49 protein-coding genes and 1 pseudogene (1 of these 50 running past the window's edge) are annotated in these 57671 nt (G+C 41.0%); 14 read left to right on the top strand and 36 right to left on the bottom strand.

The window, feature by feature from the left end; genetic code table 11:
• The 3 genes from KEM09_RS10810 to KEM09_RS10800 form a co-directional block, all read left to right on the top strand.
• A protein-coding gene (locus KEM09_RS10810) for a RagB/SusD family nutrient uptake outer membrane protein (RefSeq protein ID WP_212228237.1) crosses the window boundary here: on the top strand, nucleotides 1-841 show its 3' portion. The gene continues 671 nt to the left of window position 1, outside the view; only the last 841 of its 1512 coding nucleotides appear in the window; the start codon falls outside the window, past its left edge; it ends in the stop codon at nucleotides 839-841.
• A 151-nt stretch (nucleotides 842-992) separates the two neighbouring features.
• On the top strand, nucleotides 993-1979 hold the full coding sequence (locus tag KEM09_RS10805; RefSeq protein WP_212228235.1) for a sensor histidine kinase: 987 nt from the start codon (nucleotides 993-995) through the stop codon (nucleotides 1977-1979).
• Between the two features lie 197 nt (nucleotides 1980-2176).
• Nucleotides 2177-2818 (top strand): response regulator, encoded by a 642-nt coding sequence (locus KEM09_RS10800; protein WP_212228233.1) that lies wholly within the window; start codon nucleotides 2177-2179, stop codon nucleotides 2816-2818.
• Nucleotides 2819-3238: 420 nt separating this feature from the next.
• Here KEM09_RS10800 and KEM09_RS10795 read toward each other — a convergent pair whose 3' ends face one another.
• The 10 genes from KEM09_RS10795 to KEM09_RS10750 all read right to left on the bottom strand — a co-directional run bounded on the left by KEM09_RS10795 (nucleotide 3239) and on the right by KEM09_RS10750 (nucleotide 17352).
• The gene (locus KEM09_RS10795) at nucleotides 3239-4219 is read right to left on the bottom strand and encodes a helix-turn-helix domain-containing protein (protein WP_212228231.1); all 981 of its coding nucleotides are present in this window, start codon (nucleotides 4217-4219) and stop codon (nucleotides 3239-3241) included.
• 376 nt (nucleotides 4220-4595) lie between these two features.
• Entirely contained in the window at nucleotides 4596-5510 is a 915-nt protein-coding gene (locus KEM09_RS10790) for a S1 family peptidase (RefSeq protein WP_212228230.1), read from the bottom strand.
• An 11-nt stretch (nucleotides 5511-5521) separates the two neighbouring features.
• On the bottom strand, nucleotides 5522-6667 hold the full coding sequence (locus KEM09_RS10785; RefSeq protein ID WP_212228229.1) for a thioredoxin family protein: 1146 nt from the start codon (nucleotides 6665-6667) through the stop codon (nucleotides 5522-5524).
• Nucleotides 6668-6775: 108 nt separating this feature from the next.
• A complete protein-coding gene (locus tag KEM09_RS10780; protein WP_212228228.1) occupies nucleotides 6776-8011 on the bottom strand; it encodes a hypothetical protein in 1236 nt (411 codons plus the stop codon).
• Nucleotides 8012-8031: 20 nt separating this feature from the next.
• The gene (locus KEM09_RS10775) at nucleotides 8032-9558 is read right to left on the bottom strand and encodes a RagB/SusD family nutrient uptake outer membrane protein (protein ID WP_212228227.1); all 1527 of its coding nucleotides are present in this window, start codon (nucleotides 9556-9558) and stop codon (nucleotides 8032-8034) included.
• A gap of 11 nt (nucleotides 9559-9569) precedes the next feature.
• Nucleotides 9570-13097, bottom strand: coding sequence for a SusC/RagA family TonB-linked outer membrane protein (locus KEM09_RS10770; protein WP_212228226.1), 3528 nt, complete (start codon nucleotides 13095-13097; stop codon nucleotides 9570-9572).
• A gap of 86 nt (nucleotides 13098-13183) precedes the next feature.
• On the bottom strand, nucleotides 13184-14362 hold the full coding sequence (locus KEM09_RS10765; RefSeq protein WP_212228224.1) for a FecR family protein: 1179 nt from the start codon (nucleotides 14360-14362) through the stop codon (nucleotides 13184-13186).
• Nucleotides 14363-14433: 71 nt separating this feature from the next.
• Complete coding sequence (locus KEM09_RS10760; protein WP_212228222.1) at nucleotides 14434-14982, bottom strand: RNA polymerase sigma-70 factor; 549 nt, start codon at nucleotides 14980-14982, stop codon at nucleotides 14434-14436.
• A 224-nt stretch (nucleotides 14983-15206) separates the two neighbouring features.
• Nucleotides 15207-15683, bottom strand: coding sequence for a NanQ anomerase/TabA/YiaL family protein (locus tag KEM09_RS10755; protein WP_212187861.1), 477 nt, complete (start codon nucleotides 15681-15683; stop codon nucleotides 15207-15209).
• 172 nt (nucleotides 15684-15855) lie between these two features.
• A complete protein-coding gene (locus KEM09_RS10750; protein ID WP_212228220.1) occupies nucleotides 15856-17352 on the bottom strand; it encodes a glutamine synthetase family protein in 1497 nt (498 codons plus the stop codon).
• Between the two features lie 295 nt (nucleotides 17353-17647).
• Here KEM09_RS10750 and KEM09_RS10745 point away from each other — a divergent pair, with 295 nt between their 5' ends.
• On the top strand, nucleotides 17648-18274 hold the full coding sequence (locus KEM09_RS10745; protein ID WP_212228218.1) for a hypothetical protein: 627 nt from the start codon (nucleotides 17648-17650) through the stop codon (nucleotides 18272-18274).
• 139 nt (nucleotides 18275-18413) lie between these two features.
• Entirely contained in the window at nucleotides 18414-19583 is a 1170-nt protein-coding gene (locus KEM09_RS10740; protein WP_212228216.1) for an adenylate kinase, read from the top strand.
• 48 nt (nucleotides 19584-19631) lie between these two features.
• On the opposite strand, the gene KEM09_RS22015 is transcribed toward KEM09_RS10740, so the two are convergent.
• Nucleotides 19632-21914, bottom strand: a complete 2283-nt coding sequence (locus KEM09_RS22015; protein ID WP_212228214.1) for an NADP-dependent malic enzyme — start codon at nucleotides 21912-21914, stop codon at nucleotides 19632-19634.
• A 329-nt stretch (nucleotides 21915-22243) separates the two neighbouring features.
• On the opposite strand from KEM09_RS22015, the gene panB reads away from it, so the two are divergent.
• Together panB and KEM09_RS10725 are read left to right on the top strand one after the other, a co-directional pair.
• The gene (panB, locus tag KEM09_RS10730) at nucleotides 22244-23062 is read left to right on the top strand and encodes a 3-methyl-2-oxobutanoate hydroxymethyltransferase (protein WP_212228211.1); all 819 of its coding nucleotides are present in this window, start codon (nucleotides 22244-22246) and stop codon (nucleotides 23060-23062) included.
• 75 nt (nucleotides 23063-23137) lie between these two features.
• The gene (locus KEM09_RS10725; RefSeq protein WP_212228210.1) at nucleotides 23138-23827 is read left to right on the top strand and encodes an RluA family pseudouridine synthase; all 690 of its coding nucleotides are present in this window, start codon (nucleotides 23138-23140) and stop codon (nucleotides 23825-23827) included.
• Between the two features lie 3 nt (nucleotides 23828-23830).
• Here KEM09_RS10725 and cdd read toward each other — a convergent pair whose 3' ends face one another.
• The 5 genes from cdd to thrS form a co-directional block, all read right to left on the bottom strand.
• Nucleotides 23831-24364 carry a cytidine deaminase gene (gene cdd, locus KEM09_RS10720; RefSeq protein ID WP_342344002.1) on the bottom strand — a complete coding sequence of 178 codons (534 nt, stop codon included), beginning with the start codon at nucleotides 24362-24364 and terminating at the stop codon, nucleotides 23831-23833.
• A gap of 90 nt (nucleotides 24365-24454) precedes the next feature.
• Nucleotides 24455-24805 (bottom strand): 50S ribosomal protein L20, encoded by a 351-nt coding sequence (gene rplT / locus KEM09_RS10715; protein WP_212228208.1) that lies wholly within the window; start codon nucleotides 24803-24805, stop codon nucleotides 24455-24457.
• A gap of 96 nt (nucleotides 24806-24901) precedes the next feature.
• Nucleotides 24902-25090: a 50S ribosomal protein L35 gene (gene rpmI, locus KEM09_RS10710; protein WP_425305778.1), complete on the bottom strand. Its 189-nt coding sequence runs from the start codon at nucleotides 25088-25090 to the stop codon at nucleotides 24902-24904.
• 40 nt (nucleotides 25091-25130) lie between these two features.
• On the bottom strand, nucleotides 25131-25661 hold the full coding sequence (gene infC / locus KEM09_RS10705) for a translation initiation factor IF-3 (RefSeq protein WP_342344004.1): 531 nt from the start codon (nucleotides 25659-25661) through the stop codon (nucleotides 25131-25133).
• Nucleotides 25662-25723: 62 nt separating this feature from the next.
• The gene (gene thrS / locus KEM09_RS10700; RefSeq protein ID WP_212228204.1) at nucleotides 25724-27670 is read right to left on the bottom strand and encodes a threonine--tRNA ligase; all 1947 of its coding nucleotides are present in this window, start codon (nucleotides 27668-27670) and stop codon (nucleotides 25724-25726) included.
• Between the two features lie 197 nt (nucleotides 27671-27867).
• On the opposite strand from thrS, the gene KEM09_RS10695 reads away from it, so the two are divergent.
• Nucleotides 27868-30060 (top strand): S9 family peptidase, encoded by a 2193-nt coding sequence (locus KEM09_RS10695; RefSeq protein ID WP_212228202.1) that lies wholly within the window; start codon nucleotides 27868-27870, stop codon nucleotides 30058-30060.
• A gap of 81 nt (nucleotides 30061-30141) precedes the next feature.
• Here the strand turns inward: KEM09_RS10695 and KEM09_RS10690 are convergent, their stop codons facing one another.
• Both KEM09_RS10690 and KEM09_RS10685 read right to left on the bottom strand, forming a co-directional pair.
• The gene (locus tag KEM09_RS10690; RefSeq protein ID WP_212228200.1) at nucleotides 30142-31056 is read right to left on the bottom strand and encodes a nuclear transport factor 2 family protein; all 915 of its coding nucleotides are present in this window, start codon (nucleotides 31054-31056) and stop codon (nucleotides 30142-30144) included.
• Between the two features lie 185 nt (nucleotides 31057-31241).
• The gene (locus KEM09_RS10685) at nucleotides 31242-32243 is read right to left on the bottom strand and encodes a YhdH/YhfP family quinone oxidoreductase (protein WP_212228197.1); all 1002 of its coding nucleotides are present in this window, start codon (nucleotides 32241-32243) and stop codon (nucleotides 31242-31244) included.
• A gap of 134 nt (nucleotides 32244-32377) precedes the next feature.
• Here KEM09_RS10685 and KEM09_RS22125 point away from each other — a divergent pair.
• A pseudogene (locus KEM09_RS22125) lies at nucleotides 32378-32703 on the top strand (winged helix-turn-helix transcriptional regulator).
• A gap of 69 nt (nucleotides 32704-32772) precedes the next feature.
• Here the strand turns inward: KEM09_RS22125 and KEM09_RS10675 are convergent.
• The 15 genes from KEM09_RS10675 to KEM09_RS10605 all read right to left on the bottom strand — a co-directional run bounded on the left by KEM09_RS10675 (nucleotide 32773) and on the right by KEM09_RS10605 (nucleotide 48883).
• Nucleotides 32773-33216 carry an energy transducer TonB gene (locus tag KEM09_RS10675; RefSeq protein ID WP_212228195.1) on the bottom strand — a complete coding sequence of 148 codons (444 nt, stop codon included), beginning with the start codon at nucleotides 33214-33216 and terminating at the stop codon, nucleotides 32773-32775.
• Nucleotides 33217-33242: 26 nt separating this feature from the next.
• Nucleotides 33243-33596 (bottom strand): PAS domain-containing protein, encoded by a 354-nt coding sequence (locus KEM09_RS10670; RefSeq protein WP_212228193.1) that lies wholly within the window; start codon nucleotides 33594-33596, stop codon nucleotides 33243-33245.
• Between the two features lie 177 nt (nucleotides 33597-33773).
• Nucleotides 33774-34385, bottom strand: a complete 612-nt coding sequence (locus KEM09_RS10665) for a hypothetical protein (RefSeq protein WP_212228192.1) — start codon at nucleotides 34383-34385, stop codon at nucleotides 33774-33776.
• A gap of 175 nt (nucleotides 34386-34560) precedes the next feature.
• The gene (locus tag KEM09_RS10660) at nucleotides 34561-35253 is read right to left on the bottom strand and encodes a hypothetical protein (protein ID WP_212228190.1); all 693 of its coding nucleotides are present in this window, start codon (nucleotides 35251-35253) and stop codon (nucleotides 34561-34563) included.
• A gap of 87 nt (nucleotides 35254-35340) precedes the next feature.
• Nucleotides 35341-35784, bottom strand: a complete 444-nt coding sequence (locus tag KEM09_RS10655) for a hypothetical protein (protein ID WP_212228188.1) — start codon at nucleotides 35782-35784, stop codon at nucleotides 35341-35343.
• A 7-nt stretch (nucleotides 35785-35791) separates the two neighbouring features.
• Nucleotides 35792-37402, bottom strand: coding sequence for an IS1182 family transposase (locus tag KEM09_RS10650; protein WP_212228185.1), 1611 nt, complete (start codon nucleotides 37400-37402; stop codon nucleotides 35792-35794).
• 259 nt (nucleotides 37403-37661) lie between these two features.
• Entirely contained in the window at nucleotides 37662-38540 is an 879-nt protein-coding gene (locus KEM09_RS10645; RefSeq protein ID WP_212228183.1) for a hypothetical protein, read from the bottom strand.
• A 244-nt stretch (nucleotides 38541-38784) separates the two neighbouring features.
• On the bottom strand, nucleotides 38785-39810 hold the full coding sequence (locus KEM09_RS10640) for an IS110 family RNA-guided transposase (RefSeq protein ID WP_212228181.1): 1026 nt from the start codon (nucleotides 39808-39810) through the stop codon (nucleotides 38785-38787).
• 229 nt (nucleotides 39811-40039) lie between these two features.
• Nucleotides 40040-40762, bottom strand: coding sequence for a hypothetical protein (locus KEM09_RS10635; RefSeq protein ID WP_212228179.1), 723 nt, complete (start codon nucleotides 40760-40762; stop codon nucleotides 40040-40042).
• Nucleotides 40763-40969: 207 nt separating this feature from the next.
• Nucleotides 40970-41344, bottom strand: coding sequence for a hypothetical protein (locus KEM09_RS10630; protein WP_212228177.1), 375 nt, complete (start codon nucleotides 41342-41344; stop codon nucleotides 40970-40972).
• A gap of 492 nt (nucleotides 41345-41836) precedes the next feature.
• Entirely contained in the window at nucleotides 41837-42058 is a 222-nt protein-coding gene (locus tag KEM09_RS10625) for a DUF4469 domain-containing protein (RefSeq protein WP_212228175.1), read from the bottom strand.
• Between the two features lie 111 nt (nucleotides 42059-42169).
• Nucleotides 42170-44269, bottom strand: a complete 2100-nt coding sequence (gene recG, locus KEM09_RS10620; RefSeq protein WP_212228173.1) for an ATP-dependent DNA helicase RecG — start codon at nucleotides 44267-44269, stop codon at nucleotides 42170-42172.
• Nucleotides 44270-44699: 430 nt separating this feature from the next.
• Entirely contained in the window at nucleotides 44700-45677 is a 978-nt protein-coding gene (locus tag KEM09_RS10615) for an HAD family hydrolase (protein WP_212228171.1), read from the bottom strand.
• A 77-nt stretch (nucleotides 45678-45754) separates the two neighbouring features.
• The gene (locus KEM09_RS10610) at nucleotides 45755-47269 is read right to left on the bottom strand and encodes an arylsulfatase (protein WP_212228169.1); all 1515 of its coding nucleotides are present in this window, start codon (nucleotides 47267-47269) and stop codon (nucleotides 45755-45757) included.
• 75 nt (nucleotides 47270-47344) lie between these two features.
• Nucleotides 47345-48883 (bottom strand): arylsulfatase, encoded by a 1539-nt coding sequence (locus KEM09_RS10605; RefSeq protein ID WP_212228167.1) that lies wholly within the window; start codon nucleotides 48881-48883, stop codon nucleotides 47345-47347.
• A gap of 280 nt (nucleotides 48884-49163) precedes the next feature.
• Here KEM09_RS10605 and KEM09_RS10600 point away from each other — a divergent pair, with 280 nt between their 5' ends.
• Nucleotides 49164-50282, top strand: a complete 1119-nt coding sequence (locus KEM09_RS10600) for a hypothetical protein (protein WP_212228165.1) — start codon at nucleotides 49164-49166, stop codon at nucleotides 50280-50282.
• Complete coding sequence (locus KEM09_RS10595) at nucleotides 50283-51488, top strand: tetratricopeptide repeat protein (protein ID WP_212228163.1); 1206 nt, start codon at nucleotides 50283-50285, stop codon at nucleotides 51486-51488.
• A 262-nt stretch (nucleotides 51489-51750) separates the two neighbouring features.
• Here KEM09_RS10595 and KEM09_RS10590 read toward each other — a convergent pair whose 3' ends face one another.
• Complete coding sequence (locus KEM09_RS10590; RefSeq protein WP_212228161.1) at nucleotides 51751-53001, bottom strand: hypothetical protein; 1251 nt, start codon at nucleotides 52999-53001, stop codon at nucleotides 51751-51753.
• A gap of 83 nt (nucleotides 53002-53084) precedes the next feature.
• Nucleotides 53085-53519 carry an FKBP-type peptidyl-prolyl cis-trans isomerase gene (locus KEM09_RS10585; protein ID WP_212228160.1) on the bottom strand — a complete coding sequence of 145 codons (435 nt, stop codon included), beginning with the start codon at nucleotides 53517-53519 and terminating at the stop codon, nucleotides 53085-53087.
• A gap of 67 nt (nucleotides 53520-53586) precedes the next feature.
• On the opposite strand from KEM09_RS10585, the gene KEM09_RS10580 reads away from it, so the two are divergent.
• The 3 genes from KEM09_RS10580 (at nucleotide 53587) to KEM09_RS10570 (ending at nucleotide 55684) form a co-directional block, all read left to right on the top strand.
• The gene (locus tag KEM09_RS10580; protein ID WP_342344001.1) at nucleotides 53587-54396 is read left to right on the top strand and encodes an O-methyltransferase; all 810 of its coding nucleotides are present in this window, start codon (nucleotides 53587-53589) and stop codon (nucleotides 54394-54396) included.
• Nucleotides 54397-54531: 135 nt separating this feature from the next.
• Nucleotides 54532-55236, top strand: coding sequence for an ABC transporter ATP-binding protein (locus KEM09_RS10575; RefSeq protein ID WP_212193320.1), 705 nt, complete (start codon nucleotides 54532-54534; stop codon nucleotides 55234-55236).
• A 226-nt stretch (nucleotides 55237-55462) separates the two neighbouring features.
• The gene (locus KEM09_RS10570; RefSeq protein ID WP_143304314.1) at nucleotides 55463-55684 is read left to right on the top strand and encodes a DUF2795 domain-containing protein; all 222 of its coding nucleotides are present in this window, start codon (nucleotides 55463-55465) and stop codon (nucleotides 55682-55684) included.
• A 38-nt stretch (nucleotides 55685-55722) separates the two neighbouring features.
• Here the strand turns inward: KEM09_RS10570 and KEM09_RS10565 are convergent, their stop codons facing one another.
• Complete coding sequence (locus KEM09_RS10565) at nucleotides 55723-57318, bottom strand: OstA-like protein (RefSeq protein WP_212228159.1); 1596 nt, start codon at nucleotides 57316-57318, stop codon at nucleotides 55723-55725.
• Nucleotides 57319-57671: the final 353 nt, after the last annotated feature.

Raw genomic sequence — 57671 nt, 5'->3', positions numbered from 1 at the left:
TGCAGCTGCTGCTATATATGCTAAGGTACTTAGCTTTGTAAACGATTATCCAAATCAATGGCAGGAGGTGGTGAAGTATGCCGACATTGCCATTGATGGTGTGCCTTTAATGACAGCTGATGAGCTGGCCGGTTTTGGTTTTAACACGGTTAGTGGTAATAAAAACGAAGTGTTGTGGGGTGCCTTAATTAGTACAGAAACTAATACTTTTTATGCCTCATTTATGAGTCATATTGATGCAGATGCCGGCGGTTATGGAGGTGCGTTGGGGCAATACAAAGAGCCTACATCCGAGTTGGTTGAAGCTTTAGCTGCTCAGGAAGGCGATGTGCGCCAAATGTGGTTTGAAGAGCGACTGATTAATGGCGAAGAAGATGATGAGAATGGCGATCCAATTAAAGTGTCACGCGATCCTAAATTATATGTGAATAAGAAATTTAGAGATGTAGGTGGATTCGAATCAGATTACATTTATCTGCGAGTAGCCGAAATGCATTATTTAAAAGCAGAAGCATTGTATTTAGATGGACATGAAGGAGATGCCAAAGCAGCCTTGGAAACTATTATGCAAGCACGTATGGCTGGTTATACTTGCACTAAATCGGGTGAAGAGCTGATGGCTGAGATTGACCTTCAGAAACGTATTGATATGTGGGGTGAAGGTACACGTCTGTTCGACCTCAAGCGTCGTAATGAAGCTATTGATCGTACCGGCTCTGAAAATCATAGACCCAATGTAATAATGAATGTATTGGCTAATGACAAGTTGTTGATATATCGAATTCCACAGGTTGAAATTGATGCCAATGATGAAATTGGTCAGGAAGATCAAAATCCATAAGCTATAATCTTTATTTCAGTTCAAAAGGCTATCTCATTTTTGAGATAGCCTTTACTGCTACTTTATATATGGCTATTAGTTGGCTGTCAGGCATACTTTTTGAAAGGAATATCCACCCCTCAGTAGCAAACGCTTTCAAATAAAAACAGACATGGATGAATTAGATACTGGTTTTACATTACTTCATGAGGTACTGTTGTTTACTTCGGTTTTGATACAGGTTGCAGCGGCATCAATAGCCACTGGCCTGATTCCCAAAACCCGATACAATATTGCCTGGATAGCTATTTCGCTGGGTTTTCTATTGATGGCAATCAGGCTATTGGTTAATATGGTCGACTATCTTTTTAATAGCTCTTATGACGTATTTGAAGTATCTAATGTTTGGCTGGCGCTCATTATATCCATCACTATGCTGGTAGCGTCTGTCTATATCCGGCGAATTCTGAATGATTTAGAGGAACTGAGTATTAAGCAAAAAAAGACTGAAGAAAAGGTTATGGCCGCAATGGTTATTACCGAGGAAAATGAAAAGAAGCGTATTGCCCAGGAGATTCATGATGGACTGGGGCCGGTGTTGTCCATCACCCGCATGCTGTTGTCTACTTTTAAAACTGAGAAGCTGGATGAGGAGCAGCAATCGAAATTGAAAAGTATTAACGATTCGGTGGCACAGGGTGTTCTATCGGTTTACGAAATATCAAATCAGCTAAGGCCACTGGCCCTAAAGCAAGGAAGTGTTTTAGAGGCTATGAGGAGTTTCGTCAGGCGGAGCGGGGTGAAGAACCTGCTTAATGTTAAGTTTCATACCAATATTAGCGATGAAAAGTATGACTTTAATATTGAGATTGTGTTGTATAGGGTTTTTTGCGAACTGCTGAATAATACCATTAAACATGCCGATGCTTCGATGGCCAGTGTTTCATTGTATAAAACACCTGAAATGCTGGTGTTTATCTATACCGATGATGGGAGGGGATTTGATGCTGAGCAGGCGTTTGGTAAAGGCATGGGGCTATTGAATATCGCCTCAAGAGCCAAGGCAATAGGCGCAGGTTTAGTGGTTGAAAATACCAGTAGCGGAGGCATGTTTGTTAATATTGATGTGCCTTTGATGAGTCGTTTAAAAAAGGTGTAAGGCAGGCAAGTTTACATTTGCACCTGGTCGTTATTTTATCACCAGTCGCACTAAAATTAAGCATCTGAATTTGGATTCTACTTATAAAAGCTTAGCAAGTGATAATATTGGTGCTTTTGTTAGCTGTTTTCGACTGCTTTTGTTGGGTTAGGTATAATCTTTGATAAGTATTTTTTAATCTCTTTATGTCATATAATATGAAAAACATTTCTGTAGCTGTTGTTGATGATCACAAGCTGTTTCGTGAAGGTTTATGCAGCCTGTTAAACGAACTGCCCTATGTTAACGAAGTGGTCCAGGCCTGCGATGGCAGAGAGTTTATTCAGCTTATTAAATCTAAAAGTCACATCGACCTCGTGTTTATGGATGTTTCAATGCCAATAATGGGGGGAGAAATGGCTACAAAAAAAGCGCTTGAAATCAATCACCGGCTTAAAATTATTGCACTAACCATGCATGTTAGTGAGAAGGTGTATGCCAATATGCTTAAGGCTGGCGCTTCGGGCTATGTATTAAAGAGTGCTAGTTTTATTGAAATAAAAAAGGCTTTACACACGGTACTTGAAGGTAAGCGCTATGCATACCAAGGCGGAAGAAATGTAATTCAGGCCGAGGAAGATATGACTGTTAACTCGGTGTTTAAAAGTTTCACCGAACGTGAATTGCAGATAACCCGTTACATTGGCAAGGGCTTTACCAGTGCTCAGATAGCTGAAGAGCTGCAGATTAGCAAGAAAACGGTTGATAAGCACCGTGAGAATATTTTTATAAAGTCCAACGTTTCAAATGCCATTGACCTGGTCATTGTGGCAATCAAAAACGGCATAATAGAGGTGTGATTTATCATTAGTTTAAATAGCCACATAATCACTCAGTCAGTGATGCCCATAAGTGCTCCATTGCGCCGTTGAAGTACTGATTCAATGCTATAAACTTCTGTTTTGCTTCCCGGAACTTCAACTTTTGAACTAATAACTTCCGATTCGGAACTTCAAACTTCTGCTTCAGAACTATTAACTTCAAATCTGGAACTTCGAGCTATTGTTTTATAACTTCGAAGATGTAATTTGAAGCATCGAAGGTGTAAATTAGAACTTCTATCTGTTATTTTAGAACTTCTAAGCTGCAATTCGGAACTTCGAATGATAGAAAGCAGAATTAATGGGAGTGCATCTGTTATTGACATGCTTATATCGAGATGTGCTCCTGAGCAGGTTTCGTCATCAGCCTTTAGTGTTTAAGGAATCTTCCGGGCGCTCTTATCTGTTCACCTCGCTTGGTGTAATGCCTTTTACCTTTTTAAACATGCTGGCAAACTTCGACAGGTTGGAGTAGCCCAGGTCGTAACCCACCTCCATAACCGAGTAATCACCTGTTTTTAGGCGGCGGTAGGCCTCATCCATTTTAGCATGGGCATAGAATTGATAGATGGAACAATCAAACAATGTTTTAAAGTCGCGCTTGAGCTTTGAGGTGCTGATGCCATAGGTGTCGGCAATTGTCTGGATATTAATCTTCTGGTTGAAACTTGACATTAGCTGGTTTTTAATCAGCATCAGCCGCTGGTAGTCGTCGGCGTGCAGGCCATTCAGGTTGTTCTGACTGCTCATCTTTTGTGCCGTCATAATTAAACTGGTAAGCGTTTCAAGGCCTTTGGCTATAATCATGGGCCGACCGCCAAACTCAATATCCTGGTAGTAGAGTATATCATCCGTAAGGCGCTCTAAATCGATGGGTAACTGCATATGATAGGTCATAGGCTGGTTATGGCCAAAAGCCTCTTCGTACATATCAGCAGCTTCGGGCATAAAATCCAGAAAAGCCTCTTTTGTAAATTTGATGGTTATCGAACTGTAAAACAAGTTGGCCGGTATCTCGCCTTGCAGGGCAAAACGACCATTGTGAATAAAAGCACCTGTAGAAGTGGTAGCCTCAACGTACTGTTTATTTCTCATATAGGCATGCTCTATTTGTCCCTTCTTAAATATGTTGATATGTATTAAATCCAGGTCTTTATCGGGAGTTCGGTGCATTGATATGGGGGTGGCTGTTCGCCCTTGTGTGATGGAAAGTTCCATGTTGGGTCGCAGGTCATAGGTAAATATGCTTACCTGCAAATCATCGGTATGTAATTGATAGGAGTGGGGCGTGGCTGTACCGCCGAAGCGCTCATGAATGGCCTCAATGTAGTTCCGCGCCAGTCCCTCTTTCACATTCAGCAGAATTTTATTAGTGCCCATCTTCTATTTGCTTTGGTTAAAACCGATTGAAAGTTCGTGATTCTTTTAATCATTGCAAATAGCGTGCTAATGTTACGTATTTAACGCTATAAAAAGAGAGAAGACATTATTTTGAAGCTGGCAGATAGTTTGTTATTTCCTTCAGATGGCGCAGACTTACGCAGAAAAAAGGAACCTGGTTAGTGAAAATTAAACTTTGTGGTAAACAGAGGGAGGCAGGATGCCGTGTTGTGAGATCATGATAAAACTTGATTATTGATGAGTGTAAACATTCTTACTACTAGATAGTTATAGTATATAAAAAGGCAAGCGCAGGCCTGATTTAAGATGTTGAAGAAGTTTTCAGAACCTGACGCTCACCCCAAAAGGATAATGGTCATTGTTCCGGCACACCTTTATAAATAGATGTTGTAACCATATCCTTTTGTATCATGTTTTTTAGCAGACTTACCGGTATCACATCCTTTACCACCATCTGTAGGTTTTGATTTGGTGTATAATAGATTGAGTTGGTAGTGGTAACAATGCCCACTACTTCACCCTGAGCGTTAAAAACAGGGCCACCACTTGAGCCTTTGGCAAAATCGGCCGAGATGGACTGACGCGGCGATTTGTATTTATTGCTGGTATGCTGACGCATCATTCTTCCATGGGAGTAGTAGTAGAAGCGTTTATCAGGATGGCTGATAAGGTGTAAGTCATCACCAACATTAAGGTCATCACCTAGTCGCAATGGCTTTAGCTCATTGGACGTATCAATCTTAAACAGGGCTAAATCACTGAGTTCATCTCCTGCCAGCACCCGCTTCACAGGGTAGACGTTGCCTTCGTAATCGACGGCATAAACGGATAAATGCATGGTGCTGTTATTGTCTGATTTTTTAAACACATGATGGTTGGTTACGCCAACGCCATCCTTGTTAATTACAAAGCCGGTAGCCGTTGAAATGTGGTAATTGGGGCATTTATCGCAGAGGTACAGCTTGGCCAGTATCAACACGCCCTCTTTGTGCTCATCAAAGCTAAATGTTGCCTTTTTCGCTAGCTTTTCTTCGTTGTAGATAACAGCTGTTTTTTTATAGCGATCCATTTCCTGACGAAGCTTGAAGAGACCTGTAAAGCTCCCATTATCGAAAAGCTCGCCGGCTTCTTGTGTTATGCGGCTGGTTACTTCCTTGTCGTTGATGTAATTGCCGTAGTCTTCCACCGTTTTTTCTTGTGCACTAAGTGTCAGTGCTGAGAAGCAAATGACCATCAGGCCTGCCAGGTATTGTTTTATCTTCTTTGTCATGGTAGAGTCGTTTACTTGTTTTGCTTTGGCTGCATTAATTGCTCAAGCGTGCGCTTATACGATTTTTTGGCCTGCTCAGAGCTGGTGCGGTCAATGGCCAGCTGACACCACCTGGCTGCTTCGGCACGTGTGGCAGCATCGTTGCATCGCTGGTCAATGCGCATAGCATAGTTCCATATGATTGATGGATGCAGCTTATCGCCCATACTCTCTATTTTTGCGTTTACCAGCTTGATGTGGGCATCCCATTGCTCCAGCATAAGCGTGTAACGCAAGTCGGTATCTTTTTTAATTTTTTCCCATTGAGGCAAACCCATCTCCTTTAGCTGCGCAATGTAGTTTTGGTAGCCTTCTTCGTCCAAAACCATTTTATCACCCTCTTTGCTGGCAAACAGTCCTGCACCGCGAGAATAAACTGTGTTTATCTTACGGTCGACAGCCAGCTCGCCGTGTATTGCCACAAAGTGGTTACGGTTATCATATACATATCGTATAATCTCTGAATCGGCATCGATAATATAGTCGTTAATCAGTTGCCAGTTTTTGTCTTGCAACCATAGTTGAGGTTTGATCTCTAATAATACTTCAGCAGCCACATCGTTCAGTTCGTCTTTTTTATTGGCTGACTTAAGCACCTGCAGGTATTCTTCGATAAACTGTTCCTCGCGGTCGCCTTCGTTGTAGCGTTTCTGATAGTAACCAAAGCCTTTGTTTGATTGCATTTTTTTCGCTTCATCAATCAGCTTTTCCGGTGTTCGATAGCCTACTAAGCGGTGCATCTCTTCTCCATTGGTATTGAGAAACAACATGGTTGGAAAGGCCGATACTTTAAGCTGATCTTTCAGAGTAATGCCTTCTCCTTTCTCCATATCCACCTTGATGGAAATAAAGTGCTCGTTAAAATAGGCGCCCAGCTCTTTATCAGGAAACACCTCTTTTGCCAGTTTCTTGCAGGGACCACACCACGAGGTGTAGCAGTCCATAAAGATGGCTTTATCTTCGGCTTTGGCTTTATCAAGTGTTTCCTGCCAGCTACCGCTAAAGAAAGTAATGCCGCCCTCTGTACTAGCCATTAGCTTGTGGCTGCTCATTACAAAGCCGATTAGCAGCAAGGTGATAAGTACCCATTGAGGGAGTTTGATATTCGGTATATGCATCTGTTGAGTTTTATTGTCGTTCTTGATTGATTTTTAAATAATGAAGTAAACAGAAGACCCTCAGCTAAAAAAATATAACAAGGGTCTCCATGTATATTATCATTATTTTTACTCCAATAAGCCATTCATTCTGCCGGGGCAGTTTTCGATGGCAAAGCGCACACGTGCTGCCTGATTTGCCGTAATGTGGTTGCGATACGAAGCATTTGACATTGCATCCATGGCATTTGATGCGTTAAACTTCTCACCGTTTAAGCCCGTTTTTACAATCTGATTAACCTGCCCCGAGGTGATGTACTTTTGCGTATCGGAGCAATAATCCTCGAAATCACCTCCATTGTCACCAAAGGTGGTTGCATAGAGGCCATAAAACCTTCCAATTGCATTGGCTATGGAAATACGTGATTCAGGTGCCTGCTGAAACAAGCTGCGCTCAACAGCGGCTGCCAGGTTATTAAAGGTTCTATCTTCAGTGGATATTACGTCACTATCAACAACTTCACCCATGCCCGGCCAGACATTTTCAGGGCTCACATTTTGAAATTGAGGTGTGGTGTTTTTTAGGTCACTCGAAAAAGGCATAACAAAAATATTCAAATACGCATCATGATTCCAGTATCGAGCCCCGCTGTAGTAACCATCTAATTCGGCGATTAGTGTTTCAGCATCTTTGGCCTGAGTACTGGTGTAGATGATTTGATTATATCCTGGTTTACCCATGGATGATCCGGAGTTGGTATATTCTGCCAAACGAAATTCAATGTTAGCAGATGCCGCATTGGGTGAGTTCCCCATTTCGTTATTGAATACACGATTTAGGTCATTTAATGCGGTTTCCAGGTGTTTATAATCTATCTTTTTATAGGTTAAAGGATCGTATTCATCGTCATTTTCATCGAGTTCCAATACATGAAAAACCACATTGACATAGCGTTTTTCGTAATTGGCAACAGGCGCATACACTTCCACTTCTTCTAACTCTGACTGAGCCGAGCCAATTTGAGCATAAAAAGTTTTGGAGATGCCTGCCTCTTCTGGGTAATAGGTCATATCCACTTTTGCACCTGTTTCATCATAGATATGAATGGCATTAGAAGGTAAGCTTTTCAGGTTCACCGCACGTAATTCGCTGGCGCTGTCACCAAAATAAACTGTTCGATAGGCTTCGAGGTGAAAAGAAAGCGCTGCCTTACCGTCGGTCACCACCTTATCTGTACCGGCACTAAAAAAGACCGAATCAATCTCGCTGGGATCCACATCGTGCATTTTGTAGTTGAACCCATCTTCTTTCTGGCAAGCCAATAAACCAGCCAGAAATGGTATGATATATAGTAATTTATTCATTTTCATTTTAGTTTTATTGTTTACCACACTACATTTACCCAACCTGGGTTTTGAGAAATATGGGGGTTCTCCTGTAATTCGCGTAAAGGAATTGGTAGGGCAAACTGATAGCTATTTGGTTCAATGATTACGGTATATGGTTCTTCGTAGGTATCGAATACTTTGATGGAACGCTCGAACGAAACCCCGTAGCGCTTCATATCCAGCCAGCGATAATCCTTAATACCGGCAAACTCTTTACGGCGTTCGCTGATAATTTCTGCCAATAATTCTTCTCCAGTGACAGTTATTTGTTCCAATCCTCTCCACTCTCTGAAATTATTCACTACTTCCAGAGCTGCTGCTTCATTACCCAATCGGTAATGGCATTCAGCCAGCATTAAGTAGGCATTTTCGATTTCAAATAAATAAAATGAACCATATTTCTGATACATGAAATGGGTACTTGGCCAAGTTGTATGGTTTACAACCGGTGGATTACCAATAGGACCAGAGTTACGTAGCAGAAATCTCCAGCGGATATCATTGCTTTCTACAGAGTTGTAGAATTCTTCAACGAATGACATACCGGTAGGGCGACCACTGCGCGCGCCAAATACAGGAGCAATTGCCGTGTTACTATTACTTGAAATAATAAATGGGTGAGGATAAGCATGCAAGCGTCCACCCATTTTTTCTGTATACTCTGTATATGATCGGGGTGTAATTACTTCGATGCCTTCCGATGCGATTAACGCGGCTTCTTTGGCATTTTGGTAGTCGTTACCTTCCTGTGCCGGACTCTCTGCCTTAAACCAATATACCTGAGCCAGTAAATTATAAAGGCTTCTTCTGTCATACATTACATTGAATGAACTCTTGGGCTCGGTTTCGTCCAGCATTTCCTTTACCTCATATAAATCGTCCAATAAAATCTCATACACCTCAGTGTGTGTTTTTCGTGGCATTTGAATACCTACTACTTCATCGCCTGTGTGCAAATAAATAGGAATACCATTTTCTTCAGAGTTGTATTGTGCAAAATACTGGTAAAGCTTAAACAGGTAATAGGCGCGGTGCATTTTCAATTCTCCCACTAACTGATGACGCTGTTCAAGGGTGCAATCATCAAAGTCAGCCATGGCATCGATGTAAGTGTTTAAAAAGCCTACCTGACGATAGTATTCGTTCCAGATGTGCTGTGGTGTGCTAAAATCGTTATATAAGAATTTATCAGCGTAATACACCTCACGATTGTTGGGAACCAGGTTGTTCCAGCGATCGGTATAAATCTCCCAGCTTTTTTCCGGATCAAGGTTGTCTGCATAGGCTTCAAACATCATGAGCATATCGCTTGTAAATAGGCGATAGTTAGCGTTACTCAAATTATGATTTGGTAAACCCCTCTCATACTGGTCATACATATAACGCGAAAACATAATCTTAACATCTTCGTATCCGCGCAATGCACGCTCATTGGTTGGATCGACTGATAAAAAGTCGGAACATCCGCTGGCAGCAAAAGTGATTGCTGTAATCAGGCTGATATATAGTTTATTTAATCTCATCTCTCAAAAAATTAAAATCCGAGTGTTACAGATAGTGTATAATTAGGTGTTAATGGGTAACCAAAGGCATTGCGTGTTTCAGGATCTGAGCCACTGAAATTGGTTAGTGTAAACAGGTTACTTCCGATAAATCGTAATGATAAATTACTGAACGGACTGTTGTCAGTAACCGACTTAGGTGCACGCCACCCTACAGATAATGATTGTAAGCGCAGGTAATTACCCTTTTCCAGATCGGAATCAACTAAGTATAAGTCATAGTTGGAGCGGGTGGTCGACATTTCCGGAATATCGGTGATGTCGCCCGGCTGTGTCCATGCGTAAAGGTGATCGGTTGATAGGTTTGTGCGTGATGCATATAAGCTACCTTTTCCGCCGTTGGGACCATTTTGAACATCCTGGAAACCTAGTAACTGGTTACCGCCGGCATATACAAAGTTGGCTGTTACATCAAATCCTTTGTAATAAACGCGTGTATTGATACCCCCATAAAACTTGGCATCGCGCTGGCCCAAATGATAGGCCGCATAATCATCGTTAAGGATTTGGCTGCTTGTATTATTCAAGTCAATTAGCTCATCGGTATACGTTATTTCACCGGTATTGTAATCGGTGTTTTTACGTTGAGCCCATACCATAGCTGCACCTGTGTTTTCGTCAATGTGCGAAAACTTATAGCCATACCAACTATTCACCGCATATCCCTGAACATTTTGGGTGCGATAGGTCGAATTAGCAGGTAAGTCAACGTTGTAAACCTGGTCTAACTGGTTGTTTACAGTTGCAAAGTTACCGCCTAATTCCCACATAAAGTCTTTTTGCTTGATGACTTCAAAACGTGCTGATACTTCGAATCCCTGATTGCTTAGTTCGCCCACATTCACATAGGCAAATTCGCGTCCGCTGGAGTTGGGTAGGCGCATCTGATCGAGCAGGTCAGTAATCTTTTCATCAAAATAGTTGACCTCGAAATTGGCACGACCTTGTAAAACAGACACCTCTAATCCTAAGTTGATATCGCGTTTTTGCTCCCATCTCAAATTTGGATTACCGTATGTAAATAAATTACCGGTTGGCATACCATCAAAGAAGTAAGCTGATAAAGAATAGGTGTGGAATGGCAATTGATCACGATTAATACTGCCCCGGTAACCATAACCCAGAGAGAAGACTAAACGATCGAAAATGCCATTGTTTTTCATAAACGCTTCTTCGTGCGCATTCCATTTGGCACCCGCCGACCACAATGGTTGAAACTGATTTTCGTTCCCCAAGATATCTACTCCGTCGTAGCGAATATTAAAGTTAGCCACATAACGATTATCATATGAATACACACCTGATGCTATGTAACTGGCATTTCGTCTTTGGCGGAATCTGGAACCTCCTAAGCGTGATAGCGCCAATTGGTCAAAATTACCCGAGTTAATGTCTGTCCATGATGGATAGCCACCCAAACGGTATGCGCTAAGATAAACCGGCATCATGCTGTTAAACTGGTAATTTGCACTACCGCCAATTTCAATTGCGCCAAATCCCTGGATGTAATGTTTGTCAATGCGTTTGTTATATTCCAGGCTGTTACGTATGGTGAAGTTTAAGGTGCGGCCAAAACTTTCCTGCAAGCGGCCTAAGTTATATTCGGGCAATACATTACCACCGCTGGCAGCTGAGTTTAACCAGTTAGCCGTCCATGAAGCATAGGTGCCGGCACCATATTCATCCATGCTGTGCACAGTATTGTAATCTATCGCAGTTGTTGAAACAGCACGAAAGTCATCCAGGAAAGTATATTCAGCACCAATCTGTGCACGCATCATACCGGCTGTATTGGTTCGTGTGTTTTCACGCAGTTCACGAACGATATTAAAGTCATAATACCCTAGGTGAGGATTTGAAGTTACCGGGGGTAAATAGGTTTGATCCGCAGCATATGATCCATTGGCATGAAACGGTTTTTCATATGGATTGGCATATACCGCATACTCAAATTCATTCATGGCAGATATACCCTCAGTGCGCTCTTTAAGGGTCGAATACATATTGAACTTAAGCAGAAAATTATCAGTAACAAAGCGGCTCACCTTCATGTTGATTGTTCCTTGTTGAAAATCGTTTTCCATCAACGCACCCTGCGAACCGTTGTAATTGGCCGAGATATGGTATTGTAATTTATCGGTACCACCACTCATAGTCAAGTTATGCGATTGGGTAAACGCATTTCGATATAATACATCCATCCAGTCGGTTTGTGTATTGCGCAGCATATCAATTTGTTGTTGGCCTTGCTCGGCAGTCAGGTAACCCTGGTTAACCTGGTTCATAATCTGGATGGCTCGTCCGCCTGATGTTGGCAGGTACTTGTCGTAGATACCCAATTCAAAGTCAACTTTCTGATTGGAGTTCATAAAGTTCCAGCTGTTCTGTGGTTTCATGGTAACACCATATTTACCGCTGTAGCTGATATAGTCTTTGCCTGCCTTTCCTTGCTTGGTAGTAATGACTACCACGCCATTGGCAGCACGTGAGCCGTATACCGATGCGGCTGTTGCATCGCGCAGCACAGTTATACTTTCAATATCTTCAGGAGGAATATTGCCCAGTCCATGGGTCAACATTTCATTCACATTACCCACTACATCGCTATCGGCCATAGGCATGCCATCCAATACAAATAATGGTTGGCGGTTACCGGTCATAGTGTTAATTCCTCGAATCTGAATTTGTCCGACTTGACCCGGATTACCCGAGGCGCTTTGTACATATACACCTGCCATTTGACCTTTCATTGCCTCATCAACAGTGGTGGCCCCGATAAATTCCATTTTTTCAGCATCAATGGAGCTAACCGAACCAATCATTTTGGATTTTTCACGCTTTTGCATACCAGTTACCACCACCTGGCTAATTTCACTAACATTTTCATCCAGGTAGACGGTTAGTTCGGTTTCTTTGCCTACACTTACTTCTTTTGTTACGAATCCAATAAATGTGACCAGCAGATGAGTCTTGTTAGACGGAAAATCAATAATGAAATTACCATCCACATCAGTTACGGTACCACGGTTACCTTCCTTCACAATCACATTGGCTCCAGGCAAAGGTTCGTTGATACCGGCTATCATTACTTTACCTTTTATCTTGGTAAAGCTGATGGGTTGCTTCATTTCTTGTTGAGATTTGTTGATGACAATTACATCATCCAATATCTTAAATTCAAGATGCTGCTTGGCCAGTAACAGCTCAAGAATATCATGCAGCGGCATATTGTCTGCATCAATGCTCACTTTAGCTTGTTCATCAACAATATCTGAGCTGTACACAAAACTATAGCCGGTCTGCTGGCGGATTTGATCCAGTGCATTAACCAGCGCCTTGTTTTTAAGATGAATACTTGCTTTGCGCTCCTGACTGTAGAGTGCCGCCTGAACCTGGATAGTTCCGGCCAGCATAAAAAGTCCCAAAATTTGAATGAGCTTTAATTTTTTAAGCAAACCAAATGCAATACAGATAGCATCTGCCGAACATTTTTTTTCCATATATTAGTAATGTTTAATTAAGGTATGCTCGTGTTACAGCACGAGCGTTTAACATTAGGTGGATGTTACAGCATCCACCTTTTTTATTAATTGATACTTTTTACTGTTAGCGTGTTTCCATTTACTTCCATGTCAACGGAACCGGTCAATTCAAGTATTGAAATAAACTTGTTAATTGACTCGTATTTGGGCATGTCAATGGAGAAGCGATAGTTCCTGCTTGCTTCGTTGTTGTAGACAACATCGATGTTATACCACCGTTGCATATCGTTCAGAATGGCTTCCAGTGGTTGGTCTCTAAAAACTAATCGGCCTTCTTTCCAGGCTGAGTATAGGTATGTGTTCACCTCTTTAACAACTACTGTGCCACTATTAGCGTTATTGACAATTAGCTGCTGGTTGGGCTTGAGCTTTTTTACAAAACTGCTTGCATTGCCATTAGTTGAGCGCGCTTCAACTGAGCCTGAAACTAAGGTGGTTACTGTTTGTTTGTCATCGGGGTAGGCCGATAGGTTAAAGGCTGTTCCCAATACCTCTATTTGTTGTGTAGCCGTTTCAACAATAAAAGGTTGCTCAGGATTATGAGCCACTTCAAAATAAGCTTCTCCTGTCAGCTTAACGGTTCTGTTGGTGCCGCTAAAGGCTACCGGAAATGTTAACTCCGATTGAGCGTTTAGCCACACTTTTGTGCCATCGGCCAGCTCCAGTTGGTATTCTCCGCCATGGGGGGTTACAAGGGTATTATATAATAATTCTTTATCGCTAATTGCTTCATTTTGATACACCAAGCCACTATCGGTATGAAGAATTTGTACACCATGTTCATTTATAACAGATGCATCATTGGTAGTTCCAAGTTCAAGCTGCGCACCATTAGCCAGCTTTAATATCGCTTTAGATGTACCGGGACGAATCACCTCCTGTGCCAGATAATCAGTTTCATAATCTGCGTTAAGAAGGTAATTGATTGCTATACCCACTGCCAGGACTAAGCCAGCAATGGCAGCAGCCCGAAATGCTATTTGGCCGACTGTAAACTTGCGTTGTTCCGTCCTTTGTAAAAAATTACGGTAAGCTTTTTTCGTATCTATCTGCTTATATTCGTGAAGCCGTTGTTCGATTTGGTTATGATGATGGATGGATTGAAATGTTTTTTCGTTCTCCGTATCTTTCAACCAGTAATGCAGCTGCTTTTCTTCCTCATCAGATGAGTTAGAAAGCAAATGTTTACCTATGATTCGTCCTATTTTAACATGGTCTTTCATGCAAGTAGTTTTTAAGTAATACAACTACAAGCTAAAAAAGGAGTGCAACGAAAGTGATTTTTTTTTCTTTTTTACATCCCGGATGCGAATGAAACGATCTGGTAAACGTTCTTCAGTTGTTCCTTTAGTCGTTTATAAGCCCGTTTTTTTTGTGATTTGACGGTGTTAATGGAGATGGATAAATCTTCTGCAATCTCATTATTCTTTAGTCCATTGAGTGACAGGATTAATATTTTCTGGCACTGTTCAGGAAGTTGATTGATGGCATTGGTCAGAGTAGAGTAGGTCTCCTCTTCAATCATTTTATTCAGAAAGTAAGTTTCAGAGCTTACTTCAAGCAGTGTTTGTTGGCTGTGTTTGCGTTTAACAGTTTCGTGCTTGAGGATGTTAATGCACTCGTTACGGATGGTTTTATAGAGAAAACCTTTGGCTGCCAGTATATTTTTCTCTTCCTCAAAGTTTTCAAACAGCTTAATGAATGCGTTTTGGACAATGTCCTCGGCTTCGGTCGATGACTGAATAAACTGCCGGGCGAAAATGACAAGGCCCGGGAACCATTCTTCAAAATAGTGCTTTATCTGGTATTTATTGGATAGTATGTCGCTTTGATGTTTACTCATGTCCGTTGGAACATGATAAAATTATGCCAAAAATTTCAAAAATGGGTCTTTGACAAATTAAACATGATCAAAAAAATAAAATATCAGAAGAGTATACTAAGTATTCAGCTGAACAGAAAAGCATGTTTAACCCCTAAAAAGCATAATTGAACATGCTTATGTGTAAAACTATTGGGCTTATTCTTCTTTAGCTTAATGGCCTTTGGAAAATTGATGAAACAGCATTAATCAACAGCCACCTTAATAACTATCTTCTCAACTTTAGTGGGTGCATCAATACTAATGCACGGTGCATGTAAATCATCGGGATAAAGAATGCAGCCTGAACCAGTCGCTAATCTGATGTTTGAGTAATCTGCAACTTTTGGAAAGTATAAGTCCTTTGTTGCATCATAAGGGTCATCTTTTACTATTCTATTGATGGGAGCTATCAGTATCTGCTCCGTACCCTTGTGTATGTATTGTATATCAATGTATTTTTGATGTCCTTCCATTTTGGCCTCGGCAATAGGCTTGGTTTCATAGGTCTGAAAGATGGCAAATATCCGTCGGCCGTCAATTTCTACTTCAAAGGGTGTGCCTGCACTAACAGTTGTAAATACACTGCTAATATTTGTTTTGAGCAGGTAGTTAATGGCTGTTTTAATGCGTTCGTTATTGCATTGGTTCATCAATGTTGATAAAGTGCCAATAATTGCCATGTTGTATATTTTAAGGTTTCGAGTAAAGATAATGCATTTTTAGCACGTAAAACAACCGGTTGAGATAAGTAAAAAGGGCCGGAGTGTTGTTCCGGCCCTTAACAGGTTTAATTGTGCAAATACTAAGTAAAACATTGGCTGGCAATGTTGCGATATACAGATTTTGGTTTTGTTACTGACAATGAATGTATTGTAATACCAACTCACGAATTTGATCGTTCTTACCGTACAGGCGCTCGCTCAGCTTCTCATCATCAAACGCTTTTAGCTTGTTGATGGTGTGCGTAATAACTCTTTCTGGGAACACGTTGTTATTTTCAAAAAGGTGCCTTTTACTTTCGAGGCGAACAGCCGATTCGTAACATGAAGTTGGTAGCTGTTCTAAACCTCCTTCTGGCATTTGGTGGAAAATATTTCCGTTTACATACAGTTTTTCTGCTCTATCGAGGCTATCAGTCATGTTGAGACCATGTTCGGCTGCTGCTATCAAACCTGCAATAGTAAGGTGGATATTAGCCGAACCATCAGGAGCACGGAATTCAACGGTTTGCTTGCTATCGGTATTGGCCGGGTTAATTTCAATACCTGGATTAGCATCAAAAATCATTTTTTCAACCCCACCGGTCCAGCCTAGTGGCACGCGCACAAGGGCCGAACGGTTGCGGTCACCCCAGCAAATGTTTGTTGGAGCTTCCTGGTGGGGAACAAGGCGTAGGTATGAAGTAGGAATTGTATTTCCAAAGGCAGTTAGTGCATCGGCCATATCCAGTATGCCCGCAATCACTTTTTTAGCCACATCGCTTAAGCCGTTGGCACCGAGCATACTATTTTTACCATCTTTTTCAACTAACATGTGGAAGTGCAGGCCACTGCCCGCTTTTCCAACAGTAATCTTAGGCGCAAAACTGATTTCAACGTTGAGTTTTTCTGCCAGCATTCGCAGTACCCACTTAGCTACCAGTAATTGGTCAGCCGCAAATTCGGGTTCTGTTGGTAAAAACTCAATTTCGTGTTGTTCATAGGCTTCATTGCCGGCAGTGAAGGTGCCTACCTCGGCGTGGCCATATTTAATCTGACCGCCACATTGGGCAATCAGTTTCAGCGCTTCTTTGCGCATGGCTTCAAACTTGGCAAAAGGCTCCGACTCGTGGTAGCCTTTTTGATCAGATGCCGGGAAATTGCTCTGACGCTCGCTGTTGACATAGTACTCCAGTTCGCCCAAAAACTTCATGCTCATGCCGGTTGATGACATAAAATGCTGATGAGCTTTGCGCAGAATGTTCTCGGGAGCTGATTCCAAAGCCTGCCCTTTATGATCGTAGAATGAGCAAAGGATTTCAATAGATGGAATTTCAGAGAACGGATTTAAGAAAGCTGTGCGGTAGCGAGGTACCACATATAAATCGCTGCTGCCGGCTTCCATAAAAGAAAACAGGCTTGAGCCATCAACGCGTTCGCCGGCCGATAGAATGGCGTCGAGGTGCTCGCGACTTGAAGCCACAAAATTCAGGCTTTTCAGGCGGCCGTCTTCGGCTACATACCTGAAGTTGATCATCCTTATTTCATTGGCTTCCATATATTTAATGATATCCTCTTTGGTGAAATCTGCAGAAGGCTTCTGTAAATATCTTACCAGAGGATTTGGATTTAATGTTACTGATATATTCATGGTTGTTGTTTATATTTTTTGATGAATGCAAGATGGTAATTGTAAAATCTGATTTTGATGATGAAAATCATAAGTTGATAAAATATGACATGTTGTAAAGCATAGCATAGGGGTTGTGGTTTGTAAAATATTAAAAATGGGCTCAAAAAAATAAAATCAATGGGGTAGCGTGAGTAATAGCAGTAAAAATGCAATATTGTTTTTTCGTTATATGATAGAATATTTATCCGCTTGGGCTAAAAAGAGGAGGTACTTGGTTCAATTTTTGTATGTTTAAGCCGAAAATTATAATGGTATGCGTCATAGGGTAACTTTCTTTTTTTTGTTAATTGGCATTTCTTTGCTTCATGCCCAGAACGAAGCAATAATACAGAATGATGGTTTACAACAAGATGCTGAGCTAGAGCTGCCAGTTGATTCATTTCAGGTTAAACCATTTAGTGTTAATGCCGGACTGAGTGCTTTTACAAACTTTGAGGGGATGTATGGCTTCAATACCTTTGTGGCACCCCAGTGGACTTTAATGCCCGCAAAGAAGTTTCAGGTAGATGTGATGCCGTTTGTTAGTCGGACCAATTATTATAATATACCAGCGTGGGGACATGCAGATGCAACAAAGCTTAAGCTGGATGAAACAATGTTACAATTTGGTTTATATGCACAAGGTACTTATCTGATTAATGAAAAATGGTATGCCGGGGCATCGGTGTTTTTAGATACTACTCTGCCCGAAAATGTCAATTCACAGCTACAGGGGTTTAATAATTATGGAGCCTCTACTTATGTTGGTTATAAGTTTTCGGATAATTTTAGTGCCGAAGTATCGTTCGGAGTAAGCAAGCACCCGACTTTTTATTCTCCATCCCCGGGCTTTATGCCCATGATGCATCCGCGTAATCCCTATAATCGTTTTTCTCGCTGATGAGATTGGAGGGCCAGGGTAGTTTATTAAGTATAGCTGGCTGATGCAAGGTGGTATTGAGCTGTTTGTCCTTTTCATATTTAATTAATATATTCAAGTGGCTCAATTTTAATCACGTACATCCAAAAATGCTAAAACTATGTTGAACATTGCTCTGTTTGGCCCCCCTGGTGCCGGTAAAGGAACTCAATCAGAATTTTTAATTAAAAAGTACAACCTGTTTTATATCTCAACGGGTGATATTTTACGTAAAGAGTTGGCCGAGGAATCCAAGTTAGGACTTCAGGCCAAACATATTATTGCGCAAGGAGGTCTTGTTTCCGACGAAATCATTGTGCAGATAATAGAGAAAACCATTAAAAATAATCCGGATGCCAATGGTTTTTTATTTGATGGATTTCCACGAACAGTTGTGCAGGCCTACATACTGGAGGGGTTGATGATTAAGCTTCATACCAAGCTCGATTTGCTGATTAGTGTGGAAGTGCCAGAGGAAATATCGGTTGAACGTTTATTGCTGAGGGGCGAAACATCAGGGCGTCTGGATGACAATGAACAGGTCATACGCAATCGCTTACGTGAGTACTCCGAGAAAACCAGGCCTGTGTTGGATTTTTATAAGGAGCAGGGAAACTATGTGGCGGTTAATGGTGTGCAGAAAATAAAAAAGGTGACTTCTGATATCCGAAAGGCTGTTAATAAGGTCGTTGAGAAGAAACAGGTTAATATTGTGCTTTTCGGGTCGCCAGGTTCAGGTCGTGGGTCACTGGGCAAAGCCATTGCTGAAAAATATAAGTTGGAGTTTGTGTCAACCGGTGATATGATTGATGAGGAAATTGGTAAAGGAACACCGTTGGGCTTGAAGGCTAAGGAGTTGTATGAAAATGGACAGCTGGTGCCCGATGAAATGGTGATTCAGCTGATAGAGAAAAAGATAGAGCAGTCTAAGAAGGCTAAGGGCTTTATCTTTAAGGGATACCCGCGTACGCTGGTGCAATCCTATATTTTAGACGGTATTCTTCAGAAGCACGATTCCATCATTAATAAGGTTATTGAATTAAAGGTGGATACCCTTGAGCTAATCAGGCGTTTGGATAACAGGAGCAAGACAGATGCTTGTATGCCTTACGATACCAGCACAGAGAAAATTGTTAAGCGTTTGCAGGAACATCAGGATAAGACGGTGCCCGTAATAGATAAGTACCGCGAGATTCATGATGTGATTGAAATTAACGGAACCGATGCATTTGATGAAGTTATGGCACGTGTTTCGTGTGAGATTGAAAGTAGTTTTAAGACACTCGACTAGTATTATAAAAAAGCCCTAAAGTGATTTTTCTTTAGGGCTTTTATTTTGCTATAGTTCAATTATCTTATCTTCTTTTGTTTGAGCATCCACCGCTGTGATCGCTGCCATGTCAACAATTTCACGTACCGAGCATTGTTGCTGCAGCACATGAATAGGTTTACGAATACCCAAAAGAATGGGGCCAATTATCTCCGCCTGACCTAATTCATTCATCATCTTATAAGCAATGTTTCCTGAACTGAGGCTAGGGAAGATGACTGTATTTACCTCTCGGTCTCCCAGTTTAGAGAAGGGGAAACGGCTGGCTCTAAGTTCCGCATTAAAGGCATAATTGGCCTGCATTTCACCATCTACCAATAAATTCGGGTAGTTTTCATGGAGGTATCCGACTGCTTCTCTCACCCTAAGTGGGCTACCTTTGCGTGTGGAACCAAAATTAGAGTACGAGACCATGGCCACTACAGGCTCAATATTAAATTTGCGCACTTCGTTAACCGTTAACAGGGTGGTATCGGCCAGAGAGCGCACAGTAGGTTCGTAATTGACGGTGGTGTCTGCAAAGAAATAGGGCCCTTTCTTGGTCATGACTATGTACATGCCAGCAATATGATTGAGTGTATTATTAGTGCCGGCTATTTGTAGTGCTGGTCTTATTGTCTCTGCATATTTATTTGAGAAACCTCCAAGAAAACCATCAGCATCTCCGGTTTCCACCATCATAATGCCATAATAGTTGCGATCGAGCATTTGGTAAAGTGCTCCCTCCATATTAAGACCTTTTCGCTGGCGTTTTTGGTAGAGGATATCAGCATATTCTTTACGCTTATTTGCTTGTTCGGGTGCTTTATTATCAATTATTTCAAGATCCAGAATGTTGAGGTTGTTCTCACTGGCAATCTCTTCAATCTTTTGCTTATCGCCCAGCAGAATTGGTTCGGCAATGCTTTGCGAACGCACTACTTCAACAGCTTTTAATACTTTAAAGTTATCGGCATCAGAAAATACGATGCGTTTTAGGTCGGACTTGGCACGTGTTCTAATGTCTCGGATGAGCTTATTGTATATCCCCATACGTTTCATCAGGTCAATCTTGTATTGCTCCCAGTCAACAATATCCAGACGCGCTACACCTGTTTCCATGGCTGCTTTAGCCACAGCAGGTGCAACTTCGGTTATTAAGCGGGGGTCAAGTGGCTTGGGTATAATGTATTCTTTACCAAAAATCAGATTCTGACTTTTATAGGCTGCATTCACTTTGTCAGGTACATCTTTTTTGGCTAGTTCGGCCAGAGCATATACTGCTGCTTTCTTCATTTCTTCATTAATGGCCTTGGCACGAACATCAAGGGCACCTCTGAATATAAACGGGAAGCCAAGAACATTATTAACCTGGTTTGGATAATCAGAGCGACCGGTGGCTACAATCACATCCGGACGGGCAGAGATAGCCTCTTCATAACTAATCTCGGGTACCGGGTTAGCCAGTGCAAAAACAATCGGGTTATCAGCCATGCTCTGAACCATTGATTTATTAAGGATATTGCCTTTGGATAGGCCCAAAAACATATCGGCTCCTTTGATGACCTCTTCAAGTTTAGTAAGCTCACTGTTTTGTGCGAATTCTATTTTGTATTTATTTAGATCTGATCGCTTCTTGGTCATCAGTCCTTTACTATCAAGCATCCATACATTCTCGCGCTTTACACCAAGGCTTATGTAGAGTTTGGAGCACATAATAGCTGAAGCCCCGGCTCCATTAACCACTACTTTGATATTCTCTATGTTTTTTCCGGTTATTTCTAAAGCGTTAAGCAGGCCTGCTGCCGATATAATGGCAGTGCCATGCTGATCGTCATGAAATACCGGGATATTCAATTCCTTTTGTAAACGTGTTTCTATTTCAAAGCACTCAGGCGCCTTAATGTCCTCCAGGTTAATGCCACCAAAAGTAGGAGCAATGGCCTTTATGACCTTAACCATGTCATCAATGTTTTTTTCATCTACCTCAATGTCAAAAACATCTACATCGGCAAAAACTTTAAACAGCAGCCCTTTACCTTCCATTACAGGTTTGCCGGCAATGGCGCCAATATCGCCTAGGCCTAATACAGCTGTGCCATTTGAAATTACACCCACCAGGTTACCTTTGGCGGTGTAGCGATAGGCATCGTCTGGGTTTTGCTCAATTTCTTTACAGGGTTCTGCTACTCCGGGTGAGTAGGCTAATGAGAGGTCCAGTTGCGAACTGTAAGGTTTGGTTGGAATTACTTCAATTTTGCCAGGTCGTCCGTTTTCGTGGTACTGCAAGGCATCTTGTTTGGTGGTAGACATGTGTGTTGTTTTTAATGGGATGGCAAATGTCAAATTTTTATCTCAAATGGATGTTGATAAATATACAGATTATTACATAACTTCTGTCACTCACTGTAATTGTGAAAAGTTACTTATTCGGTTTTTGAAAGTCCAAAATATCCCATAAAATATTTCTGCAGGTCAATTAAAGGAGAGCATGATTATTTAACCTTTTACGATGTTTAAGAGTCGCTTGGCTCGTAACAAATTATTAACTTTGCAAGCTGTCAGTTGCAGAATATTTGCTATGCAGCAAAAAATAGTAATAAAATAAAACTACTCGCAGCGGGTATTAAAACAGATAAACTATGTCAGTTGCTCAGGAAAGACGCAAGAAAGTAACCACTCATGTGTTGAGTGAAATGAAGATGCGTGGAGAGAAGATAGCCATGCTTACGGCTTATGATTATTCATTGGCGAAAATAGTTGACAGTGCAGGTGTGGACGTCATTCTGGTGGGTGATTCGGCATCAAATGTTATGGCTGGTTGGGAAACAACATTACCTATCACCCTTGATCAGATGATTTATCATGGTGCATCGGTGGTGCGCGCTGTGCAACGTTCGTTAGTTGTGGTGGATATGCCTTTTGGTACTTATCAGGGCAACTCCAAAGAGGCACTGACATCGGCCATACGTATTATGAAAGAAACAGCAGCTGATGCTGTTAAACTGGAAGGTGGAAAAGAGATTCTGGAATCAGTTCACCGCATTTTGTGTGCTGGTATACCCGTTATGGGGCACTTGGGACTAACACCACAGTCTATTCATAAGTTTGGTACATATACAGTTAGGGCTAAACAGGAAGAGGAGGCCAAGAAGCTCATTGAAGATGCTCACCTGCTTGAAGAGGCCGGTTGCTTTGGAATCGTACTGGAGAAGATACCAGCTTCACTGGCCGGACAGGTTGCCAGTCAGGTAAAGATACCTGTGATTGGTATTGGAGCAGGTAATCAGGTCGATGGACAAGTGCTTGTGCTTCATGATATGCTGGGCATCAATCAGGAGTTCTCACCGCGATTCTTACGTCGTTACCATAACTTATTTGCTGAAATAAAAGGGGCTGTTGGCAATTACATTGACGATGTAAAAACAGTGGATTTCCCTAATGAACGTGAGCAGTACTAGTAATGCAGTACATTGAGTTGCAAGTTAAATGAATATTGAATGTAATTGGCTGTAAGCAGTCAGAAGGCTATAAAAATGAGTAAACTGGATATATTATACGAAGACAATCATATCATTGCTGTTAATAAGTCTTCTTCAGACATTGTGCAGGGAGATAAAACAGGTGATGAGACTTTAAATGATAAAGTAAAGGCTTATATCAAAAAGAAATACAACAAGCCAGGTGATGTATTTCTTGGGGTTGTGCATCGGCTAGACCGGCCCGTGAGCGGGGTGGTGCTTTTTGCACGCACCAGTAAGGCTTTAAGTCGCCTGAATAAGATGTTTCAGGATAAGCAGGTGAAGAAAACCTACTGGGCTTTGGTGGCTGAGCTGCCGGAGGAGGATAGTGGCCGGTTGGTCCATTACATCCTGAAAAATTCGGAAAAGAACAAGTCTTATGCTTTTCCAAAGCCAAGAGCAGGCGCCAAAGAAGCGATTCTTAATTATCGATTAATCTCTGGTTTAAAGAATTATTACATGCTGGAAGTTGATCTGGAAACAGGCAGACACCACCAGATTCGTTGTCAGCTGGCAAAAATAGGATGCCCCATAAGAGGGGACCTCAAATATGGCTTCCCGCGTTCGAACAAGGATGGCAGTATTTCGCTACATGCCCGCAAAATTGAGTTTGAACATCCGGTTAAGAAAGAACCAATCACTATTATTGCTTCTACACCAGATACAGAGAACTTGTGGAAGGAATTCCGTAATGTGAATGGGTAAACGTTAGTCTTCGGACTTCGGGCTTCGAGCTTTGGACTTTATCAGTCCTTCACCAACGAATGATAAAGGCAGCAAATCTTTGCTGCTTTTTATTTTTTGTATAGATGATTGACCAACCAGTAGTATATCGTAGGCCTTTTTATAGCGCAATTCTGTTTCCAGTAATACTTGTCTGCAGGCACCGCAGGGCGCTACAGGATTTTCAAGAATCCCATTCTTATTCATCGCTATAATAGCTATTGAAGTAACGGGAGTATCGGGGTATTGAGCATTGGCATAAAAGATGGCTGTGCGTTCGGCACATAGCCCCGATGGGTAGGCTGCATTTTCCTGGTTGCTGCCGGTGATTATTTGGCCATTTTCCAGTAATACAGCTGCACCTACGTTAAATTCAGAATAAGGAGCATATGCTTTTAGGCAGGCTTCTTTGGCTGCATTAACTAATGCTTGTTCTGTGGAGTTTATCTCATCTAATGAGTCGAATATTTCAATTTGTGTAGTCAGGTTCAGATGCTTCATAACTTGTAAAATGGGCACACAAGATAGTGATTATGTATGAACCTTAAAGTTTAAACAATAAAAAAGGAGACCAATTGGTCTCCTTCTGTATCTTGGCTTAAGTATAAATTAAGCGTTAGTTGCTTTCTTAACGATAGCTTTGAAAGCTTCCGGGTGGTTCATTGCCAGGTCAGCAAGAACTTTACGGTTGATTTCAATGTTTTGTGCGTGCAACATACCCATTAACTTGCTGTATGATACACCTTCCAAACGAGCTGCTGCGTTGATACGCTGAATCCATAATGCACGGAAGCTGCTCTTTTTCTTCTTTCTGTCGCGGTATGCGTACTGCAATCCTTTTTCGTATGAATTCTTAGCAACAGTCCATACGTTTTTTCTACGTCCAAAGTAACCTTTGGTTTGCTTTAAAAGCTTTCTGCGTCTTTCTCTTGACGCTACATGATTTACTGATCTTGGCATTTTAAAATCATTTTCGAATGGTTAGCGCCCCCTTCGGGAATCTTTCAGCTAATTCACTCTGGTTAAAAAAATCGTTTCCTTCTCTTGAAATTCGAATTACTTCATGTTCAATAACAGCTTGATGTTTGTTTCATCAGCTTTGTGAACAGTGCCAGCATAGGTCAAATTTCTCTTCTGCTTTGTAGTCTTCTTAGTTAAGATGTGACTTTTGAAAGCATGCTTCCTCTTGATTTTTCCGCTTCCGGTAATCGTAAAACGCTTTTTAGCACCGGAATTTGTCTTCATTTTTGGCATTATTCCTATATATTTAGTTATAAAAAATAAACTACTTATTCTTAGCACTTGCCTTAGGTGCGATAAACATTGTCATGCGTTTACCTTCCAGTTTAGGCAATTGCTCTACTTTGCCAATTTCTTCCAGATCCTGTGCGAAGCGTAACAAAAGAATTTCACCTTTATCTTTAAACAAGATCGAACGACCTTTAAAGAATACGTAGGCTTTTACTTTTGCTCCTTCGTTCAGAAACTTTTCAGCATGTTTTAATTTGAACTGATAATCATGATCATCAGTATTAGGTCCGAAACGAATTTCCTTAACAACAACTTTAACAGCTTTGGCTTTTAGTTCCTTTTGCTTACGTTTCTGTTGATAAAGGAATTTCTGGTAATCCGTTATCTTACAAACTGGTGGATCAGCGTTTGGTGAAATCTCCACCAAGTCTAAATCCAACTCATCAGCAATTTTAATGGCCTCCATTGTAGGGTATACACCTGGATTCTCGATGTTATCACCTACCAAGCGAACTTGCGGCACCCTTATGTTTCTGTTAATTCTGTGGGCAGGCTCCTGTTTCACGGGACGCACATGCCTTCTGTTTGGTCTAGCTATTGTTAAACCCTCCTTTGATTAATTAATATTTATTTTTCGATCTCCGAAAGCATTTTTTCCACTTCCTGATTGATGAAATCAACAAAATCTTGCTGAAGCATTGCGCCCTTATCGCCTTCTCCTTGCTTACGAACAGCAACTTTTCCTTCTTCAGCTTCTTTTTCTCCAACAATCAGCAGGTATGGAATTCGCTTTAACTCGTTGTCTCTTATCTTCTTACCGATCTTTTCGTTGCGGTCGTCTAGAACGGCACGAATATCGGAATTATTTAGGAAATTTAAAACTTTTTCTGCGTAATCATTATATTTTTCGCTGATAGGCAGAATCACCACTTGCTCAGGTGTTAACCACAATGGAAACTTACCGGCTGTGTGCTCAATCAGAACCGCTACAAAGCGCTCCATACTACCAAAAGGTGCGCGGTGAATCATCACCGGACGATGCTTTTGGTTATCGCTGCCAATGTACTCCAGCTCGAAGCGCTCGGGCAGGTTGTAGTCCACCTGGATAGTGCCCAGCTGCCACTTACGTCCCAATGCATCCTTTACCATAAAGTCAAGCTTTGGTCCGTAGAAGGCTGCCTCACCATATTCAATAATGGTGTTCATGCCTTTTTCTTCGCAAGCTTCAATAATGGCTTGTTCTGCTTTATTCCAGTTATCCTCGCTTCCAATGTACTTAGAGTGATCCTCACGATCGCGCAATGATACCTGTGTTACATAGTCTTTAAAGTCTAGTGCCTTAAAGATGTATAAAATGATGTCGATTACTTTCTTAAACTCATCTTTCAGCTGGTCGGGACGGCAGAATAAGTGCGCATCATCCTGAGTAAAGCCACGTACCCTTGTCAATCCATGTAATTCGCCACTTTGCTCGTAACGGTAAACAGTACCGAATTCTGCAAATCGGATAGGCAGATCTTTATATGAGCGAGGTTTTGTTTTGTAAATCTCACAGTGGTGAGGACAGTTCATTGGTTTCAACAAGAACTCTTCGCCTTCAGCCGGCGTGTTAATTGGCTGGAACGAGTCTTTTCCATACTTGGCATAGTGGCCTGAAGTAACATACAACTCTTTATTACCAATGTGCGGTGTAATAACAGGTTCATAACCGTATCTAACCTGTACGCGCTTCAAGAAGTTTTCTAAACGCTCGCGCAGTTTGGCGCCTTTGGGTAACCATAGAGGCAGTCCCTGGCCAACCTTTTGCGAGAAAGCAAACAGTTCCAGTTCTTTACCAATCTTACGGTGATCGCGCTTCTGGGCTTCTTCCAGCATTACCAGGTATTCCTCCAGCATTTTTGCTTTAGGGAATGAGATGGCATAAATACGCGTCAGCTGTTTACGCGTTTCGTCACCTCGCCAGTATGCACCTGCAACGCTTAATAGCTTTACAGCTTTAATTGGTGCAGTAGAAGGCAAGTGTGGGCCGCGGCATAAGTCCGTAAAGTTACCTTGTTTATAGAATGAAATGGTGCCGTCCTCTAATTCATTGATCAGCTCCAGTTTGTATTCATCATTCTTATCAGTGAAGTAGTTCAGGGCGTCTGCTTTAGATACTTCACTGCGCACATACTCCAGTTTTTGACTGGCTAAGTCTTTAAATTTCTTCTCTATTTTGGGTAGATCTGAATCTTTGATAACATTATCGCCCGTATCTATATCGTAGTAAAAACCGTTCTCAATGGTTGGGCCAATGCCAAATTTAGTACCAGGATAAAGAGCCTCGATAGCTTCGGCCATCAGGTGAGCCGAAGAGTGCCAAAAGGCGTGCTTTCCTTCTTCATCCTCCCATTTGTGCAGCTTAATACTGGCATCAGTGGTAATAGGGCGCGTCAGATCCATTAAGGTGTCGTTCACCGTAATAGATAAAACTTCTTTAGCCAAACGTGAGCTAATACTCTGCGCAATTTCTAAACCAGTTACGCCTGCTTCAAACTCTCTGACACTTTGGTCCGGAAAGGTAATTTTTATCATGCTACTATTGCTTAGATTTTAAAAAACATGCAAAGATAAATAAAAGGCGTGAAAGCTAAGAAGCGTGATGCTTTTTTTTAGTAATAATACCCTGAAATAGTAAATGCTGTCAAATCCCATTGTTTTATAGTTGGGTAATTTGTTAGTTTTGACATTCTTGTAGTTTGAAACAGTTATAAAGTATAAATAATTTACAAATGAAGCACTTAAGTATTTTACTGGCCACATTGCTGTTTTCGTTGGCAATGCAGGCGCAAAAACAAACGGTTTCGTTAGATAATATTACGCGCGATGGAACATTTTATGCCCGCTCGGTTCGCGGCTTGCGTTCAATGACCGATGGCATACATTATACCACACTGGAAGAGGGGAAGCGCATTGTTAAATATCAGTATGCAACTGGTAAGCAGGTGGCCGTAGTTTTTGATCTTGAGAAGGAGATGAAAGGTGAGTATGATATCAAACGCATCGAAGGATATGAATTTAACGGTAATGAAACAAAGATTCTTATCTACACCAATGCTGAGTATATTTACCGTCACTCGTTTAAAGCCAATTACTATGTATACGATATTCAGTACAATGAGCTAAAACCTTTGTCGGAAAATGGTAAGCAACAGATTGCCTCTTTTTCGCCCAATGGAGAAATGGTAGCTTTTGTACGTAATAATGACTTGCACCTGGCTAAATTAAAGTTTGGTACAGAAAGTGCCATTACCACCGATGGCGAGTACAACAAAATTATTAATGGTATGCCTGATTGGGTGTATGAGGAAGAGTTTGGATTTAATAAAGCTTACGACTGGTCACCAGATAGTAAGGAAATTGCTTTTATCCGCTTTGACGAGTCCAATGTGAAGGAATTTGCCTTCCCTGTGTATCAGGCGTCTTACCCAAACAATGAAGAGTATAGCCTGTATCCGGGACAATATAAGTTTAAGTACCCTAAGGCCGGTGAAGACAATTCAGTGGTGAGTGTGCATGTATTTAATATTAAAAACCGCACCACAAAAACCATGGATATTGGTGAAGAAACCGATATTTACATCCCACGTGTGCGCTTTACCAAAACAGAAGGTAAGTTAGGCATCATTAAAATGAATCGTCATCAGAATTATTTGCAACTAATGATTGCCAACACGAATTCCGGCGTTTGTAATACGGTATTTACCGATAGAAATGAACGTTACATTGAGCAGGATGTGCTGGATAACTTGCAATTCATGGAAGATGGACAACACTTCGTGTATGTGGGCGAGATGGATGGCTACAATCATATTTACCTGTATACCATGGCAGGCCGCAAGGTGCGCCAGATTACAAGTGGTCAATGGGATGTAACCGATTATCTTGGGTACAATGCCAAAACCAAAATGTTCTACTACCAGGCAGCGGCAAAGTCGCCAATGCAGCGCGAGGTGTATGCCATTCGTAACGATGGTAAGAAGCAAATTAAGTTTTCGACAGTAGAAGGAACTAACAGCGCTTCTTTCAGCAAGGGTTTTAAATACTATATCAACTACCTGTCGAATACCACAACTCCTACACTGGTGACTTTGCACGATGGTAAAGGTAAGCAGATACGTGTGTTAGAGGATAATAAGGCGCTGAAGGAGCGTGTGGCTCAGTATGAAATTAGCCCAAAAGAGTTTTTTAGCTTCAAAACCGGCGAAGGCGTTCAGCTGAATGGCTGGATGGTGAAGCCATTGAATTTTGATGCTACGAAGCAATATCCCGTGCTGATGGTGCAGTACAGTGGGCCTAACTCGCAGCAGGTGCTCGACCGATGGAGCATAGGCTGGGAGCAATACCTGGCGGCTGAAGGGTATATGGTGGCATGTGTTGATCCGCGTGGAACCGGAGCCCGTGGTGAAGAATTTCGTAAGTGTACCTATATGAAGCTGGGTAAATTGGAGTCTGACGACCAGATTGAGGCGGCTAAATACCTTGGTTCACTGGATTATGTCGATGCTTCGCGCATTGGTATCTGGGGGTGGAGCTTTGGTGGTTTCATGTCGTCGCTGTGCTTGAGCAAGTCCGATGTGTTTAAAGTAGGTATTGCAGTGGCGCCGGTTACCAATTGGCGTTACTACGACTCGGTGTATACCGAGCGTTACATGCGCAAACCTCAGGAGAATGCCAGTGGGTACGATGATAACAGTCCTATTAACCATGTAGATAATCTAAGTGGTCGTCTATTCCTGATTCATGGTACGGCAGATGATAATGTGCATTACCAAAATGTGATGGAGTATGTAGATCGCCTGGTGCAGGCCGGTAAACAGTTTGATATGTTTGCATACCCGAATCGTAACCACAGCATCTACGGTGGCAACGTGAGGAATCACCTTTACAAAATGAAAGCAGATTACCTGTTGAGAAATCTATAGGTCTTAAGTAACAGATATAAGAAAAGCCCCGAACTTGCCGGGGCTTTTCTTATATACCTTAGTTGTAGTTTGATATCGCTATTACCAATCTTCCATGTGGTTGCTGCTGCCATAAATCATCTCATTCACAATTTTGCCGTCCGCATCAAAAGTATGAGATAGCATAAATGGGAAAGTATATTTTTCGCCGTTCTTTTTGATGGTCATATTCCACCACGAGTAAACCACGTAGACGTCATCCTTGGCATAATAGATGCAGTCAGGGTAGCCCTGTTGCTCAATATGGAATTTTTTGTCGGGTGTAAAGGTCTTCATTAATATATCTTTTTTCTCATCAACGGTTTGATATTCTCCCGTTTTAAAAGCAATATGCCCCAGTATGGCCTTGGGATTAAAGAAGCTGGCCCACAGTTCAAAGTCATGATCAATGAATGCGTTCATTACCTTTCGGGTGGTAATTATATGAGGGTGGTTAATGTATGCTACGCCGTTCTTTTGTGTGGTATGACTGTTCTGGATTTCTTCAAATACATCATTGTTATAGTACCAGTGCACTGAGGTTACTTTGTCATCTTTATTAAAACTGTACAAACGGTGGATAGGGAGATGGACGTTGATGCCTGTTTTAATGTTTCGGGCTGTTAGTATCACCCAATCCTGCACCCACACACCCGCTTCTTTATACTCCAATGCATCAGGATAAGCTGGCTTGGCATCTCTGAATTGAATGTTGACAAACTCTTTGTGCCACCAGTCGTAGTTCTTACCAATATTCGCTTTTGTCCAGGGCAGCTTTTTGCCATGGCTGAATATCATCACGCTATCGGCAAAATAATCCATGTATGTATCTTTTTCGCCAGATTCAAAGGCTTTCCAGAGGTCTGCTACTTTGTTAATTGCCTCATGTTCCGAATAGATAGTGCCATTTTTCTTTTGTGAATACCCATTTAATCCAACCAAAAGAAGCACCAGCAAAATACTTGTTGATGTTCGCATAATTTGTTGTTTTAGTTAGTAAACGGAATTGAGGATGTAAGATGTATTGGCTATCAGCCGGGCGAAACAGGTGGATGGCAGGCAATATATGGCTAATGTGGCTTAAAGTCAAGTGTTTAATATGATGAGGAGTGTGGATATTGTCCGGGGTAGAGCAATTCTACGCCGGACAATGGTGGTATGTGTTATGCAATTTTAATGACAGTGCGGCCTTTTAGTTGCCCATTAAGTATCTGATGAATGCTTTCAGGCAGTTCTTCCAGACCTATCTCACGACAGTTATCCATTAACTGTGCTGGTTTCCATTTATTGGCTAATAATTGCCATACCTTTTGTCTCTCATCCATTGGGTAGTTTTGCGAATCGACTCCTATTAATGAAACACCTCTTAATATAAAGGGGAATACGGTGAGCTCAAGTTTTGGAGAAGCCACGTTTCCGCAACAAGTTATGACTCCCATAGGCTGGACGGACTTAATCATATTCTCCAGAATAGTACCTCCGACTGTATCAATGGCACCAGCAAAAGTTGGTTTTAAAAGCGGTTTTTTATTAAGTTTTTCAAACTCGCTGCGCAGGATGATCTCTTTAGCGCCTATTTTCATCAGGTAATCTGTTTCAGCAGCTTTGCCGGTTATGGCCGTTACATCATAACCCAGCTTTGCCAAAATAGCCACGCTCAGCGCACCTACTCCGCCAGTAGCCCCCGAAACAACGATTTGTCCATTTGAAGGATGTATTTTTTCTGCTAATCGTAAAACCGAAATACCTGCTGTTAAGCCAGCAGTGCCATAAATCATGGCTTCTTTCATACTCAGCTGCTCAGGTAGTTTAATGGCCCATGAAGCAGGTACTTTAATATATTCGGCAAATCCGCCATTTGTGTTCATACCCAAATCATAGCTTGTCACAATTACCTGTTCACCAGAGTTGAAAAGCTGACTATTTGATTGTTCGATTATGCCAACAGCATCAATGCCAGGGGTGTGGGGATAGTTTTTAGTAACACCTCTGTTGCCCGAGGCAGATAAGGCATCTTTATAGTTTAATGAGCTGTAATGCACTTTCACCAATAGTTCTTCATTAGCTAGCTCTTCCATTTCTATTTCTTTGATGGATGCTTTAAACTGCCCGTTTTCTGTTTCTTCAACCCTGAATGCTTTGAAAGTCTTCGTAGTATTTTCCATGCTTAAGCTGTTTATTTTTTATTTTTGCACAAAATTCAGTATAAATAAATTAGATATCAATAACTTACGAAATGTTCCTTTACGAACATTTATTGCCGTTTTGTTGATTATCAATTGCTTGAACAAAGAAAAAAATGGAAAAAAGTTACTGTCCGATAGATACATTTATCAATGCCGTTAAAGGTAAACGCAAGGGCACAATAATTTTGCATCTTTCTCAGGGGCATAAGCGATATACCGAATTGGTTAGGCTATTAACTGATATCAGTGAACGCATGTTAAGCAAGCAGTTAAAGAACTGGAGGAAGATGGATTGATTGAACGAAAAGTGTTTGCTGAAGTGCCACCTAAGGTTGAATATAGTCTGAGTAAACTAGGTAAAGACATTCATCCGTTTCTGAAGGGTATGTACAAGGGCGGTTTACTACTCGAAAAAAGTATTGAGTCAAAGGAAGGTTAACTTAAATACCGCTGAGTGTTAAGGGAGTTTTGCATTGCTGTGGCTCGCCCATTATTACCATTAACTGTATTATTGCAGATCTATCCTGATAGGGATTATATATTTTACAGGTACCACCTTGCCTTCTTGTTTGCCAGGTTTCCAGCGTGGCATTGAGTTAATGACATCCAGAATATTTGTTTCAGGCGGTGGCCGTTTAGCAATGCTATTCACATTCATGATGGTAGCGTTGCGCACCCTGCCGCATGTGTCAATTAGAAAACAGATATCAACCCGGGTGAGCGGGGGTTTATTGGTATTAAGGATAGCAAGGTGTTTTGCTATGTAAGCTGAAAATGTCGCTTTACCTCCCGGGTATACAGGCATTTCTTGGGCTACTAAAAGTACCTGTTGACCATCTAATGAGTCGCAGGTGCAGGCATTAACTTTTTGAGATGCATCTATACCTTGTGCATTTGTAGCCAGGCAACATGGCAGTACCATTAGTATGGCAAGGATGCGGCTTATTACCACTTCTTATAGCGTAAAGGTAATGAGAGCTATGCCTCCCTGTTGATATGGGGCATATCTTGTGGTATTACAATCGATAGCTCCACCAGGCCGGCTACTTCACCATTATGGTGCCAGGGCGATTGATGTATTAGTTTTTTGACGCCTGCCTTGCCAATGGTGTAGGAGTTGGATGAGCCTTCGGCCAGCATCTGGCGAATCATTGCTGAAGAACGCTCGGCGTGAAATTCATACAAGGAGCGCCCAATCAGGTTATCGCCATATTTGGCAAATGTAGTGGTGGCATTGTCATTCATATAGATGATGATGCCTTCGGTGTCGCATACCGTAACGGCATAGGGTAATTCTTTTGCCCACTCATAGCCATTTTTCACTGTGCTCATACGATGTGTTTTTAATTTTTGTGTAGAGCAAAAATAAGAAAACACCAGGAAATAGTGGCTGGTAGCATAGGTGTTTTTAATGCTGGTTGAATTGGCTTATTGGTGTATTGATTTTCGTTACAGTGGATTATAACGATTGTGCTTACATCTATGCTATTTAATTATGTTGTCACCCAATTATCGATACACTATTCGATGGATTTCACTATTATCTTTACCCTTTACAAAGATGCCAATACCAGCAATAAGAGAAAGTAAGCTAAAGATGAGAATATTTGCTTCTGCACCTAAGCTGGCCATTACTAACACAATAGCGCCAATACCAGGCCGGCCACCACTCAATTCATATTCGTAGCCCTCGTTCATGCCGTTGACAACAGACATGACGTAAAGAAAAATGCCAAGTACAACACACAATGCAATTAGCGGCTTTCTAATCCTTTTTAGTAAGCCTGGGGTGTCAACTTCAAACTTCGCATGCTTGGTTTTTGATTTTAAATACAAGAAGATGTCTTCCCGCAGTTTTGGCTGGCTGATTCTAATTTCATCTTCAGAGTTCTTTCCGTAAAATATCCGGAGATTAATGTCATCAGCACGATACTCTATCCTTTTAATATAACTTATTGGCAGTGCAATAAAGTTTTGGTTGATGGAGCCCACACTTAGCTCCCTGTTAATATGGTGATGATTTTCGGGCTTTGCTTTTAATCTGTAAATTTTATGGTCATTATATACCACAAAGTTATGGTCTCTGTTAGTGTTGTTATACCATGTTTTTTCTGGCTCCATTATATATACATTTAGGTTGGTTTGTATCTGTTTCTATCGTTTACTTAGGTTAATTGCAAAACTATGAATATTGTATATGCCTATTATGTAGTTGATATATCAGTCTTTGACGTTGGAGGTTTTAGCCACCAGGCTACTATAACGAGGTGGACTCCATTTGCTTTATTGTGGGTTGTTAGTGGCTCGTTATTTCTTGCTTAAAGTTGTGTATTATATCTTCTAATTTCTTTTTATTTTCAAAGAATTCATTCTCTGTAATGATATCCTTGAATGCATATTCACTAATGATTTGAGATATTACATGCTTTCCTCTAAAAAGCCAATCTTGGTCACATTCTGTAGCGTTTACTCGTATTCTTCCATTGGTTGTAATTTCTCCCTCTAATTTTGTTGGAACTCTTTTGAATAGAGCATAATCTGTAGCACTTTTTTTCAAAATAACATTACCTAAACAATCTATATTCCCTTCAAAGGAAGATGGAAATGAATATTCTGAGAAAAAATTTAAAATCGGAAAGTTTGTTTTCTTTACATCACAGTAAATGTGACCATTCCTATGTAACCGACCTCTCAATTCTGTAGTATGATTCCCAGTTGCAGACATTTGTTGCGCTGTAGTTTTGAATTTAAGGCTACCGTTCTTTAAGAGTTTATAACTTTCATTTGCTAATTTATTAAAGTTATTGTTTTCAATTAGTAAGCGACGAGTTATTAATCTATTAAGTTCGGTATTTATTTCAGCATGCTTTTTCTTTAATCTAACAATTGTAGTGAATGGCATTCTTATTTTCTCATACCTGGATATTTTTTCAGCAAGCTTTGTAAGCTTACCGTCTATTTTGATTATTTTTTTATTGTTAATTTCCACAATATCTCTACGTATTTTCTTAATAACCACCGGCCAAAAACAGCAACACCCTGCTATGCGCTATTGCGGCGTGTTAGTACCTGTTGTTTATTTCTTAAAGTCTTTAAAGTTATAATTCAGCCAATTACTAGCAAAATTCTTCATGTCTGGTTCAAAAAGTCTGTGTAATTCAGTCTTGTAAAAAGAAGAACAACCTGAACAGATTGAAACCAATTCATTTGAATTCTTTATCACGTCAATGTTTTCGTAATCTATGTCATAAAGTTTTATTGCTTTTAGGTCATGCAATTTTTCTAATGCAATTACAGCCATATAACGTTCTGCATTATTGTCTGAGGTAAGCATGCTCTTAATTGCTTTGTACCTTCTGTTTTTAAGTTTCTTAGTCACTTTTTTAACTGTCTTGGATGGTTGTCCTCCAAAGTAACAGGCAAAACCAACCATTTCTTCAGTGTCTACATTATCTTGTCCACTCACAAATCCAATTTGAGCGAAGAGTAATATGGCTATAAAAAATGTTTTTGCAGTCATGTTCATTTCAATGGGTACCAACGGCAGTCTGTCTAAAAACTTTACAAGCCACCGTGTTTATGTTTAAAACTAAGTTTATTTTTTGTGAACAGAAAATATCAGTTAAGCTACCGTTCAAATAATCGTTTATGAGATTGAGAGGGTCGATGATGTTTCTATGTACATTTTTGCCTTTAAAAAACGAAATAAAGAGCATTAATGCACTCAATAAGCTATCCATCCCCAGAATGTTAATGATGCGACGAAGGTTATAGGCTGTCATCATCAGTCCTACATTAGCACTGGCTCTGTTTAGCGACTGTTTTGTGATGATATGATCAAAGCCCCATTGGCGTTTGATGGTGCCATAAGGGTGCTCCACAATGGCCTGCCGGCGTTTGTAGAGCTTTGGGTTAGCCTCTACGCGTGCTTTGTTGGCAACTACATACATATTCTCGGCAGTATGCCGGATAATACGCCCATTGATTTTGGCGCTGGTGCACCGGGCTCTGCTTGCACATCCTTTACAGGCTGGTGTTCTGAATAGCTGGAAATCGCCACCGCGATTGGCTTTGTGCCATCGGCCATTGGTGGTTAAAATCTGTCCTGCAGGGCAAGTATAGGTATGCAGGTCTGGTTCATATTTAAAATGCTCAACATTAAAAGCCGGGTCAGGCGCCTGTGAGTTCTTAGGCGTTGCCGGAATAGCCACCAGCACATCTACTCCCAAATTAGCAGCAACCGCAAACTCACTTCCCGTATGATAGCCTTTGTCGTAAAGAGCGGTAAAGTTGTTATGCCCGATCATATCCACCGCTCTTGTTAGCATGTTACCCATCGCTTTACTGTCGTTTTGGTTGGTTACCTGATAGTCGATAGGCAGGTTGTGTCTGGCATCCACCGTGGTTTGAACATTGTAGGCTACTTCAGTAATGTTATTACGAATAATCATCTGGCGACTCTCGGGATCAGATGTTGACACCTGTTTTGCTCCTGTTTCCTTTAGTTCAGCTTCCAGCTTATGATACTTCTCTTTTCGTTGCTCTTGCTTCGTAATCTCATCCTGCAGCTCCTTTTTCCGTGTTGAGTCTCCGTCCTCCTTAGCCAGTGCCTGGTTGTACTCGTCCAGCTTGTTTTCGATATACTGCAGATGACGGTCAATCTTCTTTTGGTTGAAGTTGTTCTTCTTACTGTTTTGAGCTCTTAGCTTGGTGCCGTCCCCTGCCAGAAGCTGACCGCCAATGAGGTTAAAGTATTTGGCAACCCGCACCGTTTCCTTAAACACCCGTTTGATGGCCTTGGGATTATCGCGCCTGAAGTTGGCGATGGTATTGTGGTCGGGCTTCAACTGCCTGAGCAGCCACATCAGTTCAATGTTGCGTTTGCATTCCTTCTCCAATGAACGGGACGAACGGATACGGTTGAAATACCCATAAATAAACAAGCGTAACAAATCGCCCGGGTGGTAGCAGGGGCGTCCGTTTTCACAAGCCTGCATATCAAATCCCAACTCGTCAAGTTTAAGATGTGACACAAAGGCGTCTATCAGCCGGACTTCATTATCGGCTTCAATAGCATCATCAAGCGTGAGGGTGAATAACTGGATTTGGGAACGGTGTTGGCCTTGGATGTATTTCATACCTGAAGATACAAAATATCTGATCTCGTGATTCTATGTGCAGGAGGTTTTTAGACAGTCTGACGGTTGGCTAGATGAAGCGTATGGCGATTTTACGAACCAAACCTCCCAAAACGCCACTGAGCCAAATCTTTTATTTGTTTTTTATCTTTTCATTTCTAAAGCCAAATCAAAGATTTGGCGGTGTTCAACATTCGTACTCAACCTCCTCAAAGCTAGAAACGCCATATGCTTTATTCTAGCGTGTTGGCTGTAGTTTTTATTGTTTCATCATTTTATAATTCTTATCCAGTCTTTCTTTATTTGCGCTGAATTTGAAATACTCTGGTCTTGAAAGAATAGAGTTATCAAAAATCACATGAGCCTCTTTTGCTAATTTATTCTCGAATAATATTTCCATATGATTAATCAGAACAGAATAGTAATTTCCTAAATGTCTTTCGTTGTAAGATTCATTTTTTTTGTATCCAATCCAATCGAAATCTTGATAATCAAAACACTGATATTTATAATAGAAATCACCGTTAATCTTAGGCATTCGTTTAATTACTGATTGAGGGTCTCCTTTGCCAGTCATTCTCATAATCGAAAGTCTTTGACCACAAGAGTTGACAACAAAGAAGAAGAAAATAGCCTTTTCTATTTCATTTTTAAATCCAAGTTTGTCAATTTCAAAGTTATACTTACTCAAGTTTGCTTTATTATAAAGGCTTTTTAATCGACCTGAAATTCTATAGTAGTAATTGTCCAATAGCCACTTTTCATCAATGGTGTCTTTTAATATCCAGTCAATTATCTCTCTTTGAGTTTTTTGTAAAGAGTCTGGCTCGGTGTTATTATAATGAAATTCACGAATCACGTACCAAAAAATCAATTCTTCGTGAGCTGGTCTCTTCAGAATCTCGTTATCCAATATTTTCTTCGGTTTGTCTTTGCTAATTATTAGTTGGTTAATAAAACCTTTAAATCTTTCTGGTGAACTATCTTTTAAATCGTACAACGTACTTTCTTTTAATCCGACATTATATTGATTACAAATCTCAGTCAAAGTGCCAATTTCACTTTCTGTAAGTGTAATCTGTCCGAAAGTTTGTATGCTAAGTTGAAGCCCTAATATTATTAATACTATATTTTTCATTAATGCAATGTGTTTCTTTAAATTACAGCCAACGGCCTGCCGCATGGAGCGTAAAGGAGTTTAACCTTACAAACTTTCCAAATTGAGCGGAGCCAAAGCGCTGTATTTGTTTTTAACTTTTCACTTCTAAAGCCAAATCAGTGATTTGGCGCTGGTTGCCGAAGCTACAAACCGACCAAGTTGAGCTGTACCCTTTATGAATTCTATGGTTAATCCAAGAATTTAAGGTTTAAATTTAATGAAATTATGCTGCGGTATAAACATGTTGAAAAGAATAACTTTTATCATACTCTTGCCCGGAGGATACAACAGCACATATTCTATATATTAATTTGTTTTTAACGTTATTGAGTACATTCATCTTGTGTTTACCTTCTTCCATTTTTCGTTCATAATAAGCTTTCATAAAAGGGTCAAATTTAACTGCATTTAGCGCACACATATGTAGTAGTGACTTTAGTTTCTTGTCGGCAATTTGGCTGACCTGGTTTTTTCCTTTAACACTGGTTCCTGATTGCTTCGAGAATGGTGCTACCCCACAATAACATGCTAATTGACGAGGGGTATTAAACGCTGTAAATCCCCAAGTATGAATGAGTAGGTATATGGCTGTCTGCATACCAATACCCACTACAGAGTTAACTAATTTGTAGAGTCGTTTCAACTCAGGATCTGTTTCTAGTAACGCCAACATCTTACTTTCTATATCCTTGATTTGCTTCTCAAGCACGTTCATAATCTCTCCGCTCTGATTATAGATGTATGTAGTCTCGTTCCATTCCTTCCTTACCTGCTTAAGTTCATGGCTGGGTACAACTATCTGTGTTCTGATCTTTGTTAGTCGATCTTTATATCGCACTAATTCTCTAACTTTTAGCAATACATCACCATTAGGTTTGTACAGCTTAGCACGATCCATAAAGCGAAGAGCATACATTGCTATTTGATTCGAATCCACTTTATCGTTCTTTTCTCTTTTAATACCACTTGAGAGTTTTATTTGCTGTGGATTTTCAAGCCATAAAGCAATCCTCTTTGAGTTAAACACCATAGCTGCAGTCATTGAATAAAGGCCAGTATACTCACCGCATATCAACCAGTCTGAACAATTACTAAAGCTATCCTTAATCCATTTAATAATTTGCTTACAGCCTTCTTCAGTATTATCAAACTGCTGGTAATGTTTTGCATCTGGTTGTTCAACCTTAAAAAAAGTTACATCCAGGGTTAACTTTGAGAAATCAATTCCAATAACTACGCTCTTTTTCATACTGTTGATCCATTGTTTTATGGATTAACCAATGGCTTTATGTACTAACACCCTTATTAGGTTTTACCTATGATTCTATCTGGTATCTTAAGCCATGTCATCAGAAGTCTAATTCATAAGGTAGGTTCACACCCCTTGCACTATGCCTAGTTTACTCCTGATGACCGGTTAACTACCACTAAACTACAAAATCAGTAGCAGTAACCTTGACTATGCAAACCTAAGGGCTCTATAGCGGTTTGTTGGGGTTAGTTTTTATTCTCTTTGCTACTCTATTAATTTGCTGACTCTCTATAAACATTTCATAGGCTTCAGAATATTTACCTAAATTCATTTTGCAGTGATATTCAGAAGTCTGTAGGTAAAGTTGTCCTGATTCAGTTTGAGCAAGTTTAAAAAGCTGCTCATATTCTTCAAGTGCACTTTTAAATTTCCTATCTCTGTATTTAATGTCTGCGGAAATGAGCAAAGTTTTAAATTCATTGGATTCTTTTCTGAAAGTCTTTTTAATTCGTTTAGCTAATTGTTTATCTGTCTCGATTGTCAATGCTAGTCTTTCAAATGCAAGTCTTTTAAGTTCGATTGATATTTCATTTTGAGCATCTATTTGTAAATAGGAGTCAAGATAACGATATACCTGATTGTTATATTCTTTTTGTTTTTCAATAACCAGGTCATGTGGAGCTTTGATAAAATCAAATATAAACTTGAATCCGAATCGTTGTTCTACAAGTTCGAGTTCTTCATTTGTATTCAGTGGTTCCCCAAGATGACCTAGTCCACTTAATTTCAGAATTTGAATCTTCGATTCGCTTAAATCTTGAATTGCCATCAATGAATCATATGGAATCAACTTTTTGAAATACTCAATAGCAATACTGTCAGCCTTACTTTGTGAATAAGCACTAATTAGCAGAAAAAAGCTTAATAATATTGTTGTCGTTATCTTCATCAAATTAACCCCAACGGCCTGCCGTATGGAGCGTAAAGGAATTTAACCTTCTTAACTTCCCAAATTGAGAGGAGCCAAAGCGTTGTATTTGTTTTTAACTTTTCATTTTTAATGCCAAATCGATTTGGCGATGTTTGCCGAAGCTACGGACCGACCAAGATGCGCTGCACCCTTTATGCTCTATTACGGTTTGTTGTGTGCTGGTTTTTATTTATTATTTAAAGATTTCTCAAGTTCAAAATCATAAACTCTCTTACCTCTAAATATTCTTATTTTCATCGTATTCTTTTCCTTAAATATTGAATCCCCATTGATTACAAATTCGTCAAGATTTTTTGGATTCAGGTTATAGTTTCTCGTTGTGGAGAAGTATAATATCTCGTCATTCTTTAATTTAAGCGTAGTCAGTCCTCTATTCTGAGATGCATGTGAGATGATACCTGATATTTGTCTACTCTTAAGTCCTTTATTAATTATTTCAACTTTCTGCGATTGTTTATTGTCAAAATACAAGATTGCCAAAACAATAAATAGTCCAATTACATTAGACGCAATTAAGTAGTGTTTTTTATTTTTTTGCATACTTGTATAAATTTTTACGGAGCGCTTGGTTTAACTTGCACACAACACCATAGTATATAAATTTGTCCATATACATTTTATTGTGCTCAGGTGTTTTGTCTACTTATCATGCTAATATAGGTAAATAACAAGACAAAATGTAAGCTTCCCAAAAAATGCAATTGTCCATTCCTATATGGAATTATTCTTGAATTATTATGGTTAAGTAAGTAGTTTGTTCATCGGATTAGTAATGTATTTGATACCGCCAGTTGCAGTTACTGTCAATACATGAAAAAGCCGGGAGGGTCGGCAGTCAACCTATTGCACCTCCCGGGCTTAAACCAGCATACTGCTTTAGTTTTCATAATGCTCAGTGAAAAATTTGTGGCCTCGCGCAGAAAAATCTGTGGCCTCGCACAGAAAAGTCTGTGGCCTCGCACAGAAAAGTCTGTGGCCCCGCACAGAAAACTCTGTGGCTCCGCACAGAAAAGTCTGTGGAGTAAAACCATTTTATTGGACGCTCAATATGCTATCCAGCTGCTCTGTTCTGGGCTCTTTCAGCAGTATCGAACCATTGGTGCCTTGCGTCACCTCCTGCAACTCATAGTCGCCGGGGGCCAATGCAGGCACCATCACTATCAGCTCTTTGTTTTTATTGCTGATAATTTGTGAGGCTTTGGTGGCGGAGTTATCGTTGGTGCTGATAATTGAGGATGCCAGGCGTACTAACAAAGCTGCAATCTTTTATGCGCACCACGCACTAAGCACCATGCACTGGCTACGGACTTCCGGCTGCGGTCTTCGGACTAACTACTGACCACTGACCGCAAACTGAATAAGCAATCAACTAATCATGCTCCAGTTCATTTTTTCGCTGGCCAGCTTTTTGAGTTGTTTGTTCAGGATGTAGTTTTCCTGTTTTTCGAGCAGGGGGTCGTTGTTTAATATGGCTTCGGCCACCTGGCGGGCAAACTGTAGTATCTGGCCATCGCGGCCCAGGTTGGCTATCTTCAGTGTAAAAGGCAGTCCCGATTGCTGGGTACCTTCCAAATCGCCCGGGCCACGCAACTTAAGGTCGGCCTCGGCAATTTCAAAACCATCGGTTGAGCGGGTCATAATATCCATGCGCTTGCGCGTTTCGTCCGATAGTTTGTAGCTGGTCATCAGTATGCAGAAGCTTTGCTCGGCACCACGTCCTACGCGCCCACGCAGCTGGTGTAACTGCGACAGGCCAAAGCGTTCGGCACTTTCAATCACCATTACCGAGGCGTTGGGCACGTTCACACCCACTTCAATCACGGTGGTCGACACCAGTATCTGTGAGCGGTTAGAAGCAAATTCCTGCATGGCCTCATCCTTTTCGGCCGGTCGCATTTTGCCATGCACCATGCTCACCTTATAATCGGGAAACACGCGCTGCATGTATTCATAGCCTTCGCCCAGGTTTTTAAAATCCATTTTTTCCGACTCCTCAATCAGCGGATATACCACATACACCTGGCGGCCTTTATCCAGCTCGCCCTTGATAAACTTATTAAGGTTGTTGCGGCGGTTATGAAAATAGTGGGCCGTTTCAATGGGTTTACGTCCCGGCGGCAGCTCATCTATTACCGACACCTCCAAATCGCCGTAGATGGTCATAGCCAGCGTACGCGGAATGGGCGTAGCGGTCATCACCAGCACATGGGGCGGTTGTGTGTTTTTGCGCCATAGCCTGGCCCGCTGTGCCACACCAAAGCGGTGTTGCTCATCCACCACTACCAGTCCCAGGTTGTTGAACACCACCTTATCTTCGAGCAGGGCATGTGTGCCAATCAGTATCTGTAGTTTGCCCGATTGCAGGTCCTTATCAATCAGCTCGCGCTCCTTCTTTTTAGAGGAGCCGGTGAGCAGTGCCACCTTTATATTAAGGCCTTCCACCATCTGGCTGATGGTTTCAAAATGCTGGGTGGCCAGTATTTCAGTCGGGGCCATCAGGCAGGTCTGGAAGCGGTTGTCAAGCGCTATCAGCATCACCATCAGGGCTACCAGTGTTTTACCCGAGCCCACATCGCCCTGCAACAGTCGGTTCATCTGTTTGCCAGAGCCCATATCGCGCCTGATTTCTTTGATAACACGTTTTTGAGCATTGGTGAGCTCAAACGGTATTTTTTGCGCGTAAAACTCGTTGAGGTACTGGCCAACGGTGCCAAACAGATGGCCTTTGATATTACTGGTACGCTGATTGCGCTGACGTAGTATGTTCAGCTGTATGTAAAACAGTTCCTCAAACTTCAGCCTTAGTTGTGCTTTCTCCAGCAATTGCGGATTGGGCGGGAAATGAATGGCTTTAAGTGATTCGTGCAGATTCAGCAGTTTATATTTCTCAAGAATGCTGGCTGGTAAGGTTTCCGATATTTTGCCCTGGAACGATAAAAATACATTCTGCTGCAGCTTACTGATGGCTTTCGAATTCAGAAAGCCCTTCTTCATCTTTTCAGTAGTGTTATAGAAAGCCTGCAGGGCCGATGAAATCTTTACCTGCGCTTCATTCACCTTTTCCAGCTCGGGATGAACAATGTTTATCCTGCCATTAAACGCTGAAGGTTTGCCAAACACAATGTATTCGGCCTCTGAGTTGATGGATTCCTTCACGTATTTATGCCCTTTAAACCAGATGAGCTCTAGCACACCCGTACCATCTGTAAATGTCGCCGTCATGCGACTTTGGCGACCTGTTCCAACAGTACTAAGCGACGTAAAGCGTCCCTTCACCTGAATGTATGGCAGCTTGGTATTGACCTCGCGAATGGCATAGAACTTACTGCGGTCGACATACTTATAGGGGAAGTAGTAGAGCAAATCCTCATAGGATGCAACCTTAAGCTCCTGTTTTAAGAGTTCGGCCTTCTTCGGGCCCACGCCCGGCAGGTAATTGATATTTTGCATCGCTAAATCAGACATAGACGCAAAAATAATAATTTATGCCATTTGATTGTTGAACCTTGGTTAAGGTTCGCCATACGGTGTTCATGTGCCGTGAATATGACACGTGATTCCATGAGCTTTACCCAAAGGTTGTTGTTAAACCTCTTCGGGATAGGGCGTGGGAGAACCGGCTTAACCGGCAATATCCTATGATTTGAAAGGACAATATATCAATAAAGGCGTGTTCATAAACAAAGATATTTCTCGCAAAGGGCGCAAAATATAAAAAGCGCCAGGGACGCCAAGAACTGAAAAATTAACAATTCATATTAGCGTGCCTGGCGTAAATCTTAGCGCACTTTGCGTGAACTTACATCCTTGGACATTCTCGTAAGTAGTCATGTACATCACCCCTTAAGGGGTTGATGATTCAGTTATTATCATTAATAACAGACGAGCTCAAGGGCTAATTGGGAAAAATCTCTTTAAAATCATTTTTCATGCTCACTACCTGCCAACCCTTCGAATTGGCATCCTCAATAGCCTTTTCGGTACCGTGCATGTAGCTATATTCCCTAACTGCGTCATCATGATGTACTAATATAGCCATTGAAGGACCATTGCCCGATAGTGTATACTCCATCATCTCGTAATCGCCGTCGCTATTGCCTGCTGCAAAAATTGGCTTTTTGCCTATATGCAGTTCAATATTACTTGGTTTCACCTGTTTGTCATTGGCCGATTGAATGGTGCCTGTTCTGATAAGCCGCACACCCTGGTCATCTGAGATGTAATTGAGCTTTACGCTACTGCCTATCACATTCTCAACCGGTATGTTATAGATTTCCTGGGAGACTGTTCTGACAAAAGTAATTTCACCCCCGGTAACGATATATACTTTAAATTGGTGTTTTTGCAGATAATGCACCAGTTCAACCATTGGCTTGAAAACCATCTCTTTAAAGGGGCGTTCGAATTTTGAATGATGATTATAAGATAGGAAACGGTGGACAGACTCCCTGTATTTGACTTCATCCTGCCCATCGTGCAGTGCAAACAGTTGTGTAATGAGCTCAAAGGTGCTATAGTCTTTCATAATGGCCAGGTTACCTTCGGCCAGACCTTTGTATAGTTCGTTGGATAGCAATGAGGTGTCGCCCGCAACTTTTGTTTGAATATTATTTATCTCATATTCTAAAGGGATGTACAATGGCTTTTCGTTCCATAAGGTACCGTCATTATCAAATACAGCGATACGATCTTCAACAGGTACGTAATCAATTGATGATGGTTCGGTTACTTTTTCTACAAATGAAAGCACCTGCTCTTTAACCGGTGTATTATTCCAGGAAGGCAGAGCTTTGGATGTATTGTAATTGTGATTTGCCGGATTGTTGCAGGCCAGTAGGAGTGTAAGACTGAATAAAAATAGTGAAATACGCATACTGGTTAATGTTTAGGGAGTGATGATACAGAGTGCAGCGCACTGCACTCTGTATATGATTTGATATTTATTTACTCTTATTGTGCATTAGGGTGCGCCGTTAATGACTGAACAACCTTATCAATACCCAGAGAAGAACCTCTAACAGGAGGATAATCTTTGAAGGTGGCTAAAAAGTTGCCAACAACATCCTGGGCCGGAACAAACAGCCACATATTATCGCCATACCACCTGGTATAAAGGGCCGATTTCCATGAAACTTCAAATGGATCAGCTCTAAGATTTATACATAATGGCCACGATGGTGTTTTTCTGTAGGCTTCATTTATTGAGCCCTCCATGATGGTGAAGTGTAGTTTCCAGTTATTGTAACGGATGGCATTGAGGTTACCGCCGGCATCAAAGTAGAAGATTTCCTTTCGCGGGTTTTCAGCGACTTCTCCCTTCCACAATGGTAATAGATTATAGCCATCTAAATGAAGTTTAAATGTTTTATCACCTGCTTTGTAACCTGTTAATAGCTTCGATTTAATATCGGTAACTCCTGCTGCTGCCAGGATGGTGGGTAGCATGTCTTCGTGCGAATGAATGTCATTCGATATGGTGCCGGGTTCAATAACCCCTTTCCATTTAATGGCACATGGCACTCTGAATCCACCTTCCCAGGTTGTTCCTTTTTCTCCGGCAAAAGGTGTGGTTCCGCCATCGGGCCAGGTAAATTTCTCAGCACCGTTATCGGTTGAATACATGATCATGGTATTGTCATAAATACCCAGCTCCTCAAGTTTGTCTAGCACACGACCTATTTGCTTATCGTGCTCCACCATGCCATCGGGGTACAAACCAATGCCTGTTACACCAATGCTTTCTTCTTTTAATCTGGTCCACACATGCATTCGAGTGGCGCTTAACCATACAAAGAATGGTTTACCTTCCTGATGAGCTTTTTCAATAAAGGCAATGGCCGCATCAGTAAATTCATCGTCCGCTGTTTCCATGCGTTTACGGGTCATCGGGCCTGTATCCTGAATGGGGCCGTCGGCTGTTGAACGAATAACGCCTCTCGGGCCATACTTTTCATGAAACTCCTTGTCTTTTGGATAGTAGTAAGTCTCGGGTTCCTCTTCAGCATTCAAGTGGTACAGGTTACCATAGAATTCATCAAATCCATGGTTGGTAGGCAGGTGCTCGTCGCGATCTCCCAGGTGGTTTTTGCCAAACTGACCTGAAGTATATCCTAATGGTTTTAAAAGTTCAGCAATAGTAGCCTGATTATCCTGAATACCCTGCTTGGAGCCTGGCATGCCAATGGTTAGCAAACCGGTTCTGAAGGGGTGTTGACCTAATACAAAAGCTGCGCGTCCGGCAGTACAGGATTGTTGAGCATACCAATCAGTAAACATGGCACCTTCATCAGCAATGCGGTCGATGTTGGGTGTTTTGTAGCCCATCATGCCGTGGTTATACTTGCTAATGTTAGCCCAACCTATATCATCACCCCAAATCACGAGGAAATTGGGTTTTTTACTTTTTTGAGCGTTTAAAGCGATGCCCAATATCAGTATTGTACTCAGTAATAGTAATTTTCTCATAGGCTTAATATTAATTTGTTAGTAAAGAACCAAAGAGAGGTTGAAGCAGCAGACTCTCTTTGGTTCTTGAGGTTGTTAATTATTAGTTGGGGCAGCCATTTTTTCCATTACCTCACTTAAGCTGAAGCTGGCTGCTTTTTGACGTGGAGGGTAGTCTTTAAACGTGCCCAGGAAATTGCCCACATAGGCTTGCGCCGGCACAAGCATAAATGCATGATCCAATAACCAGTCGTAATAAGTGTTTGAGGTTAATGGAGCCTGCTCATATGGGTCGCGCCTCAGGTTAAAAATTAGGGGTACGCGTAATTCCACAAATGGCTCGGCCCAAACGGCAAGAGTTCCATATTTGCGCTGTTCCATAAATACCATTTTCCAGTCATTATAGCGCAATGCAGTCAGGTCGCCATCATCCGAGAAGTAGAATATTTCTTCACGCGGCCCTTTTTCAGCTTTGCCTGTTAGGTATGGTAAAAAGTTGTAGCCATCTAAATGAACCTTATAGGTCATGTCACCCACTTTTTTACCTTTTAGTAATTCGCTTTTCACATTTTCGTTGCCAGCTACAGCCAAAAACGTAGGTAACCAGTCCATGTGATGCATAATGCCATTGGAAACCGAACCGGCTTCAATGTTCTTTGGCCAACGCACCATTGCCGGTACACGCCATCCGCCTTCCCAGTTGGTATTTTTCTCGCCGCGGAACGGACTTACGGCTGCATCGGGCCATGAGTTTTTGTGAGGGCCGTTATCGGTACTGTAGAATACTAATGTTTCATCAGCAATACCCAGCTCGTCTAGCACCGCCAATAACTCGCCTACATGCATATCATGTTCAATCATGCCAATGGCATATTCATCCAAACCTTTGTATTTAGGATCATTCATAAGTTCATCCTTAACATGGGTGCGGAAGTGCATGCGTGTACCGTTCCACCATACAAACCAGGGTGTTCCCGCTTTTTCCATGCGCTTGATAAAATCAACAGCTGCAGCTACCGTTTCATCATCGATGGTTTCCATTCTTTTCTTGGTTAGGGGGCCTGTGTCTTTTATTGGTCCGTCGGCAGATGACTTAATAACACCTCGAGGTCCAAATTTTTGTCTGAATTCAGGGTTTTGCGGATAATCAGGTAATTCTGGTTCTTCCTCGGCATTCAGGTGGTAGAGATTGCCTAAAAACTCGTCGAATCCATGCTGAGTTGGGAGGTGCTCATCTTTATCGCCCAAATGGTTTTTACCAAACTGCCCCGTGGCATAGCCAAGCGGTTTTAATAAACCAGCAATGGTTGGATCTTCCTTTTGCATTCCCAGCTCGGCACCTGGTAAACCAACTTTACTTAAGCCTGTTCTGAAAACACTTTGTCCCATTATAAAACTGGAGCGTCCGGCAGTACAGCTTTGTTCTCCGTAATAGTCAGTGAAAATCATGCCTTCATCGGCAATACGATCAATATTAGGAGTTCGGTAGCCTACCAGTCCGTTTGTGTAAGCACTGATGTTGGATTGGCCAATGTCATCTCCCCATATTACCAATATGTTGGGCTTTTTGTTTTTTTGCGCATTTAGTGCTATGCCCAGCATTAAAATAGCACTGATAAATAATAGTTTTCTCATAAGAATTAAGTTAAATATTAAATTATTGAGGATGTCATATTACAGTTGAAGTTGTCAGATAACAATGTGTAATGCTTATGAATGAGCTCATAAGTTGTAACGGTAATTAAAGTTCATTTAAATTCAGTTAAATAGCAATAGGGCATTGGATAATTACTAGCAATTTAAGTTTGATAGTGACAAGGAAAGTCGTATTTTAATCCTTCTATCATCTATTCATATATTGTTGTTGAACAGCCCTATATGCTAAATTGTTCGAGTAAGATTAAACCAGATTCGTATGAAAAGGATTGTATTTTTGTTTTTAAGCTTATTTCTGTTGCTAAATGTCACATCTCAAACATTTAGTAATAAGGTTGTAGGAAAGAATAGTGCTCAGGAACTCGATAGTTTATCGGTGGCCGACTATCCTTACTTACTGCCCATATGGGGCGAAAAGGTGACACAGCTGGGTTTCGAGCTGCCTTACTCGGCCGGTGTAAGTGTTCAGTATGTATGGCAAGAGTCGGATATATTAATCGATAACCTTCAGGTTGGGTTTAATAGCGGTAATATGTTTGCTTTGGATGAAATTGTGCGTTTCAATAATGCAACAGCCATAACTAACGGTGTTAATATTCGACCTGATTTTTGGCTTTTCCCATTCTTAAACATCTATGGAATCTTTGCTAAGTCAGAGAATCAAACGGCTGTAGATTTTGGCGTATATGCACCTGGTAGTTTCGAAATTATTGATGGAACCCTCAACTGGGAGTGGGAGAGTGTGGTGGAGGCCGGTACCACAGCGCGATTTGATGCCACCAGTATCGGATTTGGCGTCACGCCAACCATTGGTGTTGGTGGGGGGTTCATGGCTTTTGATATGAATTTTACGTGGACTGATATACCGGAGCTTGATAAGCCTGCAAAAATTTTTATTTTTGGTCCTCGCGTAGGTAAGACTTTTCAGTTTAAAAAACCGCAGCAAAATATTGCTGTTTGGGTTGGCGGATTCCGGGTAAAGATGAATTCAGGTACCAGCGGGTCTTTATTGGTTTATGATTTAATGCCTGACTTTGATGAAAAAATAAATGCAGGCCTTGAAGAGGTTGATCAAAGGGCACTGGAGCTGGAAACATGGTGGGAGGAATTGGGCAGAATTGGTCAGGCAATACCCGAAAATATACGTACCTACTACGGTACAAAAGCAAAATTAGAGTTGGCAGGTGCTGCACTGGATGCTGCATCGCGTGCCGAATCTGTCGATTATCAACTGGATAAGAGGCCAGAGAATATGTGGAATTTCATTGTAGGTTCTCAATTTCAGTATAATAAAAATATGATGGTTAGGGCCGAAATGGGCTTCTTAGGTGCCAGAACCCAACTTATTGTTGGCTTACAATATCGATTTGGACTATAAATGCAGCAACTGTATAGAACGATACTCATTACATTAATTATTACTGCGGGCTTTGGTATGCCGTCAGTACTCAAAGCACAGTCCAATATCGATTCACTGATAGTGCAAAGGCAATACTTAACGGCTTTTGAACAGCTGAACGAGTGCAGTCAGCTTTCATCGGTTGATTGTATTCTTAAAAAGGTTGATCTGGCTCTCAACTATTACCTCAATAGTTACTACCATCGAGCGTTTTCGTTTATTGACCTCAGGCCCGGAGAGGATTTGGAACAGTTGAGGATTGAAAAGGCATTTGGCGCTACACCAATAGCCTTTCAGATAGATAGTACCTTGCTGGAGTTGCAAGAGAAATTTCCCGAGGATTCTCGTATTACAAAGGCCTTGGGTGATTTTTATAATCGCATTTATCAAGATTTTGGTGAGCGTTGGGGACTAAGCTCTGAGCAATTACTCGAAAAAAGTAATAATTACTACCAGGAAGCATACGGTAATGGTGTGTATGATTATTATAGCTTATATGCTCTTGGCTATTATCAATCCTTGTTTCAAAACTACTTTGAAGCTCAAAACTGGTTTTTACGTTCCTTAAAAATAAGGCCCAATGAACCACTTACTAACTACAGTTTGGCTGTAACTTACTTGTTTGATGGACTCCCACAGAAAGGAGTTGAATATGCTACCCGTGCATTTCATTCATATAATGATTCATTGAACAAATCGGATGCAGCGCGTATTACTGGGATTTTGCTACTAAAAACACAGAGGACCAAGGAGGCCTTAAGTTTCTTTCAAAAGTCAGATAGTCTGCATGCTAACTATCGTCCCACCATGCTGTATTTAGTGGTAGCATCGTTGCAGCTTGGAAATGACAGCTTAATTGTCGAAAATGGTTATAAGGCTCTCAAAAGTGATTTATATGCTCCCCAGGTGCCCGAAGAACTAAATAGTTTGTTTACTAAAGAAGAAAAGCAAGCGCTTTTATATTTAATATACCAACGGGCTTTGGAAGATAATTCCAATGATATGGAGGCATGTGGTAATATTCATTTTCATTACGGGAAGCTATTATTTACCGAAGGGCATAAGCAAAAAGCTAAACGAATGATTAAAAAAGCCCGTGAAAATTTTCTGGTAATATTTGATGATTCGCATCAGGTATTTGAGGCCATAGAGCAAACGCTAAAACATATTAAAGAGGCCCCGTAAGTCGCGAAGAGCCTGTTTTAGGTGCTAAAGAGTATGCGTATCATAAAAAATTAAGCTTTTTACACAAAAAAATACATTCGTGTTATTGAACTCTGAAATAAATTGATAGTTTTACAGCGGTTTAAAACTAACCAAAACCAATGTCATCATTGGGTTACCTACAACGGAAGGTAATTTTCGCAACTATAATGCGATAATATCTGAGAGATGCAAAATAGAATTCGTAATTCTTAAATTTTCCACTACGCACTCTCAGATTTTTTTATTCATCAAATCCAGGTCTTATAAAGTCTCTGGCCTCCGGAATAAATTCTTCTAAATCATTTCGTAGTTTCGACAGGTGTTTGAGCATACTCAATATGCTGTCTTCTTTGCGAGGTATAAATTGTAAAATACCTTCCCAGGCCTGAATGCATTCGTCAATAGCTATTAACGCTACTTTTGCAGAACCATGCGCATCAAAAATGTCGCATTCGTTTTTGTTTTCGCCAATGCCTTTAACAGCCCGGCTAATTTTGGCAGGAATGAAAAGCTGGAACCATGTGATGGATTCAATGTTGTCCTTGATGCCAGAATCGGCTTCGGCTACAATACGGCTTTCCAGTTCCATCTGATTAGACTCCAGCCAGCGATTAATCTTTTCAGCATAAGATTCGGCCTGCATTTCCAGTGCATGTTTGGGTAATCCAGTGGTTTCTTCCTTGTCAATTTGCTCCAGGGCTTCATGCACACTTATTCCTTTTTTCGATAGCTCCTCTTCAATTAATTCTGACGTAGCTCTGAATATGGCTGTTAGCTGTTGGTTGCTTGTTTCATGATCGTTGCTATGGGCATAATCCAGTTCTTCATGCAGGGCAAATGAGCTGCATTTATCGGTAAAAGCACATCTGTGGCACCTGCCATCGCAGTAATTGTGGATGCCTACGATAAAATGGTCGCCTTTGGGTTGTTTCATCAGGGCTTTAAACCGATCTATCTCTTCACGCAGATGAGCATCTTCTTCACGCTCCAAATCGGGAGTTAATTTGGTGAAATCGACCTGGCCCTTGTGGAGGTGGTGGCTATTATCATTTTCGCATTTAAAACTATGGCACACCTGGCAATGGCCCGGAAATGGACAGTGTTGTTCATCAAACTTACAAGTTTCTACCTGAACAATACCTTGCTGGCAGAATATATGCTTAGAATCCCAGTTGTCGATAATGAATTGGTATTTAGCGGTATCGGTAACGTCTTCAGGGAACATAAACTCCCAGTTATAAGCTCTTAAGAGCCTCTCAACCGCCGCTAATATAGTTGTTGTCTGATCCGGTGTTAACTTATCAGTAGCCGGGAAATTATATTTTTCAATACCAATCTTTTCCGAGATTTTTTCAGGTTTGCCTTGCAGAAATTCCTGAGCAAATAAATCATCTACTTCCTCCGCTTCAAAATCGTCGTGCTCACTTATGCGAGGCGATTTAGAAATAGCCTCATCAATCAGTTCAATTAATTGAGTAATATATGTATTCATGCAAAGTCTGGTCTTGATATTTAGTTCTAAACACTAAACAACCGCTTTTAAAAAGTGTTTAATGCAACTTGAAATGAATTACCCTAGTCGACAATCTCCAGCAGTGCAACATCGAATATTGTGAGGGCATTAGGTCCTATTCTTCCGCCAGAACCTTTTTTACCCCATCCCAACTCAGGTGGAATATAAAACTTGTAACGACTACCTACCGACATCATCTGCAGCCCTTCGGCGTATCCGGTAATGGTGTCATTCAGGCAAAACTCCAGTGGAGTTGCATCTTTGTAGGTGTCATCCAGAATTTTACCGCCCAGTAGCATGGCGCGTTGGTGTACTTTAACATGCGAATCGGAGTCCGGTCTTTGCCCGGTGGTTTGCTTAATTATTTCATACTGCAGGCCCGAGCTTGTTTCATAAATGCCTTCTTTGTGTTTGTTTTGAGCTAAAAAATCATCAGTCTTTTTTCGGTTCTGTCCGGCCGACCCACTATTTTGTTTTTTACCTTTGCCCTTTGCCATTTAATATTTAGTTTGGCACAAATATAAATGTCTTTTTACAGAGTCACCTGCCTTAAAGAGCTTTCAGGTGAATGAAATCGCATTAGGAATGAATTTTTTTCAGATAAAGAGTTTTATAAAGTATTGTATTAAATCGAGGTATAGAAAAGGCTATGGTCTGCATAGCCCTTTTGTGTTTGAGTTGGTTCGTGATGTTTTTTATTGTAAGTATCCATTTTATGCCTTCGATGAGATTAAAGCGTTTAAGCGTCAATTGGCGCATTCAAACGAAACATTTGATATGGTCGACTATGGAGCTGGAAGTGTCAATTTTAATGGCAAAACCCGCAGACTGTCTTCTCTTGCCAGGCGTTCTTCTATTGCATCAAAATACGGTGAATTACTTTTTAGATTAATCACTTATCTCAAGCCTGATAATATTCTTGAATTAGGTACATCAATTGGTATGAGTGCATCGTACTTTGCCTTGGCAGATAGAAGGAGGGAGGTAAATACTATTGAAGGGTGTTCGGTTACGGCTGGCTATGCTAAACGTACATTCGATGCTTTAAAATGTGCTAATGTTAATCAGTTTGTTGGTCAGTTTACTGATGTTTTGCCCGAACTGGTGGCGAAGCATGCTCTGCTCGATTTTGTTTTCTTTGATGGGCATCATGAAAAACAGGCCACACTCGACTATTTCAATTTATGTCTTTTAAAAGCCGGCAATAACTCCGTATTTGTGTTTGATGATATTCATTGGTCAAAAGGCATGGAGGAGGCCTGGGAAATTATTTACAAACATCCCAAAGTAACTGTTTCCTTAGACTTATTCCAGATTGGAATAGTGTTTTTCAGGCAAGAGTGCCAGAAGCAGCACTTTGTTGTGAAGTATTGAATCAGCTGTGTTGATATAGTCTTGGAAGCGAATGCCCCTTATTCAACGTTTTACTTTTTGTGGTTAAACAAATTCCGGGTTGAGGATTGATATGATGGCATATTAGTTATATTTGTGTGACTAAAGCTTAACTCTATGGATAATCAGGTTATTGAAATCAACGAGATTAAAAAATTCTATCAGGTAGGCACCGAAGTGGTGAAAGCACTTCAAGGTGTCTCTCTTTCCATCACTCAGGGTGAATATGTGGCAATTATGGGACCATCCGGTTCCGGTAAATCAACTTTAATGAACATTATCGGTGCTTTAGATACGCCAACTGGAGGACAATATGTGCTTAATGGTACCGATGTGAGTCGTTTAAGTGATGATTCATTGGCCGAAATTCGTAATAAAGAAATTGGTTTTGTTTTTCAAACGTTTAACTTATTGCCCAGGTATACTGCCCTCGAAAATGCTATGTTACCACTCATATATGCCGGTGTTTCAAAGATTGACCGTCAAGAGCGAGGCAAAGAGGTAATGGAGAGTGTTGGGTTAAGTGACCGTATGCATCACCGTCCTAACGAAATGTCAGGCGGGCAACGTCAGCGTGTTGCCGTTGCAAGGGCCCTAATTAACAGACCTTCAATAATACTGGCTGATGAACCAACCGGAAACCTGGACTCCAAAACCTCGGTAGATATTATGCGTTTGTTTGATGAGATTCACAAACAGGGAAATACTATCATTTTGGTTACTCATGAAGAAGATATAGCCCAGCATGCCCATCGCATTATCCGCCTTAGAGATGGTTTAATAGAATCTGACTTAGTAAACGAACAGGTGGCTGCCTTTTAGCAACGATTGAGGGCTTTGACAATAGTAAGTAATCCATATAGCCATGACATTTAATTGCGAAGGTTTGCTAGTAATTTCATGCAGCTATAGAAGCTTTTCGTCAAACTATTCATGCTTAATCGAATTTCCCGGCGAATGAAAGTTGGCGGATTGGATTTTTTTTTTATATTCGCAGATAAGTAAACAAAGAAATAACACAATTATATTAATGTTAAATTGAGTTGCTATGTATTGGACACTCGAATTAGCCTCTAAATTAGAAGATGCACCATGGCCGGCATCAAAGGACGAATTAATTGATTTTGCGATTCGTTCGGGAGCTCCGCTGGAGGTGATTGAAAATCTTCAGGAAATAGAGGATGAAGGAGAAGTTTTTGAAAGTATTGAGGATATCTGGCCAGATTATCCAAGTAAAGAAGATTTCTTCTTTAATGAAGATGAATATTAAGAGAGCAAGAGAGGGGCGAAAGCCCCTTTTTTTAGTGCCTAATTCTCGGTATCTCCGAATTGATAATCATCGTACACCTTTGTGTATTCGTCCATCCTGGGCATCTCAACATGTTTAAAAATATCCAATTTACTTTTAGGCCTTATTTTTTCAAGCCAAATAAATCCCTGAAGTCTTACATCTTCTGCGGGTAATAGATAAGGAGGATTGAGATTGCCAGCAGGCTCGGTTCTCAGCTTAATGCCAGTAATCTGCTTTTCACTCAGAAATATTGAAAGATTACTGCTTTCTGCTCGGTTAACACCTATCACAATGTCTTCATCTTTAGGATAATAAACAGTCTGACCATTGCCGTCAACGTCAATACGGTATATTTCGTTATTCTTTATGTGTCCGACCATGTTGCGACCTTTAATCTGGTTAAAGAGCAAGCTGTCTACTTCTGGTGAGATGATAAATGCCGAATTGATAAGCTCAGCTTTATATAGCTCATTGTTGCGGCTGTAGAGCTTAATGGTTTGGGCAGTCATTTGATTTTCTTGCGCCCAGATAACAGGACTGTTGTAAAAGGTATTGGTCGAATCTCTGAAATCATATACCATAGAGTCGCAGCGTCCCTGCATGTCAGTTCTGAAAAACTTCACATTATAGTATGCCTTAACTAACTTACTTTCTTCTTGAGGTAATGGAATGGCTTGCAGGGTGTCGGCATGCAAAAACAAGGTGTCGTTCTGATAGATTTGTAACAATTGGGCTCTTTTAGTAGCCAATGCATATTCTGATAGTTCATTGTAATATCCATAATCACCCGTGATAATTAGATTATTGGTGGTATCATGGAGCTCAAAGTTGCTAAATGCTTCACCTAATCCTTTCTGACGATCGTAATATATAGTATCTCCTTTCAATAAGTTTTCGCTGCCTTGCACATAGCTCTGGTTTTCACCTTTTAGCAAGTGTGCCTTGTCATTCATGGTGTCGTAGTGGCCATTCTCACTATAAATTAGGTTGTTGTCGCTGTGGATAAATGTTGGCCCCAATATAGTAGCTACTTCTGTTACTGTATGGTATTTCAGGGTGTCAGAAAAAATAGTATATCGAGGATTGTGTACCACTACTGAATCCTTAAAATGCACTTCGCTTACGTCGGGATAATAATACCCCCAATCGCTTATGAGTGTATTTTGTCCGCTTAAAACTTCACCACCGTTAAAGTAATACCCAAAATTCTTAATACGATCGTAGTCCAAAAATTCAGTCAGTACGGTTATGTCTTGTTTTTCTATTTTCACATTATCCCTTACTCTGGCAATGCCTTCAACTGTGTTGTAGGTCAGTTTATCGCCAAATAGATGGATAGAATCGTTCTGGATGATGTGAATATGATGGAACGCTTCTATAAAAGTGGAATCTTGGTGCTTATGCAGGTAGGCACTATCACAGTGCATGATGGTGTTTTCATGCTTTAATTTAACATCACCCAATAAAAGTTGGACATTTGGTCCTAGGTTGGCGCGCTGTTCCCCGGTGTTGGCATGAAGAATCTCAACTTTTGCTTTGGTTTGAGCAGATAATGTTTGGTTAATGCTAGCAACAGATAATATGAGTAGTGTAAGTGTTATTCTTTGGTGCATTGTGTATGTTTCAAATAGTATAACTAAGTGCAAAGTTGCTAAAAAATCCGTTTTAATTAAAAATAAGAGTCAATAACGATAGAACTAATCTTGATGTTGTATTAGTTGACTACTCTAAGACCACTATCTGCTCCACTTCACTTAGTGCTTTATATCATTACTATGAATTTTAGTTCTGCAATGGCAATGATGATGTTTGGTTTTGAGGTTGTGTTCTTGCTATAAAAGGATGGAGAAATGTAATTTCGGAAGTACTCTCAAGTTTTCTCAAAAAAAATCTCCCCCTTTAACACCCACCCATTCAGCCTCTAAGCCATCAAACTCACAACGGGCATATCATTTTTCTCAATTTT

This window comes from Carboxylicivirga mesophila, from assembly GCF_018271975.1.
Lineage (GTDB): Bacteria > Bacteroidota > Bacteroidia > Bacteroidales > Marinilabiliaceae > Carboxylicivirga > Carboxylicivirga mesophila.
The sequence above is the reverse complement of the archived record's forward strand: the minus strand, read 5'-3'. Positions and strand labels throughout refer to the sequence as shown.

Coding starts and splice junctions, on each gene's coding strand:
- rplT (WP_212228208.1), bottom strand. CDS start 24,805: ATGCCAAGATCAGTAAATCATGTAGCGTCAAGAGAAAGACGCAGAAAG.
- KEM09_RS10785 (WP_212228229.1), bottom strand. CDS start 6,667: ATGCATATACCGAATATCAAACTCCCTCAATGGGTACTTATCACCTTG.
- KEM09_RS10585 (WP_212228160.1), bottom strand. CDS start 53,519: ATGGCAAAGGGCAAAGGTAAAAAACAAAATAGTGGGTCGGCCGGACAG.
- KEM09_RS10600 (WP_212228165.1), top strand. CDS start 49,164: ATGAAAAGGATTGTATTTTTGTTTTTAAGCTTATTTCTGTTGCTAAAT.
- KEM09_RS10765 (WP_212228224.1), bottom strand. CDS start 14,362: ATGAAAGACCATGTTAAAATAGGACGAATCATAGGTAAACATTTGCTT.
- KEM09_RS10750 (WP_212228220.1), bottom strand. CDS start 17,352: ATGAATATATCAGTAACATTAAATCCAAATCCTCTGGTAAGATATTTA.
- KEM09_RS10615 (WP_212228171.1), bottom strand. CDS start 45,677: ATGCGTATTTCACTATTTTTATTCAGTCTTACACTCCTACTGGCCTGC.
- KEM09_RS10755 (WP_212187861.1), bottom strand. CDS start 15,683: ATGGCAATTATTGGCACTTTATCAACATTGATGAACCAATGCAATAAC.
- KEM09_RS10570 (WP_143304314.1), top strand. CDS start 55,463: ATGTATTGGACACTCGAATTAGCCTCTAAATTAGAAGATGCACCATGG.
- KEM09_RS22015 (WP_212228214.1), bottom strand. CDS start 21,914: ATGTCTACCACCAAACAAGATGCCTTGCAGTACCACGAAAACGGACGA.
- KEM09_RS10690 (WP_212228200.1), bottom strand. CDS start 31,056: ATGCGAACATCAACAAGTATTTTGCTGGTGCTTCTTTTGGTTGGATTA.
- KEM09_RS10760 (WP_212228222.1), bottom strand. CDS start 14,982: ATGAGTAAACATCAAAGCGACATACTATCCAATAAATACCAGATAAAG.
- KEM09_RS10640 (WP_212228181.1), bottom strand. CDS start 39,810: ATGAAAAAGAGCGTAGTTATTGGAATTGATTTCTCAAAGTTAACCCTG.
- KEM09_RS10635 (WP_212228179.1), bottom strand. CDS start 40,762: ATGAAGATAACGACAACAATATTATTAAGCTTTTTTCTGCTAATTAGT.
- KEM09_RS10780 (WP_212228228.1), bottom strand. CDS start 8,011: ATGAATAAATTACTATATATCATACCATTTCTGGCTGGTTTATTGGCT.
- KEM09_RS10645 (WP_212228183.1), bottom strand. CDS start 38,540: ATGAAAAATATAGTATTAATAATATTAGGGCTTCAACTTAGCATACAA.
- panB (WP_212228211.1), top strand. CDS start 22,244: ATGTCAGTTGCTCAGGAAAGACGCAAGAAAGTAACCACTCATGTGTTG.
- KEM09_RS10695 (WP_212228202.1), top strand. CDS start 27,868: ATGAAGCACTTAAGTATTTTACTGGCCACATTGCTGTTTTCGTTGGCA.
- thrS (WP_212228204.1), bottom strand. CDS start 27,670: ATGATAAAAATTACCTTTCCGGACCAAAGTGTCAGAGAGTTTGAAGCA.
- KEM09_RS10770 (WP_212228226.1), bottom strand. CDS start 13,097: ATGGAAAAAAAATGTTCGGCAGATGCTATCTGTATTGCATTTGGTTTG.
- KEM09_RS10590 (WP_212228161.1), bottom strand. CDS start 53,001: ATGAATACATATATTACTCAATTAATTGAACTGATTGATGAGGCTATT.
- KEM09_RS10795 (WP_212228231.1), bottom strand. CDS start 4,219: ATGGGCACTAATAAAATTCTGCTGAATGTGAAAGAGGGACTGGCGCGG.
- KEM09_RS10805 (WP_212228235.1), top strand. CDS start 993: ATGGATGAATTAGATACTGGTTTTACATTACTTCATGAGGTACTGTTG.
- KEM09_RS10575 (WP_212193320.1), top strand. CDS start 54,532: ATGGATAATCAGGTTATTGAAATCAACGAGATTAAAAAATTCTATCAG.
- KEM09_RS10610 (WP_212228169.1), bottom strand. CDS start 47,269: ATGAGAAAATTACTATTACTGAGTACAATACTGATATTGGGCATCGCT.
- recG (WP_212228173.1), bottom strand. CDS start 44,269: ATGTCTGATTTAGCGATGCAAAATATCAATTACCTGCCGGGCGTGGGC.
- KEM09_RS10670 (WP_212228193.1), bottom strand. CDS start 33,596: ATGAGCACAGTGAAAAATGGCTATGAGTGGGCAAAAGAATTACCCTAT.
- KEM09_RS10650 (WP_212228185.1), bottom strand. CDS start 37,402: ATGAAATACATCCAAGGCCAACACCGTTCCCAAATCCAGTTATTCACC.
- KEM09_RS10565 (WP_212228159.1), bottom strand. CDS start 57,318: ATGCACCAAAGAATAACACTTACACTACTCATATTATCTGTTGCTAGC.
- KEM09_RS10655 (WP_212228188.1), bottom strand. CDS start 35,784: ATGACTGCAAAAACATTTTTTATAGCCATATTACTCTTCGCTCAAATT.
- KEM09_RS10725 (WP_212228210.1), top strand. CDS start 23,138: ATGAGTAAACTGGATATATTATACGAAGACAATCATATCATTGCTGTT.
- KEM09_RS10745 (WP_212228218.1), top strand. CDS start 17,648: ATGCGTCATAGGGTAACTTTCTTTTTTTTGTTAATTGGCATTTCTTTG.
- rpmI (WP_425305778.1), bottom strand. CDS start 25,090: ATGAAGACAAATTCCGGTGCTAAAAAGCGTTTTACGATTACCGGAAGC.
- KEM09_RS10630 (WP_212228177.1), bottom strand. CDS start 41,344: ATGCAAAAAAATAAAAAACACTACTTAATTGCGTCTAATGTAATTGGA.
- KEM09_RS10665 (WP_212228192.1), bottom strand. CDS start 34,385: ATGGAGCCAGAAAAAACATGGTATAACAACACTAACAGAGACCATAAC.
- KEM09_RS10740 (WP_212228216.1), top strand. CDS start 18,414: ATGTTGAACATTGCTCTGTTTGGCCCCCCTGGTGCCGGTAAAGGAACT.
- KEM09_RS10800 (WP_212228233.1), top strand. CDS start 2,177: ATGAAAAACATTTCTGTAGCTGTTGTTGATGATCACAAGCTGTTTCGT.
- KEM09_RS10790 (WP_212228230.1), bottom strand. CDS start 5,510: ATGACAAAGAAGATAAAACAATACCTGGCAGGCCTGATGGTCATTTGC.
- KEM09_RS10605 (WP_212228167.1), bottom strand. CDS start 48,883: ATGAGAAAACTATTATTTATCAGTGCTATTTTAATGCTGGGCATAGCA.
- KEM09_RS10685 (WP_212228197.1), bottom strand. CDS start 32,243: ATGGAAAATACTACGAAGACTTTCAAAGCATTCAGGGTTGAAGAAACA.
- KEM09_RS10775 (WP_212228227.1), bottom strand. CDS start 9,558: ATGAGATTAAATAAACTATATATCAGCCTGATTACAGCAATCACTTTT.
- KEM09_RS10595 (WP_212228163.1), top strand. CDS start 50,283: ATGCAGCAACTGTATAGAACGATACTCATTACATTAATTATTACTGCG.